The organism is Acinetobacter sp. GD03645, from assembly GCF_029845285.1.
In the GTDB taxonomy this organism is placed as follows: Bacteria; Pseudomonadota; Gammaproteobacteria; order Pseudomonadales; family Moraxellaceae; genus Acinetobacter; species Acinetobacter corruptisaponis.
Genome location: NZ_JAOCLL010000003.1, coordinates 173,015 through 230,685, shown reverse-complemented (window position 1 = coordinate 230,685; position 57,671 = coordinate 173,015). Strand labels below are relative to the sequence as shown.

The window sequence follows — 57,671 nt, the reverse complement described above, 5'->3', positions numbered from 1 at the left end:
AAAAATGACAATAAATACGGTTGCCGTCACTCACTCAATGATGCCATCAAACGTGCAACAGACATGCTACTTTCTGGCCGTCGTGCGCTGGTAATTGGCTATGGTGACGTAGGTAAAGGTTCTGCGCAGTCTTTACGTCAGGAAGGCATGATCGTTCGTGTAACTGAAGTTGACCCAATCTGTGCAATGCAGGCCTGCATGGACGGTTACGAAGTTGTGTCTCCATACAAAAATGGTGTACAGACTGGTAAAAAAGAAGACATCAACCAGGATTTATTAGGCAACACTGACCTTGTTGTCACCACAACGGGTAATTACCACGTATGTGATTCAGCAATGCTGGATAGCTTAAAGGCAGGTGCTGTGGTATGTAACATCGGTCACTTTGACACTGAAATTGATACAGCTTACCTACGTGGTTACAAGTGGGTTGAAGTTAAGCCACAGGTACATCAGGTTTATCGTTCAGAAGATGAAAGCAACTATTTAATTCTTCTTTCTGAAGGCCGTTTAGTGAACCTTGGCAATGCAACAGGCCACCCATCACGTGTTATGGATGGTTCATTTGCCAATCAGGTACTCGGTCAAATCCACCTATACAATGAAAAATTTGCTGATTTACCTGCTGACCAAAAACAGGCTGCGATCCGTGTGGAAGTGCTTCCTAAGAAACTGGATGAGGAAGTTGCCGCAGCAATGGTTGCTGGTTTTGGTGGTGTCTTGACACAACTGACACAAGTACAGGCAGATTATCTCGGCGTTGCTGTTGAAGGCCCGTTCAAGTCTGACGCTTATAAATATTAAGTTTTATTGGGCATAAGTAAGCGAACACAGTTCGCCCTACCCATTGAATGATAAAATTATTTATCCCTGTAGGGGCGAATTGCATTCGCCCCTTGATATAAAGATTACATCACATGACCAAACGTGTTCCTATTTCTTTTGAGTTTTTCCCACCAAAAACTGATGCGGGTGCGGAAAAATTACGTATTGTTCACCAAGAACTACAACTGTTAAATCCAGAGTTTTTCTCCATCACTTATGGTGCTGGCGGTTCCACCCGTGAACGTACCTTAGCGGCGATTAATGACTTTAATGGCAAAGGTACGCCTGTTGCACCACATCTTTCCTGTATTGGTGATGACAAAGCACGTATTGCTGAACTTTTGGATTTATACAAATCCCAAGGTATTGATCGTATCGTTGCTTTACGTGGTGACTTACCCTCAGGTCAAGTGGGCCTAGGTGAACTGCCTTATGCACAGGACCTGGTTCGCTTTATCCGTGAACATTCAGGTGAGCATTTTCACATTGAAGTGGCGGCCTATCCTGAAATGCATCCGCAGGCAGAAAGTTTTGATGCAGATATCCAACGCTTTATAGAGAAAGTAAATGCTGGTGCAAACGCGGGTATCACCCAATTCTTCTTTAATCCAGATGCATATTTCTACTTCATTGAACGAATTGCCAAAGCAGGTGTGGATGTACCTATTGCACCAGGCATTATGCCGATTACCAACGCAAGCAACCTGATCCGCTTCGCTGATGGTACAGGTGCGGAAATCCCACGCTGGATTCGCAAGCAACTTGCTGCCTATGGTGATGACAGTGAAAGTATCAAGGCATTTGGTCATGAAGTGATTGTGAAGCTTTGTGAACGTTTAATTGCGGGTGGTGCGCCAACACTGCATTTCTATTCGATGAACCAAACCGAACCAACTCGACAACTCGTTGTTGATCTTGGCTTAAACTAATTTGCATGAGCATTCCCCAGACATGAACCGTTTTTACATCGAAGCCGAATTAAACACTGGCAATACCATTGAATTGACGGAATCGGTGTTTCATCATTGGGTGCGTGTGCTCCGTGCAAAAGAGCAGGAACAGGCCATCTTCTTCAATGGAAAAGGTGGTGAATATAACGTGACGCTCACTGAAATCAACAAGAAAAATGCGTTTGTGTCAGTTGATCATTTTGAGCCAGCTGATCGGACACCACCCTTTAAAGTGGTTTTAGGCCAGGTGATGAGCAAGGGGGATCGCATGGATTATGCGATTCAGAAAGCCACTGAACTTGGTGTGACCACTATTCAACTGTTGACCAGCGAACGTTGCGAAATGCGCCTGAAATATGACCGTGATCAAAAGAAGATTGATCATTGGCAGTCTGTGGCGATTGCAGCATGTGAACAATGTGGCATGAACATTGTTCCAGAAATCCTCGCTCCCATTGCCTTGACAGACTGGGTCAGCTCGGAACTGCCACAGGCCCGTTTCGTTTTGGCACCGAATAAAGACCAGAACAATGTATTGCAAAATAGTGAACCTGATTTAGCGCTACTGATTGGTCCAGAAGGCGGTTTGAGTGAAGCAGAAATTGAAACTGCAAACCATAACCATTTTCAAAGCTGGTGCATTGGAGACCGTGTTTTAAGGACTGAAACCGCTCCAGTTGTCGCCTTATCCATTTTAAATTATCACTTTTCAGCCAAATAATGGTTTTGGATTGCTTTCCAATGGCTTTAGCGGTAATTTAAAATAAAACACGATGATGTTGATATACAGCAACGTCTGTAGGCCCAACACAGATAAAAATGAAAAGGATTATTCTTTATATGTCAGGGGTTCAAGAAAAAAAAATTCCGCAGTTTATTTATACGGATCAGATCAACTATCCTAACCACGTACGCCTATTCGTTTTAAGTGTATTTTTTATTGCGCTTCTGGACTATCTGTTATTTGCTTCTTTCTATTCTTTTAGTGCGAATATCTTTACCACATGGATGACCCTTACCCTTACGCTATTACTCAGTTTTTACGCAATCTGCCACTTTTCACTAAGATATTACTCATCAAGTCGCTTTGCTGGAAAAACCAACATTACATTTCAGGTGATCTGCTTTTTCACGGGATTATTGCTGGGAATCAGTACCATTGTGATCAATTACCTATTGATTAAGGATGTCCCGAATCTTTCCGCATCACACATCCTGACCTTGACAGCCCTGCTGCTCACCTCTTCACACATTATTGCGCTGACTTTTTTAACCCAGCATATCCGTTACTTCTTCCTGTTCTTCATTCCAAGCATCAGCCCCTTGGTGATTTCCCAGATTATACATAGAGATCAAGAACATACCTTGTTTTACATTGCCTATTACCTGTCTTTTTTTGCAACCCTACTGTGTGCACAGGCCACCTTTAAAATTCACCAGCGCCTGTCGCAGGTTCTGGACAAGAACAAGCAACTGATTGATGTGGCGGAACAACACAACCAATGGACAGAGGAACTCTGCCAACAACTGCAGCGTGAAGTCAACAAATCCAAGGACATAGAAGCACAACTACAGTTCAATAATCATTTACTTGAACAAAAGGTCCGTGAGCGTACTTTCGATCTTACCCAGATGAATGAGAGTCTGGAAGAACACCGTCAAAACCTGGCTTTTGCCCATGAAACTGCGGGTATTCGGCCCTGGGAATGGAATCTGGAAACCCATACTGTTGGTGTTACCAATGCCCATAGTCAGGCGGTTACACGCAAGTCTGAAAACCACTATACCCTGCTGCATAAAATCGTACACCCAGATGATGTGGATCGGGTTAAAAATACCCTGTATAGCCACTTGTGCGGACAAACACAACGCTATGAAGAAACTTTCCGCATCAAACGCCATAATGGTGAATGGACATGGATTCATGATGTTGGACAGGTCATTCTAAGAAATCCCAAAGATGGAACGCCGTTGCGCATGGTGGGCATACACCGTGACATTAACCAGGAGAAAAAACATCAGGAACGTTTGAAACTGGCTGCCAGCGTTTTTGAACAGGCTTCTGAAGGCATTTTTATTCTGGATGAGAATTTCTGCTATATCGAGGTCAATCCAAAATACGAACAACTGACTGGACTTGATAAGCAAATTATTCTAAACAAAGAACTTTTTGAAATTACCAAACAAAATAAACAGCATCACCATAATTTCCACCTCTCGATTCTGGACACCCTCTATGAAGAACAGGAATATGAGGGTGAATTTCAGGAAACCTATCTTTCTGAAAAGTCCTGCTTTTTATGGATGCATATTAATGCGGTAAAAGATGAAGCGGATCGGGTCATTAACTATATTGGCATTGTGTCTGACCAGACTGAACGAAAACATCAGGAACAGCGTCTTTCCTACCTCACCAACTACGACACCCTGACGGATTTACCAAATCGTTTCTATTACCACCAGCAATTGCATCAATATCTGGTCAATGAGGCATCTATCCAGCATCTTGCGGTAATTCGACTAAATATCGACAGATTCCGCGCCTTGAATGAATTACTGAGTAATCAGGCAGGAAATGAGCTACTTAAACAGGCTGCACAACGTTTAAGGATTAGCAATATTGATGCACTTTTGGTGGCCCATTTAAGCGCGGATGATTTCGCTATTATTTACGAGATGTCACCACTCCATCCACAGATACACCAACTGTGCAACAATATCGTTGAGGCATTTAGCAAGCCATTCTATATTGCGGAACAGGAATATGTGGTCAGCATCTCCATCGGAGTCGCCATTTATCCAGAGCACGGCCGTCAGGTTGACAACCTCAATACCCATGCCGAACAGGCACTGACGGAAGCCAAACGTTTGGGCGGCAACACCATTCGTTATTATTCGAGTGAACGCACCAACTTTGTGGCGAGACACACTGACCTGGAACTCGATCTAAGAAAAGCGATTCAGAACAATGAACTGGTTGTTTATTATCAACCCAAGATTACCACCACGAATTGCCAGATTAATGGCTTTGAAGCCCTGATCCGTTGGAAACACCCAACCAAGGGCCTGATCATGCCAAATATCTTTATTCCTTTGGCGGAAAGCACCAGCCTTATTTCAGATATCGGGCGCTTCGTCCTGTATGAGGCGGCAAAACAAATCCAGATTTGGCAAAAACTGGGGTTCTCCAACATTCATATCGCTGTAAACATTGTGGCACAGCAAATCCTGCGTGGTCAGTTGCTGCATGATATTGATGCGGTCCTGGACACCTATGCAATTTCAGGCAAAGATCTTGAGCTGGAAATTACCGAATCCGCTTTTCTGGAAAATACAGAAAGTGTCAAAACAGTGTTATGTGCACTCAAAGAACGCAATATTTCGATTGCACTGGATGATTTTGGAACTGGCTATTCCTCCCTCGCCTACCTCACCGAATACCCAATTGACATCTTAAAAATTGATCGGGCATTTATTTCAAAAATTGGTGATGCCAAACAGGATGCGATTGTTAATGCCATGATTGCCATGGGTAAAACCATTGGCCTAAAAGTTGTGGCGGAAGGCGTTGAGACAGAACAACAGCGCGACTATTTGAAACGCCAAAACTGTGACATATTGCAGGGTTACCTGTTTGCCAAACCATTAACGGCAGCCCATGCAACCGAATATCTACAACAGCACACCCAGCTGTCAACCGCAAGATATTCCATTTAAAATGAATTTTGGGCTTTTTGAGCGTTGATTTTGTCATCATTATCAATTGTCAATAAGCCTCATCGTTCAGTGAAAATAAGCTTTTTTGACTGGGCTAAACCATGAACTAGTGCTATATTCTTGTGCACTTATCTTGATATCATAATCAGTCCTAGCTATGACTGGTTGTTGTATTGAAACAACTATCGAAACAATCGAGACTCAGATGGACGATCAATCTTTAAAACAAGCCGCTTTGTATTACCATGAATTTCCTACACCTGGAAAAATCAGTGTGACACCTAGCAAGCAGCTCGTTAACCAACGAGATTTAGCGCTTGCATATTCTCCTGGTGTCGCAGCTCCATGTCTGGAAATTGAACGTGACCCTTCTGCCGCCGCTAAATATACAGCCCGTGGCAATCTGGTCGCCGTCGTGAGTAATGGTACAGCCGTGCTTGGTTTAGGGAACATTGGTCCCCTTGCCTCCAAACCTGTAATGGAAGGGAAAGGCGTCCTGTTCAAGAAGTTCGCTGGTGTTGACGTATTCGATATTGAAATTGCTGAAAATGATCCAGACAAGATCGTGGATATCGTTGCCGCATTGGAACCGACGTTTGGTGGTATCAACCTGGAAGACATCAAGGCACCTGAATGTTTCTATATTGAGAAGAAACTTCGTGAACGCATGAAGATTCCTGTGTTCCATGATGATCAACATGGTACCAGTATCATTGTAGGCTCAGCATTGTTGAATGCCTTGCAGCTCGTGAACAAGAAAATTGATGAAATCAAGATCGTGGCTTCTGGTGCTGGTGCTGCTGCCCTTTCCTGCCTCGACTTGCTTTGCGCTTTAGGCGTGAACAAGGCAAACATCGTTGTTGCGGATTCCCGTGGTCTTCTCACCACATCACGTGAGGGGCTGGACGAGTCCAAAAAACGCTATGTTCAGGACATTGCAGCAACCCAGTTGCATGAAGTCATGGCTGGCGCAGATATGTTCCTTGGTCTTTCAGCAGCGGGAATCTTAACCAAGGAAATGGTTAAGGAAATGGCTGAAAACCCAATTATCTTTGCATTGGCAAACCCAGACCCAGAAATTTTGCCTGAACATGCGCATGAAGTTCGTCCTGATGCAATTATGGCGACAGGTCGTTCAGACTATCCGAACCAGGTAAACAACGCACTATGCTTCCCTTATATCTTCCGTGGCGCGCTGGATGTAGGTGCAACCACCATTAATGAAGACATGAAGATTGCCTGTGTGCATGCGATTGCGCGTATGGCACACGTTGAGGCGGATGCAGCAACCTATGGTGAAAAATCTGCATCATTTGGTCGTGACTACCTCATCCCTCGCCCACTGGATCAACGCCTGATTCTGGAAATTGCGCCAGCAGTGGCAAAAGCGGCAATGGACTCAGGGGTTGCAACACGTCCAATCGAGGATTTCTCTGCTTACCGTCAAAGACTGTCTGAGTTCGTATACAACTCTGCATTCCTGATGAAGCCGATTTTCTCTCAGGCAAAAACCGATCCTAAACGTATTGCGTATGCTGAAGGCGAAGACCAGCGCGTATTACGTGCAATCCAGATTGTGGTTGATGAGGGCTTGGCTAAACCAATCCTTATAGGTCGTACCGCTGTCATTGAAGAAAATATCAAGAAACTTGGTTTGCGTCTGCAAAATGGTGTAAACATCGAAATCGTTGATCAGGAAAAGAATTCCCTGTATGACGATTTCTGGAAAGATTATTACCAGACCATGCAGCGTAAAGGCGTGACTGTTGAATACGCGCAGCGCGAAGCACGTCGCCGTTCAACCTTGATTGCAGCATTATTGGTTAAGTTTGGCAAGGCTGATGGTATGCTTTGTGGTACTTATTCAAGTTACGACATCCATTTAGACTTTGTTAAAAATGTGATTGGCCTAAAAGAGGGTCGCAGCACATTCTTTACATTGAATGCATTGATGCTTGAAGACCGTAACCTGTTTATTGCCGATACCTACGTCAACACCAACCCAACTGCTGAACAGCTTGCTGAAATGACCATTTTGGCGGCGGAAGAAGTTCGTCGTTTTGGTATTACACCGCGTGTTGCCCTACTTTCACATTCAAGTTTCGGTAGCGATCAATTTGATCCGAGCGCACAAAAAATGCGTGAAGTTTACCGTTTGTTGACAGAGCAGGCGCCAGAACTTGAGGTTGAAGGTGAAATGCATGGTGATGCAGCTTTGGACGAAACAATTCGTCACTTTGCTTTCCCAAATTCCCGCTTCAAAGGCTCGGCAAACCTGCTGATTATGCCTAATCTCGATGCTGCGAATATTTCATTCAACTTATTGAAAGCAACTTCTGGCAATAATGTAACCATTGGTCCTATTTTACTAGGTGCAGCAAAACCAGTTCATATCCTGACTCCAACGACGACCACTCGCCGTTTGGTCAACATGACTGCGTTAACTGTTGCTGAAATCCAGCAAAGTCAAAACTAATCACAAAGCTGGGCTTTTCGAGAAAAGCTTTGCTTAACGCTTGAGAAAACCTCTATTCTGTTGCATGATTGTGTGAAGAATAGAGGTTTTTTCATGCAAGTTTATTTAGTAGGCGGTGCAGTTCGAGATCACTTACTCGGGCATCCCTATCACGAAAAAGATTATGTGGTGGTCGGAGCAACACCAGAACAACTCCTCGCCGAAGGTTATCAACCTGTTGGTAAAGATTTTCCTGTATTCCTACATCCAAAAACAAAAGAAGAATATGCACTTGCCCGCACAGAGCGCAAGTCTGGTGTGGGTTATCATGGTTTCCAGTTTTTTACCGATACAACCGTCAAGTTAGAAGAAGACCTGATTCGCCGTGATTTAACCATCAATGCCATGGCAATGGATGAGGATGGTACAGTCTACGACCCTTATGGCGGACAAAAGGACTTAAACCAAAAAATCCTTCGCCATGTTTCAAACGCTTTTACCGAAGATCCTTTGCGTGTGCTTCGGGTTGCCCGATTTGCCGCACGTTATGCAAACTACGGTTTTAAAATCGCAGATGAAACGCTGCAACTCATGAGTGAAATTGCGAAATCAGGTGAGCTTGATGCATTGACTCCTGAACGTGTCTGGAAAGAAACATCACGGGCCTTAATGGAGGATCATGCATATATCTATTTCCAGACACTACAGGATTGTGGGGCGTTAAAAGTTCTGTTCCCAGAAATTGATGCCTTATTTGGTGTACCACAGCGCCCTGAATACCATCCAGAAGTGGATTGTGGGGTTCACACCCTCATGGCCCTAAAACAGGCGTGTCAGTCTAATTATGCACTGGATGTACGCTTCGCTGTTCTGGTCCATGATTTGGGCAAGGCATTGACCCCTGCTGAAGAGCTGCCACGCCACATCATGCATGAGGAACGTGGTTTGCAGCCCGTAACAGAGGTGTGTGACCGCTTAAAGGTTCCCTCTCAACTCAAGAGTCTGGCCCTGACCGTCTGTAAAGAGCATTTAAAGTGCCATCAGGCCAAGAGTTTAAAACCAGGTACTTTATGGCGTTTACTACAACGTTTGGACGTTCTACGGAAACCAGAAAAGGTTGAGGCATTTGTACAGGCATGTGAATGTGACGCAAAAGGCCGCCTGGGTCTGGAAGACCGCCCTTACCCACAGTCCCAATATATTCTGGATGCAATGCAAATTGTACGGAATATTCGGGCACAGGATTTACCTGAACACATTACAGGGCCTGAAATTGGTGAAATGCTGATCCAATACCGAATTGAGGCATTGGCACAGTTCAAACAGCAACACGATGAGCCATAGTTTGGGTATGTAAAAACGGAACCAATAAAAAAACCCAGCCACAAGGCTGGGTTTTTTGAAAAGATACGAATTACTTCGCAGCTTCAGCCTGAGCAGCAGCAACTTCTTCTGCAAAGCTCATTTCAGCTTTCTTCTCAATACCTTCACCCACTTCGAAACGAACGAATTGAGCTACATTAGTACCAGTTGCTTTCAATACATCAGCAACTTTCTTGTCGTTGTCGATTACATACATTTGACGGTCAAGTGCAACTTCGTTCAAGTATTTGTCAACTGAACCACTTACCATTTTCTCAACGATGTTCGCTGGCTTACCAGATTCCAACGCTTTCGCTTCAGCAATTTCTTTCTCTTTCGCGATCAAGTCAGCTGGAACAGCTTCCGCATTTACAGCAACTGGGTTGAACGCAGCAACGTGCATTGCAATACCTTTACCAGTGTCAGCATCACCTGTGTAAGATACAACCACACCGATTTTTAAACCGTGCTTGTAAACAGCCAAGTTTTCGCCTTCAACGATTTGAGCACGACGAACCTGGATGTTTTCACCGATTTTTTGAACAAGCGCAACACGAGCTTCTTCTACAGTCGCACCGTCTTCAAGCTTAAGTTCAGCAATTTTTGCAGCATCAGTTTCATTTGCAGCAAGCGCAGCAGCAGCAACCTTATCAGAGAAGTTTTTGAAGTTTTCGTCTTTTGCAACGAAGTCAGTCTGACAGTTAACTTCAACAAGAATTGCTTTGTTACCGTCTTGAATGATTGTGATTGCACCATCAGCAGCAATGTTACCTGCTTTTTTAGCAGCTTTTGCCTGACCTGATTTACGAAGGTTATCAATTGCAAGTTCGATGTCACCGCCTGCTTCTGTTAATGCTTTTTTGCATTCCATCATTGCAAGACCAGTACGGTCACGTAATTCTTTTACCATGCTCGCAGTAACTGCAGTCATGTTGTTCTCCTAAAATCGGTAGAAAATAAATCTGTTCAACAAAAACGGCCCAAAGAATCTCTGGGCCGTTTGCAATCTCGACGCTTTAATCTGCCACCATTACATGTCGCAAAAATGACAAGCTTGCGTCAAAACGCATTAAGCCTCAGAAGCGTCTTTAGCAGCGTCGTCGCCTTTCGCTTGTGCATTTGCTTGTGATTGAGCATATTCTTTACCAGCAAGAATCGCATCAGCCATAGCAGAAGCATATAAAGTTACTGCACGGATCGCATCGTCGTTACCAGGAATAACGTAGTCTACGTTGTCTGGGTTAGAGTTTGTATCAACGATACCGATTACAGGAATACCTAGGTTTTTCGCTTCTTTGATTGCAATCGCTTCGTGATCAACGTCGATTACAAATAATGCGTCAGGTAAACCACCCATGTTCTTAACGCCGCCTAAAGCACGTTCAAGCTTGTCCATCTCACGAGTACGCTCTAAAGCTTCACGTTTAGTAAGCTTGGCAAAAGTACCGTCTTGAGATTGAGTTTGAAGATCTTTTAAACGGTTGATAGATTGGCGAAGTGTTTTCCAGTTCGTCAACATACCACCTAACCAACGGTGATCCACATATGGTTGACCAGCGCGTTGAGCTTGTTCACGGATGATGTTAGAAGCAGCTCGTTTTGTACCAACGAATAATACTTTGTTCTTTTTGCTCGCAAGGTTGTTTACAAAGTTCAAGGCATCATTTAACGCAGGAACAGTGTGCTCAAGGTTGATGATGTGAATTTTGTTACGCGCGCCAAAAATGTATTGACGCATTTTTGGGTTCCAGAAACGAGTTTGGTGACCAAAGTGTGCGCCTGCTTGAAGAAGGTCGCGCATGCTTACGTTGTAATCTGCCATTTTCTTTACCTTAAAGTTTGGGTTAGGCCTCCATATATCCGCATTCTCCACCTATTGCTAGGCACCCAGAGTAATGTGACGATATATGTGCGGATTTTTTTACGACTATTGTTATCGGCTACTTTCGTAAATATATTCACGAAAAGCATTTGATAAAATAGGCGGCTATTTATACCATATACGCTTGCAAATTACCAAAAGTTTTTAGAGATCATGAATACAACTTATACAGCCCCTCGTCGATTAATCAAAACACCTGAAGAAATTGAAAAGATGCGTGTTGCAGGCAAATTGGCGGCTGAAGTTCTAGACATGATTAAGCCGCACATTAAAGCGGGTGTAAGCACTTTAGAACTCGACACCATCTGCCGCAATCATATTGAAAATGTACAGCAGGCCATTCCTGCCTGTGTGGGCTATGGTGCCGCGCCAGGCCGCCCTGCTTTCCAGCATTCTATCTGTACTTCTGTCAACCATGTGGTTTGTCACGGTATCCCCTCTGAAAATAAAATCCTAAAAAATGGCGATATCCTGAATATTGATGTCACGGTGATTAAAGATGGTTATCACGGCGACACCAACATGATGTACATCGTGGGTGGTGAAACCTCCATTCTTGCAAACCGTTTGTGTCAGGTGGCTCAGGAAGCCATGTACCGTGGTATGGCAACGGTTAAGGATGGTTCCTATCTGGGTGATGTTGGATATGCCATCCAGCAGTATGTGGAATCGCAACGTTTCAGTGTGGTGCGTGAATACTGCGGTCATGGTATTGGCAAGGTGTTCCATGATGAGCCACAGGTTCTGCATTATGGCCAGAAAGGCACAGGCATGATTCTGGAAGCTGGAATGACCTTTACCATTGAGCCAATGGTCAACGCTGGTGTTTGGCAAACCAAGCTGTTAGGTGATAAATGGACGGTGGTAACTAAAGACCATAAGTTGTCTGCTCAATACGAACATACGATTCTCGTCACCAAAACAGGAATTGAAGTGTTAACAGCACGTCCTGAAGAAGATTTATCACGTTTTATGTAATTTAGCTGAGTTCGACAAGAAATATGATACTCGGGAACGTCATCCGCAATTGTTCGAGACAGGACTTCATTAATAAAGTGCTGTTTCTGCGATTTATTAAACTGGCTGACGGTAGTCAACGAGTTTTGCGGATGACAATGCTTTTGCTTACTTTGGGCAAAACCAAAGTAAGGCGAGCCGCAGGCTGATCCTGAAATTGGATGAGGACTCGGCAAGACTCCGCCAAGATATTTTTCAAACAGTTAGACAAATATTATTGCCGAACTAAGCTTAGTACATTCTTTTTATTTCCCAGAATCAAATCATCAGCAGGAAATAATCCAGCAGGTTATCTTGACTCTCCCCCCAATTCATTCTTAAAAGATCAATAACAGAACCATCAACAATAAATAAAAATATTGCGGCATCCTCTATTGTCGCGGTGCTTTTCATTCTTAAAAGTAAAGACCGAATTTGCCTGATTAGCCATTTTCTGTATTCAACAGCAATTCGATAGGCCTTGGGATATAATTTTTCAAGCTCAAAAATAGCCTTAAACAATAAATGATACGGACCATTTAAATCGACATGGAGCAGATAAATTTTCCTCAACTTATCAACCACATTTGAATGACGGCAACATGCCCTGATTCTCCTGATTTTTTCTTTGGGGCTGTAGTAGATAAAGTTAAATTTCAGTCCATTTTAATAGCGTTTTAAGCTGTTGTTTGGGGCTGCCATAATTGAATCTAAACTCACATTCCTTAATAAACAACGGAAAGGCATTTCGGTCAATACCATTGTATTTTCGTAGTACTCTTTTTGCCTGATTCCAAAAGTTTTCAATCCCATTAATATGATTCTGGCCATCGGCAAAATGACTTGAATGATTGATACGATGATGGCTAAATCCTGCAACATCTAAAGCGTTATAACTATGCCAGTGGTCTGTATAAACAATGCTATCTGGAGTAATTTTATTCGAAATTACAGGCATTAAGGTACTTGATTTAGTATCGGGAACTATGATCGTATAAACTTTACTATTACGTTTGAGCAAACCAAAGACAATCACTTTGCCAGCAGCACCTCGACCACGTTTTCCTTTACGTGCTCCACCGAAATAGCTTTCATCTAATTCAATTTGTCCTTGAAATACTTCAATGGCATCTTGGTCAAGGTGATACATAATGATTTGACGAATTTTTCTATAGAACAATGCGGCAGAATTAGGTTGAATTCCCAATAAATCAGCGGCAGTTCTAGCGGTAACTTCAGCAATGAAAAACTCTAATAGCTTTATTTGAATTTTTCTATTTAATTTACATCTAGTTATCTTCATAGAAGTAGATTATCACAAAGCTAATCTACTACAGCCCCTTTTCTTTTAGCGTATCTTTTTGAAAAACAAGGCACAGCTCTATAAGTTTTTCTTTAGACTGAAAATAACGATAAAATGTTGCTTTCGCTACATTTGTTTCACGAATAATCCGATCCACACCTACCTGCTGAAATCCATATAAGTTAAAAAGATTTCTTGAGTAATCAAGCACGGACAAGGCTCGCGAGGAAATTTGTAAATTTGGCATAAACACACCACTGAACATAAGTTTTTTTGTTGTATATGCATGAGATCAGAACACTAATGTCTTTTCAGGAACGTAAAAAATAGACAAGACTGTGCCTTAGCCATCTCACATGCTTTATTGTCGATATGATTTTTTAGTCGGTCTGATCTAAAGTTCGCAGAACCTATAGACGATCAAACAGCATTAAGGGCTTGTTGGAATGTATGGGAATACAGGCTTTGGCAATGATTGCCGATGAAAAAACAGAAATAGTAGGCATAACGAACTCCTTTGTGCATAAAGAAGTTTCACCACATTACTGTCAAATAATGGTGGCGAAACGAAAGAGGGTTGACAGACTGGTACAAAGGAACCAGCACACCCGAAGGTGTCCCCCTCCCGTTCCACCGCAGAGGGGGCGCGAGGGTATAAACACTTAAAGAAACGTGTTCTTTAAATGCTCCTTTGTAAGCGGTCTGTCAAAACCGCCTGGCAATGTAGGCCAGCAGGGAAAGGATAGTGCGCAAGGTTTGAAGTGTCAATATTCTGTAGGAATAAGTGATCAAACAGTATTAAAGCATTATTGGGAATGATTTAAAATCTTTGCAATGACTGTTTAATATGGTGATGGAACGAAAAAGGATAATTTGCAAGATTTAGGGTGTCAATATTCCCTCAAAATATGCCACCTAAAAAATAATAATTGAATCAGATATTTAACTTTATAGACTACAATTTACGATGAGTATTTTAATACATCTAAAAGGTTTTCTTCTGCCATCACACTTCAACTATATTCTTATGCTTTCTTTACAAGGCCACTTAAATGCAATATTATAACATTACATTAAATAAATAGGTTTTAAAATGAAAGTTTGTTCATCCCTCAAAAGTGCGAAACAACGTAGTAGCGATTGCCAAATTGTTAAACGTCGTGGCAAGCTGTACGTGATCTGCAAATCAAATCCTCGCTTTAAGGCAAGACAAGGTTAATCCTTGCTTGCTTTACCAAAGGTTAAATAACACTTACATTCCCCTACTACACTTTCTTTATAAAATTTCATAACTTGGATAACAACATTTTCATAAGGTTGTATCAGGTATGAAGAAATCTATTATTGCCATTTCTCTTGCATCTATTTTTCTAGTGGCGTGTAACAAGGCAGAAAAACCAAAAACTGAAGAACATACCCCTCCTGCAACAACAGAAGCCACTACTAAACCTGTAATGGATAGTGAACATACAGCAGAAAACTCACTGGACTGGGATGGCACATATAAAGGTGTGCTTCCTTGTGCTGACTGTGAAGGCATTGAAACCAAGCTTGAGCTAAATCAGGATAAAACTTATGAGCTTAAAGAAACCTATCTTGGCAAAGGTGATGGAAAAGCATTTGAAACGAAAGGTAGCTTCCAGTTTGACAGCAACAATGGCTCTGTTATTGAGTTAGACAAGGCGGGTGATAGCCGTAAATATTTTGTTGCCGAGGGTTATCTTAAAGCTCTGGACCTTGAGGGCAATGAAATTACAGGCTCCTTGGCAGACAAATATCAACTAAAAAAAGAGGCTGAATAATATCCAGTGAGCTTCTAAAAACAATTATCTCACCAATAAAAAACCCTGCTTACGCAGGGTTTTTTTAAATCAATTCAAAGCTTAGTGAGCAGCGAATTGGTTCATTGTGTTTTTAGCATCATCGTGCGCTTTAAGAGCGTTGTCACCAGAGAAGATTTCTTTGTGATCATCACCGATGTCAGAACCCGCCATTGCTTGGTGTTTAACACAAGCGATACCACCACGGATTTCTTTACGTTGTACGCCAGCAACATAAGCCAACATACCTTCACTACCGAAGTAACCTTGTGCAAGCTCATGTGTAGAAAGAGCAGCAGTGTGGTAAGTCGGAAGTGTGATCAAGTGATGGAACACACCAGCTTCACGAGAAGCATCTGCCTGGAATGTACGGATCTTGTCATCAGCATCAGCAGCTAATTCAGTCGCATCGTACTCAGCGCTCATTAATTTAGCACGGTCGTAAGCAGAAACGTCTTTACCTTCAGCAACCCAACGGTCGTAAGCTTGTTGACGGAAGTTTAACGTCCAGTTGAATGATGGGCTGTTGTTATAAACAAGCTTAGCATTTGGAATCGTTTCTTTAACACGGTTAACCATGTGCGCGATTTCTTCTACGTTTGGAGTCGCAGTTTCGATCCAAAGAAGATCAGCACCGTTTTGAAGGCTAGACACACAGTCAAGTACTACGCGGTCAATTTGAGTGCCTTCACGGAATTGATATAAACCAGAAGCTAAACGCTTAGGACGGTGTAATTTACCGTTACGTTTGATCAGGATTTCATCTTCCTGAGCTTCAGAGATATCAATTTCAGTTGTGTCTAAATAGCTGATGTATTGAGAAGCGATGTCGCCTGGCTCTTTAACCACTGGGATTTTTTGAGTCAAGTCAGCGCCTTCAGAGTCAGTACGCGCAACGATGATACCGTCATCAAGACCCATTTCCAAGAATGCATAACGCAATGCATGGATTTTAGCGATGAAGTCTTCATGTGGAACAGTTACTTTACCAGCTTGGTGACCACATTGTTTCGCATCAGAAACCTGGTTTTCAATTTGAAGCGCACAAGCACCAGCTTCGATCATTTTACGAGCAAGTAAATAAGTTGCTTCTTCGTTACCGAAACCAGCGTCGATGTCAGCAATAATTGGCACAACGTGAGTTTGGAAACCGTCGATTTGAGCAGTGATTTCAGCAGCTTTAGCAGTGTCACCAGCTTCTTGCGCTTTTTTCAATGCACGGAACAAATCGTTTAATTCTTTCGCATCAGCTTGACGTAAGAAAGTGTAGATTTCTTCGATCAAAGCAGGTACTGAAGTTTTTTCGTGCATAGATTGGTCAGGAAGTGGACCAAATTCTGAACGAAGAGCAGCAACCATCCAACCAGAAAGGTAGATGTAACGCTTAGAAGTTGTACCGAAGTATTTTTTGTTCGCAATCATTTTTTGTTGCGCGATAAAACCGTGCCAGCAACCTAATGATTGAGTGTATTTGCTAGAGTCAGCGTCGTATTCAGCCATATCTTTACGCATGATAGCAGCTGTGTATTTAGCGATATCTAAACCAGTTTTGAATTGGTTTTGCATTTGCATACGTGCAGCATCTTCTGGGCTAATATCGCGCCAAGTGTCGCCGAATTTTGCTTTTAATTCGCGGATTGCATCAATCGCTGTTAAATATGTAGACATGATATATTCCTTTAGAGGGATTGGCATCGAATGGACGCTGAAAATCATGCTTTTTTATAGGCGAGATTTCAAGCACTTCTTCAATATTTTGCACAGCTTAGTCTGTGGCAATCAATTTATCCAATATTATTGGGTAATTTTCGGTATTTTCTTATGAAATATAGGAATAAAGGTCATTTTATTTGGATTAAAAACCAGATCAAGCCATTGTTATTCATAAATTTTTAATGATTAAAATTTTTTATGAAATTCTCTTATTTCTTACATTTGACTTATTTGAATACAATTTTAGGACTTGCCATACTCTCCAAAACTGACATTTTTTGCCATTTGTAGCCCAGTCTATAGATAAATTTTATCCCTTTATAAAAGTGAAATTTTCTCATGGGGAAATGATTCCGTGATTGGACTGACAGCCAAGGCTTTTTGCAGGATTAAGTTACACAAACAGCTTTAAATATGGCATAATTCAACATAATTTAAGGATTTTATTTTCGGTATTTTTTTTATGAATCTGGAGCGGGTTGATCTCAATTTATTAATTTATCTTGATGTACTTCTTCGTGAAAAAAATGTCACACGCGCAGCGGAACAATTAGGTGTTACCCAACCTGCAATGAGTAATATTTTACGCCGTTTGCGTAACTTATTTAATGACCCTCTCCTGATCCGATCTTCCGAAGGGATGACACCGACTGAACGGGCACTGGAACTGCAACCCCGTATTCGTGACGCACTGTCAGACCTTTCCATGATTCTGGAACCTCGTACCGAGTTCAGACCCTATACCAGCAATCGTGTATTCCGCATCATGACCTCCGATTATGCTGAAGCCACTTTGGTTCCCCGCCTTGTAAAAGCCTTGCGTTCTGAAGCGCCAAATGTTGTTTTGGACTTCCTGACCCCAAGTGACGTATCCTATCGTGATATGGAACAGGGCAAGGTTGATCTGGCAATTAACCGTTTTAATGAAATTCCCCAAAGCTTTCATCAGGTATTAGTTTGGCGTGACAGCTTTAGTTGTATTTTAAATGACAAGCACCCTGCCGTAACTCATCTTAATTTAAAAAGTTATTTAGACGCCCAGCATATCTGGGTATCCAAGACAGGTATGGGTGTCGGCTTTGGTGTCAACCCAGACAAACAGGCTGGTTTAGGCTGGATTGATCAGGCTTTGGAACGGATTGGTCAACGCCGTAAAATTTCGGTATTTACCCGTCATTATCAAATGCCTGCTCTTCTGGCACAGAATGTTGATTTGATTGCCACACTCCCAACACGTATGGCACGTCTACAGGCACAGAATCCAAAACTGATTATAAAGGATCCTCCATTTTATATTCCTGAATTTGAATTAAAGATGGCTTGGTGTCCTTTATTGCATCATCATCCAGCGCATCGCTGGTTAAGACAGTTGATTCTGTTTGTGGCACGGCAAATGATTGAAGAAGAAAATCGTGAATTTCTTTTAAATAATTCGCAATTTTCACAATATTAACATATTGTTTTACAATAATACTTGGCTTTCTACGAGTATGCTTGCCGAACGCTATTGTTACACTGAGGTAATGTTCTGATTACCTCACTACTTTTTTGTGTTACAACATATTCATAATAATATGCACCACAGGTGATGTGTGAGTCTCTTCCAAAATATTATTGTCATTATTCTGCTTATTTCTGCGGCGGGTTTTCTATCACTTACTGAAATTGCCCTTGCAGGCGCGCGAAAGGTTAAACTGAAGATTTTAGCGGAATCAGGCGAAATCCGTGCACAGAAAGTTCTGGACTTGCAGGAACAGTCTGCCGACTTCTTTGCCGCCTCACAAATTGGTTTAAATGCGATTGCCATTTTAGGCGGTATTTTAGGTGAAGGGGCGTTTCGCCCCTATTTTGTGGAGTTTGTTGCACGGTTCTATACAGGACCCTGGCTGGAAACGATTGGTTTCGCCCTCTCCTTTACCTTGGTCACTTCGCTGTTTATCCTGTTTGCCGACCTCATGCCAAAACGTCTGGCGATGATTGCACCCGAAAAGATTTCGATTAGTGTGATTGAGCCAATTCAGATTTTCATCAAAATCTGTAAACCCCTGGCTTGGGGAATTAATGCAATTGCCAACCTGTTGTTCCGCCTGTTTAAGGTAAACACCATACGTGACGACAATATCACCTTTGATGATATTTCAGCAGTTATGGATGCAGGTGCACAAGCAGGCGTTCTACAAAAACAGGAACACCATTTTATTGAGAATGTATTTGAGCTTGAGGAACGTACGGTTCCATCCAGTATGACCACACGTGAAAATGTGGTGTATTTTACCTTGAAAGAAAATGAAAATAGTATTCGGCAAAAACTGGCAGAATACCCTTATTCAAAATTCCTTGTCTGTAATGAACATATTGATCAGGTGATTGGCTATGTGGATGCCAAAGATATTCTGGTTCGGATTCTAAACAACCAGTCATTGCTTCAACTGAATGAATCAACCATCCGTACTGTCCTGATTATTCCTGACACCCTCACCCTATCTGAACTGCTGGACCGTTTTCGTTCAACCAAAGAAAAATTTGCAGTCGTCATCAATGAATATGCGTTGGTGGTGGGTGTAATTACCCTCAGTGACATCATGATTACCGTGATGGGTGACTGGGTGACACCAATGGAAGAGGAACAGCAGATCATCAAACGGGACAACCATTCATGGTTTATTGATGGCAGCACGCCAATAGAAGATGTGAAACATGCGCTGGCCATTGAAGAGTTTCCAGAAAATGAAAACTACGAAACCATTGCGGGTTTTATCATGTATCGCTTGCGGAAGATTCCGCGTCCAGCCGATGCTGTAGAATATGCGGGTTTTAAGTTTGAAGTGGTCGATATTGATCATTATAAAATTGACCAACTGCTTGTGACTCAAATTATGCCGAATCTAGAGACAGAGTCTCCCACACAGGAAAATTAATCCTAAAAAACAGAAAGCCCATCTAAATGGGCTTTTTTTACTTTGCAACAAACCAAAATAGCAAAGCAATAATAACAAAGAGCAGTACAAAGAATTTGATACCACCACGGCTATGCTGAGCAAGCTGTTGCTGAATCTGTGCCTGCTCATGTGGATGATCTTTTAGATACTGATCAATTAAATCTTTGGACTCTTTTAGCCCCAAGCCTGTTCTTTCGCGAGTAATCTTAATCGCATCAATCAATTTACCCTCACGAAGTGCCTGTAAAGCCTCTTGTGGAATAATAGGTGGTAAACTCATAAAATTAACAATCCTTGTGATTTTCTATTAATCCATTCAATCATCAAAACAGTGCTTTACTGTATTTTAATTTCCACCATACAGTGAAATTAATTCATCGAGCATTGCCTGATAATGAATGACAATATCTTCCGCCAGAATCTTGTAGACATTGTCAAACTGAACCATCGGCCAGCCCTCTTTCCAGAATGGAAAAATATTGTGTAAATCATGCGTGACAATCGCGTCTTCACGACCAATTGCCTGTGCGACCTGAGCCAGAACCTGAGCCGTTTCTGCACCATCAATCGCCAGATAATCAATCCCACGCGCCTTTAAAATACGAATACGGTCTTTTTTATAACGGATTTTTTTCGCCTGACCTGAGTTCAAGCCCAATGCCAGTGTCACCGCTTCCACAAACTTTTCTTCAAAACTGCTGTTTAATGCGACCAAAGCCTGTTTATGTGCTTCCTGACGTCCAGCTTTTCCCCCATTACGGATCATCTCTTTTGCTTCTACATCAAGCTCATCTTTTTTCATCGACTGTAAAATGTCTAAAATTTCGATATCGCTTAAAGATTCAGGAGATTGCTCGATCATGGGAGTCCTTATGTACAAACTTAAACAAGTATTGTCGCATAAAAGCCCATCGAAAGCAGAAGATTTGCAAAAATAGTTTTACCCTGATAATATTATTTTACCCGTATAAAATTATGCAAAAAATGAACACTCAAATGACCTATACCGCTTTTCTGGATGAGCAATATTTAGCAAACGGCCTCTTGGTAGACATTGCAATAGCCATCCAACAATATGCAAACCAGTCCAACTCCACTGTGTTGATTTTTAATGATCAAACAGGGAAACAAATTGACCTTGATGTTTCGGGTTCGAAGCAGGACGTTCAACAACGTTATGCTGAACCTGAAATGGTCAAGAAAGTTGGACGTCCTAAACTGGGCGTGATCTCACGCGAAATTACCTTGCAACAGAAGCATTGGGATTGGCTTGATCAGCAAAGCTCAAGCGCATCGGCTGTGATCCGTAAGCTGATCGACAATGAACTGAATGATCCAAACTCAGAAAGCAACAAGATGCTGGCAAAACAGGCTACAGATCGTTTTATGTCAGCTATGTTGGGCAATATGCCAAATTATGAGGAAGCAACCCGTGCCTTATATCAAGGGAAGAAAGAGGTATTTTTAGATTTAATTCGGGATTATCCAAAAGACATTTATCAACATATCTTGAAATTATCAGCTTACGCATTCTAAAGCTTCCATTTTCAATCCATAAAAAAACCCGCCATAAAGCGGGTTTAATTTTTAAATCAATTCAGTCCATTAAAGACGAACCAATTCCACTACTTTTTCAGCAGCCTCTTCAACACTATCCGCTGTCACATCGGTATCTGTACCCTCTACAGTTGTCGTGATCACCACCACACCCGTTTCGCGTAACAAACTAATTTGCTCAGCAGTCAAATTTGCTTTGGCAATTGCCACCACACCCTGTTGAATCAACAAACTTTCCAAAGCCTGAGCCTGTTCAATTAATTGCGCTGAAACACCAATCACCGCAGGTTTTTGACCCAAACGTGCCGCACGATCTTCCGCAGTCACAGGATTGCTATGCGCTGTCCATTCAACTGCCGCTTCAACCATACCAGCGCCAACAGTGACGTTGCTTAAACGGTCAATAAAGATAAATGAACCTGTATAACGACTGTCCTGATATTGGTCAAACACCACTGGTGCATCAAATTCAATCACCACATCAGCAATCGCATTCAGCTCAAGCTCTTCAACCTGAGTATGCTCAAGTGTATTAACATTCACACGGAAATTAATTTCAGTCACTTTGGCAGGAACAGTCTGTGTACCAATCTTCACATTGTACAGTTTGCCTTTGACCAAAGGATGCTCAGTCATCCACACCACTGATGCGCGTACAGAACGCGAAATCAAGGGTTGCTCGCCAGCACGGACTAAAACGTTACCACGGGAAATATCAATTTCATCATTCAGCGTTAAAGTCACCGCCTGACCAGCGATGGCTTGCTCAATATTGCCATCAAAAGTCACAATCTCTTTGACCGTTGATTTTTTACCTGATGGCAATGCAACGATCTCATCACCTACATTGATTTCGCCCAGCGCAATCGTTCCTGCGAAGCCACGGAAATCAAGGTTTGGACGGTTTACATACTGAACAGGGAAACGGAATTCTTTTTTATTTGAATCGCGTTTAATTTCCACTGACTCAAGGATGTTCATCAAGGTTTGACCCTTGTACCACGGCGTGCTTGCTGATGGATTTACCACATTATCGCCATTCAATGCCGAGATTGGCACAAACAGGATATTCTCTGGACGACGGTTGCCCAATTGGCTGACAAAGGCATCATATTCAACCTGAATTTCGTTGAAACGTGCTTCAGAAAACTCAACCAAGTCCATTTTGTTGATCGCGACCACGATATTTCGAATACCGAGCAAGCTTGCAATGAAAGTATGACGACGTGTTTGGGTTTGTACGCCATAACGCGCATCAATCAAAATGATGGCAAGATCAGCCGTTGAGGCACCTGTTGCCATGTTACGGGTATATTGCTCATGTCCTGGCGTATCGGCAATGATGAACTTACGCTTTTCAGTGGAGAAATAACGATAGGCCACATCAATGGTAATACCTTGCTCACGCTCTGCCTGTAAGCCATCAACAAGCAAGGCAAGGTCAGGTGCATCGCCTGTGGTACCCACTTTCTTACTGTCACGGGTCACTGCCTGCAATTGATCTTCATAAATCAATTTTGAATCGTAAAGCAAACGACCAATTAAGGTACTTTTACCATCATCGACATTACCGCAGGTCAGGAAACGTAATAGGTCTTTTTGTTCATGCTGTTTTAAATATGCCAAGATATCCTGGCTAATCAAATCTGATTGGTGAGACATCGCTCAAACTCCACAATATTTTGAAATCGAATTTGCCAAGTAACTTAGAAATAGCCTTCCTGCTTTTTCTTTTCCATCGAGCCAGCCTCATCATGGTCAATCATACGACCCTGACGCTCTGAACTGGTGGCTAAAAGCATTTCCTGGATAATTTCTGGCAAGGTATCCGCTTCAGATTCAACCGCACCCGTTAATGGATAGCAGCCTAATGTACGGAAACGTACCGATTTCATTTGTGGAACTTCGCCCTCTTTTAAACGCATACGCTCATCATCCACCATGATCAACGTGCCACTGCGCTCAACCACTGGACGAACCGCAGAGAAATAAAGAGGAACGATTTGAATATTTTCCAGATAGATATATTGCCAGATATCCAACTCAGTCCAGTTGGACAATGGGAATACACGAATACTTTCGCCTTTGTTCACTTTACCGTTGTAAAGGTTCCAAAGTTCTGGACGCTGGTTTTTCGGGTCCCAGCGGTGCTTGGTGTCACGGAATGAATAGACACGCTCTTTGGCACGTGATTTTTCTTCATCACGACGTGCGCCACCAAAAGCAGCATCAAACTGATATTTATCTAAGGCTTGTTTTAAACCTTGGGTTTTCATGATGTCGGTATATTTCGAACTACCATGATCAAATGGGTTAATCCCTGCATCGCGTCCTTCCGCATTTTGATGCACGATCAGATCAAAACCATGTGTTTTTGCCATGTTGTCACGAAATGCAATCATGTCCTTAAATTTCCAGCCCGTATCTACATGCAGTAGTGGGAATGGAAGTTTGGCTGGATAGAATGCCTTTAATGCCAAGTGCAGCATTACTGCCGAGTCTTTACCAATCGAATACAGCATGACTGGATTTTCAAATTCAGCAGCCACTTCACGAATAATGTGAATACTTTCAGCCTCAAGCTGCTTAAGGTGAGTAAGTCTATTATCAGTCATGAACACATCCCTCCTTATCCATGTTACCCATAAAATCTATAAGTGGTATTAAACCACCACTTGGAAGACCGTGTGGAGGAACGAGTGCCATAACAACTCCAATTTTTCGTGATATCAATATTCTGCCTAGCGGATAAATGATCCTGCTAGCAAAGGTTATCCATTATAATAATTTAGATCGAGTTCTTTAGCTTGTTTTTTCATATCAATATGCAAAATTATGATATGAAAATTATATTCAGGAATATAGATACAATCCATTTCACATGAATTTATATAACAAAAAGAAGCCTGTGCAGGCTTCTTATTGGGCGGGTTAATTTAGAAACCGAACATATTGCGTTCCAATGGAATTTCAACTCCCACTGAAATACCACCATCACGGCCATTTAAATCAGAGTCGCTAAGCCAGCCATTCACTTTCAGTGGAAGTGTAGGTTTTATATAGTGTGTCCAGGTGAGGTCCAGCCCCTTAATGGTATCCTCTTTTGGAAATGCCGCATTAATAGCTAAATTGGACTGGTTTACTTTGGCATATAAGGCACGCCCACTTAGGCGGTTCATCACATCAAAGCGAATGTCACCACCAACAGAATACATCTGCCCATCACCGCCGATTGCATGCCCTAATGGGAATCCATGCTGATAATAGCCATCCGTATAGACATAATGGTTATATGACACGCCATCCACTTGACCATTGGTACGTGTATCTGCCCATTCTGCATAAAGCTGATATGGCATATTCTTATAGATTGAAGAGAAATCTGCACCTGCTAGATACATTTTTTTGGCTGGAAGCAAGCCTGCCTCATCTTCACCAACATATTGTCCATAAATACCCACAGGTATTTGCAATAATGGCTGGGCATTTAAACGGAAATCCAGGCCTGCAATCTGATTTGACTTATCATCGTTCGCGGAATCAAAATTGTCGTTTCCTTTAATTGCGTTCCATAAAGAATCCAGACTTTCTGAGCGTCCCTCGCCACCCCATTGCAATATACGTGAAGCGCCAAGCTCCAGATAAGGCAAAGGTTGTGCAGTCAAGCGTAGACTAAGCAATTTCGCATCTGGAATGGCTTTGTAATCGTCCAACTGCCCTGCAAAAGCCTGATATTGCCAAGGACCAATCCATGATAGCCACTTCGTTTCAAAGGCATTCTGTACCGCACGCTGAGCGGTTACCCCGTAAACAGGACGGCTGGCATCACCACGAATCAGGCTTCCATCATGTCCTGGCCCCCAGTAAGTTGGGATTTGCCCAGCAATGAACCATTGATTCCAGAGTTTGCCCGCAAAATAGGAACCCTCGACATTGGCATCATGTCCATTATCAATCAAGGGATCTTTTTCGCCATTGATACGAAGCTTTGCATCCCAGTTCTCACTGCCAGCATTAAACTCAGCCGCAACCTGATATTGTGATTTTTGATTATCAGCAAATGTTTGGGGAATGGCTTTTAAATCAGTACCAACATGTAAACCAACCTTGGCTGGCGCATTATCTGCCTTTAGCGAATTAATGACTGAATTAACCACTTTTTGCTGGGTGTTATTACTGACTTTCGCCTGCGCCAAGGCACGTTGAATTTCATCACCACTTAATGGCCAGGTCGAGGTACTGATCTGGATGACACCCTGCTGGTTTAACCAGTTTAAATCGGTACGTAAATTTTCATCATTCAGCACTAAACCCTGAGCAAGGGTGATAGAAGAAAAGCAGGCAAATACCGCCATAGACAGTGATTTTTTCAAAAACATGCCAGAAATATTCTCAGATATATTTATGCAGGACATCATCGTTTTTTTATCTGCACTTTTCAATCATTAAACGAAACAATTACATTTTTTTAACATCCAAACAAAAAGGCCACTTTTAAAAGCGGCCTTTTCAAGTATTTATAAGATTAAAGAATTAATCTTTACGACGCATATGTGGGAATAAAATCACGTCACGGATACTCGGCGCATCAGCAAAAAGCATAACCAAACGGTCAATACCAATTCCCTCACCTGCAGTAGGAGGCAGACCATATTCAAGTGCTTCCACAAACTCGGCATCATAATGCATGGCTTCATCATCACCCGCGTCTTTTTCAGCCACCTGCGCCTGAAAACGTTCAGCCTGATCAATCGGGTCATTTAGCTCTGAGAAACCATTTGCCAGCTCACGACCACCAATAAAGAACTCAAAACGGTCAGTAATGTGTGGATTATCATCATTACGGCGTGCAAGCGGTGACGTTTCCGCTGGATATTCAGTAATGAATGTTGGCTGACGTAGTTTGGTTTCCACAGTCTCTTCAAACACGATGGTCTGTAATTTACCTAAACCAAAGCCAGGTTTCACTTGCTCTTTAAGCACTTCCTGAGTGAACTTCGCCAGGAACTCACGGTCATTGACATTTTCAGGGGTAAATTCTGGATTATGTTCAAGAATCGCATCAAACATTGAGATTTTCTTGAATGGACCTTTAAAGCTAAATACTTCGCCTTGATATGGCACATCAGTCGTACCCAGAATATCAAGGGCAAGCTTTTCAAGCATATTTTCGGTCAATGCCATCAGGTCTTTATAGTCAGCATAAGCCTGATAAAACTCAATCATGGTGAATTCAGGGTTATGGCGTGTTGAAACTCCCTCATTACGGAAGTTACGGTTAATTTCAAATACACGCTCGAAACCACCCACCACCAAACGCTTTAAGTACAGCTCTGGTGCGATACGTAGGAACAACGGCATATCCAAAGCATTATGATGCGTTTCAAATGGGCGAGCTGACGCACCACCAGGAATCACATGCATCATTGGGGTTTCAACTTCCATGAAACGTTCATTGCTTAAGAACGCACGAATCCCCGCCACAACCTTGGCACGGATTTCAAATGTCTTACGGGTTTCTTCGTTGACGATCAGGTCTAGATAACGTTTACGATATTTCGCTTCGGTATCGGTTAAACCGTGAAATTTATCTGGTAGTGGACGAAGTGACTTGGTCAACAATTCAAACTGTTCAAGGTGTACATATAAATCACCTTTACCAGAACGGCCTATATAGCCTTCAGCCGCGATAATATCACCGAGGTCCAGACTTTTGATTGTTTCCAAAGTTTCAGTTGGCAAACCTTTACGGTCAACATAAAGCTGGATACGACCCGTCATGTCCTGAATCACAATGAATGATCCACGGTTCAGCATGACACGACCCGCAACCTTTACATAGACTTTTTCAGCACCTTCAATCTGTGCCTTGTCCTGATCCTTAAACTGTTCTTGCAGGTCAGCAGTGTAATGCTCGCGCTTAAATGTATTTGGCCAAGGACTTTTGCCTGTTTCCTTTGCCGTATCCTGAATTTGTTTTAATTTGGCATGACGCTGTGCGATTAAATCGTTTTCAGAAAGTGTCTGTTCAGAAGTCGATTGAGCGTTTTGTTGCGTCATCTCTGCCTCGAGCTAAGTAAAAATGAAGTGGCATAGAATAGCAGATCATGAGACGTTTTCGTATTATTTCAACTGAACAATTCAAAAAAATGAATATTTATCAATTTAAAATAAAATCGCCGTTCAATTACCCCCTATCTATTGCGTGGCTTTCTCGTTATTTTTCCGCCAAGTGTTTAACCATCGCAAGTCCCTGATCAAAGCCTTTATTCATAAACTCGATATGTTCAGGCTGTACATCAACTTCTACATGCAGTTGGGTTTCACCATCAAAGTCAAAGAGCATATATTTTTCCAATGCGCCTGCCCAAGCTTTCACCTCCTCACTTTCCAAATCCTCTTTTCCATCCTGAATCATGCCAAGATGCCTAAACACCACCTCTTTAGGCTCATCCAGACTTTCGATGGTGGAGACCATACCATTGCCCTTGCCATCACCAAAGTAAGTTTTACCCCCTACTTTCCAGTCGGTTTGCATGGTTGAGTCACAGGAAAAGAATTTTGTCCAGGTCTGGTAACTTTCAGGTGTCCAGAGTGTTTTCCAAACCTCCTCGGGAGAGGCGTAAATTCTGATGTTATAGGATAGGGTTTCCATGCGTTATTCTCCATTCTCATTGTGCCAATGATCATATCTTTATTCTGAATGTTTATTTTTTATACTACTATTTTTATATAATTCGGTCTTTTTTTATTACACAAGTCATTATATTTTTCCAAAAATTAGAGTAATTGCTCAAATAACAAGACTTTCAGATGAATTTGCCATTCCACTTTTTGTATAAATCATTAAACTCTTGCATTTACTTTACTTAAATGTCGTTCTGCGTAAAAATCTAACTCCCGATCAACACAAGTTAGTTCATTGCAGCGATCGTAGCGACATTATGGAATAGTTTTACTGAAAGGCAACTTGAGCATACCTATCAGTTTGGAGAGTCACATGAAAAAATATCAATGTATCGTCTGTGGATGGATTTACGACGAAGCTGAAGGCTGGCCACAAGACGGCATTGCGGCAGGTACCAAATGGGAAGACATCCCAGATGACTGGACTTGCCCAGATTGCGGCGTTTCAAAAGCTGATTTTGAAATGGTTGAAATCTAAATAGATCGAAAAGACCATGACATGATCATGGTCTTTTTTTTCCTGTAATGTGTTTTAAGTGAAAAAAATATTGGAGAATATAATGCATCCTATCATCATCATTGGATCAGGTATGGCGGGTTACACCGTTGCGCGAGAATTTCGTAAACTTAGTCCTGAACAGGAACTGGTCATGATCTGTGCGGATGATGCGGTGAATTATGCAAAACCAACATTATCGAATGCCTTTGCGGGCAATAAGGCACCTGAACAAATTGCTTTGGGCGATGCCGCAAAAATGGCAACCCAGTTGAACATGCGTATTGAGGCAGCAACCTGGGTCAAGGAAATCAATGCTGAAAGCCATGAAATCACATTGGAAAAAAATGGTGAAACCATTACTCAACCCTATTCAAAACTCGTTTTGGCTGTGGGTGCCAATCCAATCCGTTTAGCGATTGCAGGTGATGGTAGCGATGATATTCATGTGGTGAACTCACTGACTGATTACCGTACATTCCGTGAAAACCTGTCAAAACGTAAAGACAAGCGTGTGGTTATTTTGGGTGCGGGCTTGATTGGCTGTGAATTTGCCAATGACTTACTTCACAGTAACTACGATGTCACCGTGATCGACCTTGCCCCACAGCCACTGGGCCGTTTGTTACCAAACCATGTTGCGGAAGCGTTTAAAACCAATTTAGAGCAGGCGGGCATTAAATTCGCCCTTTCAACCACTGTTGAAAAAGTGACCAAGATCAATGATGGCGAAGACTATGCGGTCACATTGGCCAATGGTCAGACCTTGGTCGCTGACATCGTTCTTTCAGCAATTGGTTTACAGCCAAATATTGCACTGGCAAAAGAAGCAAATATCCAGACCAGTCGTGGCATCATTACCAATACCCTATTGGAAACCAGCCAGCCTGACATCTATGCGGTGGGTGACTGTGCTGAGGTGAATGGAACATTGCTGCCATTCGTCATGCCAATCATGCAACAGGCCCGTGCCTTGGCAAAAACACTGAGTGGACAAAATACCAATGTCCATTATCCTGCAATGCCAGTTGCGGTAAAAACACCTGCCGCACCGCTGACTGTTTTACCTGCACCACTGGATGTTGAGGTGAACTGGGAAACTGAAGAGTTTGATGACGGTATGCTTGCCAAAGCAGCGGACGGTCAAGGCACCTTAAGAGGTTTTGTGCTGTTGGGGGCAACCGCAGGTAAACAGCGTTTAACCTTAACCAAACTCGTTCCAGACTTGATTCCTGCACAGGTTTAGGGTTTAAATACCAGAGTTTGTTGTGAAATGAATGTTCAACAAACTCTGACCCTGTATTTATAAAAAAAATTCAACACGGAACGAATGCCATGAACAGTGCTCTACAATTTAATATGTCGCCTTATGCACCTTTTATGCAGGAAACCAAAGTCACTTTGGGCAATGGCATTGAATTGCATGTAGAGATGGGCGGCAATCCTGAACACCCAACCATTCTACTGATCATGGGTTTGGGTGCACAAATGCTGTTCTGGCCTGACTTCTTTTGTAAATCACTGATTAATCAGGGATTCCGTGTCATCCGTTTTGACAACCGTGATATCGGCCTATCTTCCAAGGTCCGCAACAAGGAACGCCAACGCCTCAACACCATGAAGCTGATGAGCCGCTTTATGGTCGGTCTTGGCAATGAGGGGGCACCCTATACCCTGTATGACATGGCAGATGATGTTGCCATGCTGATTGACCAGTTGGGTATAGAGAAAACCTATATTCTTGGTGCATCCATGGGTGGCATGATTTCACAGATTGTTGCGGCAAAATATCCAGAAAAAGTTGAAAAAGTAGGTTTACTATTTACTAGTAACAACCAGCCCTTTCTGCCGCCACCTTATCCAAAACAGATTTTAAGCCTACTGGGCAAACCACCAGCACATGACGAGGAAACCATTGTCAATCACAGCCTGAAAGTATTTCACATCATTGGTTCGCCAGGTTATGTGAACCAGGTTGAGGCAATTCAAACCATTCGCAAGCTATATCGTCGTAGTTTTTACCCAGCGGGTGTACTTCAACAGTTTTTAGCAATATTATGTACGGGTTCCCTGTTGCCATTAAACAGGAACATTACCCAACCGACCTTGGTGGTTCATGGTTCAAGAGACCGTTTGCTGCCCCCAAGTCACGGAAAAGCTGTAGCAAAAGCGATTTCTGGTGCTAAGTTTGAATTAATTCAAGGAATGGGGCATGATATTCCAGCACATTTCATTCCACAACTTAGCGGTTTGTTTGCTCATCATTTTAGATCATCACACTAGGACACTATGGCTGCATTACCCTCATTAAGACAGCTATCATATTTAGTTACGTTGTCAGAAACTTTACATTTTACCGAAGCAGCACGCCGTTCATTTGTTACCCAGTCAACACTGTCGGGTGGCATCATGGAACTGGAGCGCTTATTAGGTGGCGTCTTAGTTGAGCGTGATCGTCAAAACGTCCGTTTGACCCCTCTAGGTGAGCAGGTTGTCGCAAGAGCCCGTGTATTATTGGCCGATGCGCAGGACCTGATGCGTTTAAGCCGTGAAATGAGCGAACCTTTAACAGGTGACCTGCATCTTGGCATCATCCCAACCATTGCACCCTTTATCCTGACCCAGCTTCTGGATGAAGTGCACCAGCAGTTGCCAAAAATTCAACTCCACCTGCATGAGGCTCAAAGCGAGAAGATTGTAGAGAAACTGGAACATGGCAATCTGGACATGATTGTACTTGCGCTGCCTTTTGATACGCGTAGCTTAAAGGTTGTCGAAATTGCCAAAGAGCATTTATTCCTTGTCTACAACAAGAAAGATAAAAATGCGGCCAATGCAAATTCCCTGGATGATCTGGATTTGTCCCGCCTTATGCTGCTGGAAGAAGGTCATTGTTTGCGTGACCATGCCCTCAGTGCCTGCCCTGTGGGTGAACGCAAGAATGACCACCGTTTAAAGGCAAGTTCACTACCAACCTTGGTGGAAATGGTCTCTTCAGACCTAGGCTTTACTTTATTGCCTGAAATTGCATTGAAGAACAGCATGATTCATTTCAATGAAGATATTGAAGTGAAATCAATTGAAGATGCTCCAAGCCGCATCCTTGCCTTGGTGACGCGTAAGAGCACACCACTGCAAAGTGAGTTTGATGTGATTCTGCAAATCCTACAGAAAATCACTGCACATTTGGAATAATCAATACTTTGGGCGAATTCACTTCGCCCCTACTTGATCTCTAATAAATTTACCTGCTCAACCTGAACATCACTCATACGCTGTCCTTGATCAAGCAACTGATCAAAATAGGCTTCCACCACTTTCGCCTGATCAGCGGTATTTTCAACCTTATACATATTCTGACGAAATTCATTACTTGAACGTAAGCCCTTGGTGTACCAAGCGATATGCTTACGGGCAATACGGCAACCAGAATACTCACCATAGAACTGATAAAGTTCAGCCAGATGACCAAGTAGGACCGCTTTTACTTCGGCAATATCAGGTGCAGCCAGATGTTCGCCAGTTTTTAGATAATGCGCGATTTCCCGAAAAATCCACGGTCTTCCCTGTGCGGCCCGTCCAATCATAATCGCATCCACACCTGTATAGTCCAGCACATATTTGGCTTTTTCAGGACTATCAATATCACCATTGGCAATTAAGGGAATATTGATCATTTGCTTAACTTGCTTAATCAACTCATAACGGGCTGTATTTAAATACATATCCTCACGGGTGCGCCCATGCAGGGCCAAGGCTGCAATGCCTGCCTGTTCAGCTTGTTTTGCCACACGCAGGATATTTTCCTGACCATTCAGAAAACCCAGACGTGTTTTTAAGGTGACAGGAACATCTACCGCAGCAACCACGGTATCTAAAATACGAGCAACGAGGTCTTCATCTTGTAGCAAAGCCGAACCAGCAAGCTTGTTACAGACTTTTTTGGCTGGGCAGCCCATATTGATATCAACAATTTGAGCACCATTGGCAACCTGATAACGTGCTGCCTCGGCTAATTCAAACGGGTCAGAACCTGCGATTTGTGCGGAGATGGGTGCAAGCTCACCATCAAAATTGGCCCGATATAAACTCTTTTTGCTCATACGCAGGGTTTTGTCAGCCGTCATCATTTCACTGACCGCATGCCCTGCCCCGAAGTACTTGCATAATGAACGGAATGGCCTGTCAGTGACGCCCGCCATAGGGGCAACAATCAAATTATTTGACAGCTGGTATGAACCAATATACATATATTTTCTTACAAATTCTGATCAACATAGTATACTTCATTCGCCCATTTGACTCATCTTTTTATGCGGTGTTGTCCTAATTATGAACAAATCGTTCCCAGCTCGTCCTTTATTTAAAACCTTTAGCATCATTGCAGCCTGCATCAGTCTCAGTGCCTGCGGTGACAATGCATGGTGGTCAAATGGCAAAGAACCTGAAATGCAAGCAGAGCAGATTAAGAAAGTCATTCCAGCACGTGTGAATGACCGACAGTCCTGGGCACAAGATATTTTCGACATTATGCAGGAACTCAGCATTCCAAAAACCAAGCAGAATGTGTGCAGTGTGGTTGCTGTGGTTGACCAGGAATCGAACTTTGTTGCCGACCCTGCCGTGCCTGGACTGGGTGAAAAAGCGGTACAGGAAATTAACAGCCGTTTAAAGGAAAAGTTTGAGGCCAAACTGGGTGAAACCATTGGTGGAACAGTGGCTGAGTATTTTGAAGATGTGTTGAAAAACCAGCCCTCTCCAGAAAACAATTACATGAGCCAAATGCGTAAGGTCAAAACCGAACGCGAGCTGGATTTACTCTATCGTGAAATTTTTGACTATATGTCCAAACATTACCATGTCAGTGCATTAACAGGGGCTGCAAAACTGGTTGGTCAGGATATTGGTGAAAAGATGAATCCAATTACCACATTGGGTTCCATGCAGGTTCATATCAACTATGCCAAAGAACATAAACGCCAAAGCGGCAATATCGCTGAACTACGCAATGATCTTTATACCCAATACGGCGGCCTATATTACGGTATTCACCGTTTAATGGAATACCCTGCCGATTATGACAAGGCCATCTATCGTTTCGCAGACTATAACTCAGGCATGTATTCCAGTCGAAATGCGGCTTTTCAGAGTATGCTGAATGGACTGACCAAAACTGAAATCAGTCTAGATGGCGACTTACTGCTCTATACCAAGAATGGTGATATCAGGGCAACCCAAAGCCAGACAGAGAAAGAACTTATTGCAATTTTTGCACAAAATAACATTCTGGTGACACCACGCCAGATTCGTACTGACTTAAAAAAAGAAAAAGAGAAAAAATTTGAGGATACCCAAACCTATTTAGCGGTACAAAAGCTTTACCAGAACAAAACTCATAAAGAACCAGTTTATGCAGTCATGCCGCAGGTGGTGATTTCAGGTCCCAAACTCAGTCGTGACTACAACACCAATTGGTTCGCAAGCCGTGTAAATGGACGATATGAAACATGCATGCAAAGAGCGAAACACATAAAACTTTAAATCTTGCCTTATTTGATTTTGATGGGACACTTTATCCCAAGGACAGTTTTACTGGATTTATTTTTTATACGCTTTCAAAACGACATATCGTAAAAAAAGGTTTGAAAATCCTACCGTGGATTCAAGCCTATTATTTAAAGCTATACCCTGCCCATGCGATGCGACCTCGCTTGTTTCAAAGCATGTTTAAGGGCATTGCAGCAGATTTTGTACAAAATCTGGCACAGGAATATGCACAACAACTTATTCAAAATTTAGATCAGAACCTATTGCAACAACTTCGCCTGCACCAACAACAGGGTGATCACATTGTGCTGGTTTCGGCTTCAGTTGATCTATATCTTGTGCCGATCTGTGAGTTTCTAAATATCGAATTAATCTGTACAGCAACAGAAATTAAGAATGGCCTGCTGACAGGTTACTACAGTTCTGAAGACTGTAGCTGTGAACAGAAGAGACTCCGCATTCTGCAAAAATATAATCTGGCTGATTATGGGTTTGTCTATGCTTACGGAAACAGTGATGAAGATTTGGACATGCTTTCATTGGCTGATTTTGCCTATATGATGGGGACAGAAAATCCCTTGCCTGAGTTAAAGCAAAAAGAAGTGATGCTTTGGCAAAATTTAAAGCAGATATAAAAAAACCTGAGTTAATCAGGCTTTTTTTATATGGTAATTTAGTAAATCGCCATATGGTCACGGTGAATCATTTCCAGAGAACGAGCCTCGCCCAAAACCTGATAGACTTTTTCGGAAGATAAACCCTTGATCATTTCGGCTGAACGGGAGCTGAAATTCACACGTCCCACTGCAATACGACCACCATGTTTATCAACACACTCAACCACGTCACCACGATCAAAATGACCTTCAATCGCTTTCACGCCCACTGGCAACAAACTACGATGCTTAAGTTTAATGGCCTCAACCGCACCGTCATCAATCACTAAACGACCTGCTGTTTGTAAATGCGCCGCCAACCATTGCTGATGCGCCGTAACACGGTCATTGTCTGTGGTAAACAATGTTCCCAACATTTCACCAGCCATCAGGCGAGCAAGCACATTTTCACTTTCACCACTGGCAATTAGGGTTGGACAACCTGATCTTGCAGCAAGACGTGCAGCACGAACCTTGGTCACCATACCACCACGGCCAAGCACACCGCCCCCACCTGCCATTTCAAACAGGCTGTCATCCAGTGCCCGAACCGCAGAGAACAGTTTGGCATTTGGGTTGCTGCGAGGGTCAGAGTCGAACATGCCCTGCTGATCCGTTAGGATAATCAATAGTTCCGCCTGAACCTGTCCCGCCACCATTGCAGCCAGGGTATCATTGTCACCAAAACGGATTTCATCAGTTGAAACCGTGTCATTTTCATTGATGACAGGAATCACGCGCCAGTCAATCAGGTTTTGCAAGGCATCACAGGAATTGAGGTAACGGCGGCGATCAGCGAGATCATCATGCGTGAGTAAAACCTGTGCGGTTTGAATGCCATGCTGATCCAGTACGCTTGACCATGTATGAATCAGGCCCATTTGACCAATGGCGGCACAGGCCTGCAAACTGGGTAGATCGGTGGGTCGATTCGCAAGCTTCATGCGTACCATCCCTTCAGCCACTGCACCTGAGGACACAAGTATGATTTCATGTCCAGCATTGTGTAGATCTGCAATCTGTTTCGCCCAGTGCGAAATTGCATTTAAATCTAGACCTTGCCCATTTGCAGTGAGTAAAGATGATCCGATTTTAACAACGATTCGTTTACACGCATTGAGCTGACGTTGCCCATCGACCACTTCTATCATTTTTTCCTCGGTTCACTAGTCGCGTACGTAAATGCTTTCTACGCCGCCTTCATCCTCATCATCATCAAAGTCATCCTCATCGTCTTCCAGCCCCGCTTCACGCTGAGCCTTACGCATGGCACGATAAGCTTCTTTTGCCGCGATGGTTTGTTCACGTGTTTCAGCCTCAAGCTGCTCACGGAATGCTTTAACTTCTGCTGCATACTCAGGATCTTCAACTTCACGTTCACGCTGTTGCTCAATTTGATCCATAAGGTAATACACAACTTCTTTAGTGCCTTCTGACATAAGGCCAGATGTCTTGAATACTGGACCTGTCCACTGCAATTCATCCAGAATGTGCTGGCACCATTCATCCCTCGATTCTTCAGCAATCTGGTCAAGCTTGTTCAACACCAGAACCAGTGGAAGTTTTGCCAAGGTTGGAGAGAATTTTTTCAACTCGCCTAGAATTGCTCTGGCATTGTGTGCAGGGTCAGAACCATCAATTGGCTGAACATCCACAATATGCAACAGGATACGGGTACGCGCCAAGTGTTTAAGGAAGCGAATCCCTAGACCTGCGCCCTCTGCCGCACCTTCAATCAACCCTGGAATATCCGCCATCACGAATGAACGATGACGATCCGCATCCACCACCCCCAGGTTCGGCACCATGGTGGTAAATGGATAGTCTGCCACTTTTGGCTTGGCCGCACTGACTGCACGGATAAACGTGGATTTACCTGCATTTGGCATGCCCAGGAGGCCAACATCTGCAAGCACTTTTAACTCTAAACGTACTTCACGATATTCGCCCTTGATACCATGCGTGCATTTACGTGGTGAACGGTTGGTCGATGATTTAAAGTGTGTGTTACCTAAACCACCATCACCGCCATGTGCCACTTTTACACGCTGACCATCCTTGACCAAGTCGCCAATAATGTCGCCAGATTCAGTATCCACGATGGTTGTACCCACAGGTACTTTTAGGATAACGTCCTCACCGCCACGACCTGAACAGTTCGCGCCAGCACCATTCTTACCACGTTCCGCACGGAATCGACGGGTATAACGGTAATCAACCAGCGTACCAGTATCATCATCGGCCTGGATATAGATACTTCCACCACGTCCCCCATCACCGCCATCGGGACCACCAAAAGGGACAAATTTTTCACGGCGAAAACTGGCTACGCCATTGCCACCGTCGCCAGCCTCTACGGTTATGACTGCTTCATCAACAAAGCGCATGTGCCAATCCTCTAAAATCTTAAAAGCGGACTATTTTGCCACATTTTAATAAATTTCTCGAATAGAAAAATCAGCAAATACGTTTCTGGCTTTAAAAAAGCGTTATTTCATTGCGTTATGGATGCACATTCCTTAATGGCAAATCCATTTGCATATCCAGATTGGCTTTGGTTTGCTGAACCGAGTTAAACATGGTGGCATTAAAGGAGGAGATATTGTTCATATTGATGGCATCATTCATATAAAAACTGGGTTTAAACTGATGCTTTACAGGCAGGTTGACCGACTCATCAAAAGCAAAATAAACGGGGCCATCAAATACAATTTTTACAGGAACGGTATATCTTCGCTTCAACTGAAATGGAAGATCCAGCTTGACTGGAACATTGAGTTTTAGGGGAAACTTGGGCAATAGTTTATTTTGATAAATCAGGTCAGTGCTGGTTTCAATTGGCATTACCTCATCCACTTTTAACAAGGTTTCATAATTGATATCCACGGTAATGGGTGTTTCAACCTCAAAACTCAGGTCTGCCAGATATTTTCCTGTTAAAGGCAGTTGCAAAGTACGGTTAATATCGAGGGTTGTATTGAGTTTTCCCTCTGACTTGACCTGCAAATGGTCACCCACCTGAATTTTGGTCGCAAGTGATTGTGGCAAACGAATATCCGCCTGCTGTGCAGAAACAATCAACGATGCCTGAATATTGAGGTAGAACCAGAATAGAATCGCAACCAATGTGGTTAAGATCACAAAACTGATCAGCAAACTTTTAAGTGATTTGGTGATGTCCATTACTCACCTATTTTCAAGTCTTGTGGAGTTGCTGGCTCATCTACAGGTTCAGTTTTTACACGATTTAAATACATCGTTGACAGAGGAATCTTCAACTCACCCTGAGCAATCTTGACTGGTAAGGTATTTTTTACATCAACAGAAGCGTTTAGTTCAGAAGTAATGGGTACATTCAACTTTCCCTGAATAGGAATATTGGCATTGAGCTGGGCTTTTAATGGAATATTTAGATTTTCTTTCAGAACGGTACGAACAGGCGCATCAAACTTTAAATGTACCTTTTGCTGTAGAGGAACCTGAATATCAATCGGTACATCAAGCTGTAATGGAATCGAACCTTTTAAGGGCAAAGTGACATCCTTACCCAAAATCTTCACCTGAACCTTGGTATCAATCGGCAGACTCTGGTTGACCTTAATGGTTTCCTTAACAGGAATGGTGGTGCTAATCGGTACTAAATTATCAAAATAAACACGTGGAGTCAGTGTCTGGGTTAAGGGGACATTGAGTTGCTCATTGATAGGGATTTGTGCATCCACACGCCCATTCACATCAACATTTAAGGCATCCTGAACTTTTACCCTTACCTGTAGAGGCTCTTGTAAATCAATCGCAACATCCTGATTCTTCAATGGAATATAAATATTAAAATGCTTAAACACCCACATCGCAATATATACGCCACACAAGTTGGCCACCACAATTAAGGCAAATACCGTGAATAAACGTCTGAACTGCAACAATGAAGTATTCCTAACCTATCATCTTCCCTTGTCGCTATTTTCTTTTATTTTAATGTTTTTATCAGCATAGGTTCTGTACAGTCAGGATTAAGCCATATTTTCTGATGTGTCTTTATTCAAACACAAACCTACAATAATTAATAACATCCAGTGTATCGGTAAACCGCTACTAACTTCCCACATATAATACAACGCAATAGGAAATGTAAATAAGCATAGCCACCTTGCAAGTTTTTCAAAAACTGTAATTTTAAGAAATAGAAACATTAGGATCGTAAAACCATCCAATGTAAAAAACACCCAAAAATAAGGATGCTTTACCAACCGAGTGATACTAGTACTCTCCTCAATCCAATAAAACTGACCTGTCTTTTGAAAATAGACATATTGAAAAAGATAAAAAATAAAAAAGAGCAGAGGTATGACCAACAGAAAAGTAAATAATCTACTCGCCCAATAAAGCTGTGGAATGATATACATCTTTGTATTTATTCTAGGTTTGAATGATTTATTATACTTTAGAGCATCCATAAAAAAATGGAAGCCCGATGGCTTCCATTTTTAAAGCTAAAACAAATTATGCATTTGTTTGAGCAGGAATTTTTGCATAGCTTACGCCGCACATTTGTTCAGCAATACGCAATACCTGACAGCTATAACCCACTTCGTTATCGTACCAAACATAAGCAGTTAAACGTGTACCTGAAGTGATTGTTGCCTGTGCGTCAAACACACCAGCAGTACGCGAACCGATAAAGTCGCTTGATACAACCTCAGTTGAGTTGGTATAACCGATTTGACCTTGTAGGCTAGAGTTGATTGAGATTTGACGAATGTATTCGTTCACTTCTTCACGATCAACTTCTTTCTCTAGGTTTAAGTTCAAGATTGCAAGTGAAACGTTTGGTGTAGGAACACGTACTGAGTTACCCGTCAACTTGCCTTTAAGGCCTGGTAATGCCTTGGCAACCGCTTTTGCAGCACCAGTTTCAGTGATTACCATGTTCAATGTTGCAGCACGACCACGACGGTCAGCCTTGTGGTAGTTATCAATCAGGTTCTGGTCGTTTGTGAACGAGTGAACTGTTTCAACATGACCATTTAATACTTTGTATTTGTCATCCAACACTTTTAGTACAGGTGTAATTGCGTTGGTTGTACAGCTTGCAGCAGAGATGATTTTGTCTTCATCCAGGATATCAGTGTTGTTTACGCCATATACAACGTTCTTCATCTCACCTTTACTTGGTGCAGTCAAGACTACACGTGCAATACCTGCACATTTCAAGTGTTGGCTCAGACCTTCTGCATCACGCCATTTACCTGTATTGTCGATAAGAAGCGCATTTTCAATACCATAAGCGGTGTAATCCACTTCGCTTGGGCTTGAAGCATAAATGACTTTAATGAAGTTACCATTTGCAATGATTGCTTCATTTTCTTCATCAACAGAGATCGTACCGTCAAAAGTACCGTGAATAGAGTCACGACGTAACAAAGAAGCACGTTTCGCCAAGTCACCATCAGATGATTTACGTACAACGATTGCCTTAAGGCTTAAACCACGACCCAAGCCTGATTGGCTGATGATTAAACGCGCCAGAATACGACCAATACGACCAAAACCGTAAAGAACAACATCTTTAGGCTGTTCAGAAGTCGCATTACCCTGAATTGGTGCAACAGCATTCGCAACAAAAGCGTCTACATCACCGCCCTGGTTTTTGTATTCAACAGCAAGTTTACCGATATCAACTTCAGCAGAACCGATGTTTTCAACTTTCATCAACGCTTCAAGAATTGGGAACGTGTTTACAACTGAAAGCTCAACATCAACCATACGTGTACGGCGGTGTGTTTTTAAAATCTGAATCACTGAACGGTTAATTAAAGAACGGCCGTAAACAGAAACAACAATATTTTTCTCACGGTATAATTGACCAATTAAAGTAATCATACGTTCCGCGATTTCTTCACGGTTTTTCCAACGACCTTGGTGTTCTGCGTGTAGGGCAACGATAGTGTCTTTGCTCACAGTGACGTCCTCTAATTTATATATACTGGGCGTGAATTTTAAAACGCCATAATTGTAATAGAATTATCATCAATATTGAATCAAAAGCTGCTATTTGAGCTAAGATTTTGTCCCAATTGACTATAAATTCATAAAATACCTATAATTATTTTTGTGATTTTAGGTAAAATTCTTTTTCAATCATCATAATAGCGATGATTTAATCCAGCCTCACAACAATTTTCCTGATCGTTTTGGTTTATAAGGCAGATAAAACCACAGTTTTATTCTTTTTCATCCACATTCAGACGCTTTGGATAATGCTTTAAGTTCAGTTGCAATTGCTCTTTTCGCTGTCTTTGCTGATAGACATGCACCGCACCCTCAAGCACCAGAACCAAGACTGCCAACCAGATTGGAATATAGGTCAGCCATTCTTCACTACCAATTTCCTCACCCATCATCAATGAGGCAAATGCCAAAAGCACAGGTTCCAAATAGCCTAACAGGCCAAAAATGATAAGAGGTAAATAGCGACTGGCCAAGATATAACTTCCCAAGCCTATCGCACTTAAAACACCCAAGCCCATGACAACCAGAACCAGAGTTGGCTGCTCCAGAAATTTTAAATAAGGTGTATTACCTGTTTGGGTAAAGAAAATCGCAATAGGGAGTATTAATAATAAATCCCACCAAAAACCGCCCAAATTATCTGTTTTTATTTTTCTACGAATCACGAAATAAGCAGTATAACCAATCGCAACCAGAGCTGTTTCCCAGGCAATATGTCCTAAACGCCATATCTCATGCCCTACCCCAAAGACCGCCAACAATACAGCGACAAACTGAAACCGAGACAGTTTCTCACCATATAAAAAACGTCCTGCAAGCACCAGCACCAATGGCAAAAGGAAATAGCCAAGTGAAACCTGTAAACCACGGCCATGCATCGGTCCCCATAAAAACAGCCACAACTGTGCAGAGGTCAGTACTGAGGTAGTCATTAACACCAGCAATAAAGCAGGCTTTGCGATAATTCTTTTAAAAATTGCCTGAATATGACTTAAGTCACCACTCAACCACATAAATAAAGTCAGAAATGGCAAAGTGGAGATTATTCGCCAGCCAAAGGTCTGCTCACTGTCAAATGCACCCAATAACTGTGTATAAAAATACAAAACACCAAACGTTACCGAGGCCAAAACTGAATAAACAATTCCTTTAAGCATTTTGAACCTCTACGACTGGAAAAATCTGTAAAAATACGTGATTTATCCACTATATAAAAATAAAAAAACCATGCAAGCATGGTTTAAACGAAATCAGTATATCTTAATTTAGCGATGTTCAGGGTAAATCACATCATGAATATCATAGCCCAATGATTTCGCATAATTTAAATATTCATGGATAATTTCTTTTTTCGGATTTGGAATACGGGAAAGTACCCATAAATACTTACGGCGTGGTTCACCCACCAATACCGTCTGATAATCCTCATCCAGTTTTAAAATCCAGTAATCTCCACGACCGACAGGAATCCAGCGCACACCCTCGGGTAAAAAACTGACTTTTAATTTACTGTTAAATGGCGCATTCACCACAAAGGCTTCACCCAGGGACTGTTGTAAATTACCATCCTGATCAGCGCATTTATTATCAACCACGATGTTGCCATTTTCATTCAGCGTATAGGTTGCCGTGACGTTAAATGCGCATTTACGCTCAAAAAACATTGGTTTTCGGGCCACCTCATACCAAACACCCAAATACTTATCGAGTTCTACTTTTTCAACAGTGGGTAAAGGTTTTGCCTGGGCATAGGCAATTGTTCCTACAGCCAACCCCGTTAAAACCACACCGCCCACCGCTATCTTTGCTAAACGCCAACTTGCCTTTGGGAAACTTTTAATAAATGGCATGAGAAATCCTCAAAACAGAAATTTGTTATAAATCGTCATTCGTCCTGTAACATAGCCCAATTTATAAACAAATTCTGTTGCGATATGTATCGCCTTTGAGGATTTCTCTTAAAAATCAAGATTGCAGCATGTGTGCCTTTAAACGAACAATTTCATCACGGAGTCTTGCAGCCTGCTCGAACTGTAGCTCCTTGGATGCTTTCAACATTTCCTTTTCCAGCTTGCCAATGTGTTTCGCAAACAGTTTTGGATCAGATAAAAGATGCTGTTCATCAGCACTGATTGCCTTGTGTTGATCAACAATTTTTTCATCAATCTGATCATCACTTAACACTTCACCTGTATCAATTTCCTTGATCACCTGACGAACAGCACTACGTGGGGTAATCCCATGTAATTCATTAAACTCGATCTGCTTATTACGACGGCGTTCTGTTTCATCCATTGCCTTACGCATGGAGTCAGTGATGCGGTCCGCATATAAAATTGCTTTACCTTTCACATTACGGGCAGCACGTCCAATGGTTTGGATCAAGGAACGCTCAGAACGCAAGAAGCCCTCTTTGTCCGCATCCAGAATTGCCACCAACGACACTTCTGGCATATCCAGACCTTCACGCAACAGGTTAATGCCGACCAGTACGTCATGCACACCTGTACGCAATTCATGGATAATCTTAACCCGTTCAACGGTATCAATATCTGAATGTAGATATGCCACCTTGATACCATATTCTTTCAAATATGAAGTTAAGTCCTCTGCCATACGTTTAGTTAATGTGGTAACCAGCACACGCTCATTCACCTGTTTACGAATGTTGATTTCAGACAAAATATCATCCACCTGCGTCAACACAGGACGAACCTCGATCTCAGGATCAATCAACCCCGTTGGACGTACCACCTGCTCGACGATCTGTTCCGATTTCTCCAGTTCATAATGTGCTGGTGTTGCACTGACAAAAACTGTGGTTGGCACAATCCGCTCCCATTCCTCAAAGCGCATTGGACGGTTATCCAAGGCACTTGGCAAACGGAAACCATAATTCACCAGATTTTCTTTACGGGAACGATCTCCCTTATACATCGCACCAATCTGAGGAACAGTGACATGCGATTCATCAATGATCAGCAACGCATCTTCAGGGATATAATCAAACAAGGTCGGCGGTGCTTCACCTGCTGTACGACCTGACAAATGACGTGAGTAGTTTTCAATCCCGTTGGTATAACCGAGTTGTTGCATCATTTCCAGATCATAACGGGTACGCTGTTCAATACGTTGTGCTTCCAGTAACTTGTCATGATCCTTGAAGAACTTAAGCTGGTCTTTTAACTCATCCTTGATGGTATCAATGGCACGGGTTAAATGGTCTTTCGGCGTAACATAGTGGCTCTTTGGATAAATGGTCACACGCGGAACCTTACGCACCAGTTTTCCAGTCAATGGATCAAACCAGCGGATTGAATCCACCTCATCATCGAACAATTCCACCCGAATCGTATCCTGATCTGATTCAGCAGGGAAAATATCAATGATTTCACCACGGATACGATATGTACCACGCAAGAACTCAAGCTCGTTACGGGTATATTGCATTTCCACCAGACGGCGAATGATGTCATCACGGCTGACCCGATCGCCCTGCACAATATGCAACAGCATCTGCATGTAGGCGTTTGGATCACCCAAACCATAAATGGCAGAAACCGAAGCGACAATGATGGCATCACGGCGTTCCAGCAAAGCACGGGTTGCGGAGAGCCGCATTTGGTCAATGTGGTCATTGATGGCGGAATCTTTTTCGATAAACGTATCTGATGAGGGTACATAGGCTTCTGGCTGATAGTAATCGTAGTAACTAACGAAATACTCCACCGCATTGTTTGGGAAGAAAGCCTTAAACTCACCATAAAGCTGTGCTGCAAGCGTTTTGTTATGCGCCATCACAATGGTGGGTCGCTGGGTTTGGGCAATCACATTGGCCATGGTGTAGGTTTTACCTGAACCCGTTACCCCAAGCAGCAACTGATTACGAAAACCCTGTTCAATCCCACTTACAAGCTTCTCAATCGCCTGAGGTTGATCACCTGCTGGCTGGTAGTTGGTGACTAACTCAAAAGGTTGGTTTTCGCTCACAGGCTTACTCTTTTCTGATCAGGTGACTTTTATTAATAAGGTCGAATTCACAATTTTCAACATTCAATATCTAGTGCTTTAAGACTTCTTTTTGCTGGTGCATAGCCCAAACGTGCTGATTGTTCAAAATATAATTGAGCCTGAATGACATCACACAATACCCCTTTACCTTGCAAATAAAGATTTCCCAAACTAAACATGGCTTCAGGAATCCTATATTGTGCAGCGTATGAATAAAGTTCAATCGCTTTTTTATAATCCTGTGCAACACCCAACCCATGCTCATATTTATCAGCCAAATTATTAGTCGCCCTCGGGTAGCCTTGTCGGGCAGCCTCATGATACCAGTAGACTGCTTTCTTATAATCCTGAGGAAAACCCTCTCTTCCATATTCATAATTAATGCCAAGTTGAAATTGTGCCTCAGCAAATCCTTGTTCACCACTTTTAATCAGATAATCAAAAAATAAATTTTTTTCAGATTCTAAATACACCTTATTTTCAATACGATCTCTCGGCTGAAAGAGAATATAGTAACCATGTTCACGAGCTAGATATTCACTGGCAATGGCATGACCATTTTGGCTAGCCAATTCAAAATATTGTCTCGCTTTCTTTCTGATCTGTAAAACATATTGTTCATCCCGACCTTTTGGTTCATGGTTTGAATAATACATTGCCAAAGCCAATGCAGCGTCCATATCCCCATCATTTTCCAGCCATTTTTCCAATTCAGCAAGATAATAAACCACATAATCCTGCATATTGTTTGTGCTATGGTCAATATAATGTAAAGTCTTTGTTCCTTTTGCCTTGAAAGCATCTATGGCATATCCATAAGACCTTTCTTCACCCTGTTCAGAAATAAAAGGGATTCTTTTTATTTTTTTACCTGTTTTGTCATATTCCAAATCAGCAATTTGAATAGGAATAAAACCATATTTAAAATGTAAAGGTGAATAGGCATCCAAACCTCGATAACTCATTAAGGCAAAATCCCCTTTTTGTACAATACGCCCATTGGTATAAAGTAGATTCCCTGCTTTGGATTGATTCATTTTCATCTATCACACTGTTTTTGTTATCTTTCAACAATAACATAAAACTTTTACATTTAGCACTTGACCATCAACCTAATCAACTGCAACATGAACTCATTACGCTATTTCAATGATAACAATATGTCTTACCAATACCATGATGAAAGCATTGTCACCGAACTGCCCGAAGATACTGTTTTTGTATTTGGCAGTAATCTCGCAGGCATACACGACAGTGGCGCAGCCCGTGTGGCGGCACAACATTTCGCCGCAGTAAAGGGGGTTGGACGTGGCTGGGCTGGGCAGACTTTTGCCATTCCAACACTGAATGAACATTTACAGCAAATGCCGCTTGCACAAATTGAGCATTATGTGGATGACTTTAAAATCTATGCCAAAAACCATCCGAAAATGAAATATTTTTTAACGGCACTCGGTTGTGGCATTGCGGGTTATAAAGTTTCTGAAATTGCCCCTTTATTTAAAGGGATTCATTCCAATGTGATTTTCCCTGAATCATTTCGACCATATATCGAAGAGGATGCTGTTTCCCAGTTTCCCAACTTAACTGCCGCAACGGTGCATGCATTTATTAATGATGAAGTGATTTTTTACTTCAATCATGGCTATGAATCTTTTGAAGAAGCTTTAAGTAAGACCCATTTATCTGCTGCGGAAAAAGCAATTGCCCTTGTTGTTCTTAATGAAGAGCTTTATCCACGTGATCGCTATGGGCGTGGCCGTGAACATGAAATCACTGATATTTTAGGCAAACTGAATGGAAAGATTTTCAATTTCCAAAGTAATTCCGAAGGTGCAATGATTTTTGTCAGCGTGATTATTGCCTTAATGGAACTCTATGATATTGATGAATATGATTTTATTAAACTTTGGCGTGGCGAGTTAGAAATACAACATCCACTCAACCGAAACCGCCATTAAAATAAAAAAGCCAATCATTCACTGATTGGCTTTTTTCTAACGTTTCCCCATCGAACGACGAGTTCCACGTGGTGGCATCCAGGTTCGATCTGCATACTGCTCAGGCTTTGGGCGAACCTGATTATGCGCCACGTCCTCAGAATCATCTTGAGCAGATGGCATCGGGAATGGTAATTTCACCAAAGCTTTTTTGGCTTTTGGTTGTTGCGTACTCATTGAAATTCTCTCGAAATCTAAATTTCTAGTCGCTATTGTAATGGATTTTTGTCAGTTTTATAAAAATAAAATATGTAAAAAACCAAAGCATTCATACAACTTATATTTTGGTAACTTTTTATGCGATTAAGGCAAGTTTTGACCACAATAACCTTGATTTAAGCTAAGATAACCTGCTTTTTATTTTTCAATCCCATAAGAAGGAATAATGCCGTGGACGTACGTCTCTCTGATCGTGTCAATGCCATCAAACCGTCCCCTACACTTGCAGTAACAAACAAGGCCGCCGAGCTTAAAGCTGCTGGTAAAAACGTGATTGGTTTAGGTGCAGGCGAACCAGACTTTGATACCCCTCAACACATCAAAGATGCTGCAATTGAAGCGATTAACAAAGGCTTTACAAAATATACAGCGGTAGACGGTACTCCAAGCTTAAAAAAAGCAATTATTGCCAAATTAAAACGTGACAATAATTTAGATTATCAAGCAAACCAAATTTTGGTGTCTTGTGGCGGTAAGCAAAGCTTCTTTAACCTAGCACTGGCCTTGTTAAACAAAGGTGATGAAGTCATCATTCCTGCGCCATTCTGGGTAAGCTATCCTGATATGGTGATCATTGCTGAGGGTACACCAGTAATTGTGAAATGTGGTGAAGAACAACGCTTCAAAATCACACCTGAACAATTAGAAGCTGCCATCACACCAAATACACGTTTGTTGGTACTCAACAGTCCATCAAACCCAACAGGCATGATCTACACCAAGGCTGAACTAGAAGCTTTGGCTGATGTGCTTCGTCGCCACCCACAAGTATTGATTGCTTCTGACGACATGTATGAACCAATCCGTTGGGAAGATGAGTTCTACAACATCGCCACAATTGCTCCAGATTTATATGACCGTACCATCGTGCTTAATGGTGTGTCAAAAGCATATGCAATGACAGGCTGGCGTATTGGCTATGCGGCTGGTCCTGCAAAATTGATTGGTGCAATGAAGAACATCCAGTCTCAGTCTACGTCTAACCCAACCTCAATTTCACAGGTTGCGGCAGAAGCGGCATTGAATGGTCCACAAGACGTTCTTCAACCAATGATTGAAGCGTTTAAACGCCGTCATGACTTGGTGGTAAATGGCTTAAATGAAATCAACGGTATCTCTTGCCTCCCTGCTGATGGTGCATTCTATGCCTACGCTAACATCCGTCCACTGATTCGTGCAAAAGGCATGAAATCTTGCACAGAATTCTCCGAGTGGTTACTTGAAGAAACTGGCGTTGCGGTTGTTCCTGGCGATGCATTTGGTTTAGGTGGTTTTATGCGTATTTCTTACGCAACTGCTGATGAAGTTTTAGTGGATGCTTTAGCGCGTATCAAGAAAGCAGCTGACTCAATTGATGGTGTAGATGCGGCAATCGCATCAATTGAAGCTGAAAAAGCAGCAAAATAATTATACTGTAAATTAAAAAGAAGCTTCTTAATGAAGCTTCTTTTTTATGTCTATCCTGCTTTTAATAACCAAATCTTAGTTCGGGCTTGAAGATTCACCATTAAATAAGGCAACCACATCTGCTTCAGTCAATTTCTTGGTTGAGTTCTGGAACGCATAGAATTCAGGTTTGGAGTCGATATAGATTTCCATATCAAAATGCAAATCCTTTGGCGGCTCATTCAATGAAAACGCGTTGATATTGCAATAACCTTGATCTTTGGTACGCCAAAACAAAGTTGTGCCACAGGCGTTGCAGAAACCACGTTCTCCCCAAGCTGATGAGTTATAGACTGCAAGATGTTCCTGCTTTAAAAATTTTAAACTGCCCTGCTCCACATCAATGGTCATAATCACCCCACTGGTCTGCCTACGGCAGATTGAGCAATGGCATGCATGTACATCATGATTCTTTAATTCAACCTCAAAGGTGGTCTCACCACAAACACATTGCCCTTTCATTATAGATTTACCTTTTGTTCAAAATAGTTATAAATGAATTTCTAGATAGAATAGAACAAACTGTGTATTTAGCAAGTTCATCATCTTATAAAATCATAAAATACTGAACAAAAAACATTTGATCCTGGTCATATTAGAGAATTAGACCGTGTTAGGTAAATGTATGAAAACAGGCAATTAAGCAATTGCCTGATTCTGTTTAAACACTTTTGGCCGATGGCATAAATGGCTAAATACTGCATATTGCCAAATACTTTTTACCTGTATGGACACGATTTTGTTCTCTGCAACGGACCAGGCCAATGCAGTGTTTGCACCCAAGAATAACTCTCCACCCAGTTGAAATACATATAGAGGAGAGCTCTCATTTACGTTCAATGTATTTTTTTGAACAAGCAAATTGTTTGGGTTCTGAATTTTCCATTTATGTCCAAACCATAGCTGCAACAAATCTCCTAAAAACAACGGCTGTTGCCTAAAAGGAAAAGTGTTAACAAATGCATTTTCAACTGCAGTGTAATATTGTTCAGGATTCTGAATAATCTGGAGATAATTTTGTTGATAAAAGAAAAGATTTGAGAAAATAGATTGAATACAAAGAGTCGTCATTTTGACCTCCGATTTAGCCATTTTAGTGCTGGCAAGTTGGGTTAAATCCACACTGTTTAGATCAATATCCAAACGTTCTTTCTGTCTTGACTCTAGCAATCACCTGATTAAAGTTCAAGTTATTTATGCCATTTCACCTTAATTGTGCAAATAAAAAGCATACGACATCAAAATGAAAGAAACATGACATTTTTAACTTGACCGATTTCAAAAGCCGCCTATAATGGCACTCAGATTCTCCCATAGCTCAGTCGGTAGAGCGACGGACTGTTAATCCGCAGGTCCCTGGTTCGAGCCCAGGTGGGAGAGCCAAGATTCTAAAAACCCACTCTTTTTGAGTGGGTTTTTTCTTGCGGGTAATTTAATCAGAATATGTTTGCATCGAATCAATTCATTTTTGTACTGATTGGCTGTATCAGCACAGTTTTACTTTTAATCAGTTGCCTGCGCTCTTTCTTTCCCAAACAAAAATTCTTTCCCCGCCCTGTCATTACTACATTTGAATCACAAATGTTCCTGCGATTAAAACAGGCATTTCCCCATTACCATATATTGGCCCAGGTTGCCTTTAGTGCACTGATCACAAGTGAGCATTACAATATCCGTAGTAAATTCAATCGCAAGGTCACAGACTTTGTTATTTTAGATCAGGAAATGCGGGTTATTGCAGTGGTTGAGCTTGATGATCCAAGCCATATTGGAAAGGAACTTGAAGATCAGAAACGTGACCGTATGCTAAAAGAAGCAGGTTATCGGGTACAACGCTATACGCAAATTCCATCCATTAAACAGTTACAGATGGATATTCGCTGATTTAAAAATGCGGTAAAGCTACTGCTCTGTTTTTGCAGCTTGCTCGGCCTTTTTCTGCTCTTCGAATTTCTTGGCGATTTCAGCATGTTGCTGGTCGTATTTTTTCTTGGTTTCCGCATCACTCTTTGCAGCAAGAAATGCCATACCTACAATAAAAATTGGAATTGCCAAACCCAACCCCATCAACAACCAAGGTATCGGCTTTTTTTCAACAGTTTTTTGACTCATGGATTATTCCAACTTAAGTTGCAGGCTTCAAGGAGTGCAACAATATAACAAAAAAGAGCCTCTATAAAGAGACTCTTTTTCTATAGTTGATTGGCTTATTGAGCTGGCATATAAAGTTTAACAAAGTCCCTTAACTGACCAGTTTGTGTTGCATAAAGAATTGCACCTGTATGAGAACCATTCACCACAGGAGCACTCGCACTTGGTGCAATTGGCACTGGAATCATACTGACATTTGTACCTGCTTTTGACATTTTATCGTACAGATCATAAGTCACAGTATAAGGTACATTGGTGTCATAAACCCCTTGAACGATTAGAATTGGTTTATTCAATTTTTTCGTTGTTGGCTGGCTATAGTCGCTGAGGAACTTCTTCACAACCTCATCTGTTTCGAATTCTTCCCGATTAATTCCTGGATAATCTTTCATCAGATCATTTTTGTCTGGGTTCGCGGCCACAAAAGCCTGAATCTCCTTGCTGTATTCATCCTGAATTTCATCCAGACATTCAGTTTTTGCTAAGTCAGCAATCTCCCCAGCTTTGGTAGTACCAAACATCTTCTTGTAATCGAAATTTGGTTCATAGGCTGTAATTCCCACACCAGCCAAAGCAGTATAGGCTAATAAAGTTGCATAGGTTTCAATCTGAACAGATTTTGGTAAACCTTTAATCGCATCAGGTGCAACCTCAAGAATAATTTTCCCTAAGCTTGATGCTGGCGCACCAGCAACCGCACCTTTATAGCTTGCATCTGCATTGGCATATTCAGCAACACCCAATGAAGCCTGTCCGCCTTGTGACTGGCCTACAGACATCCACGCGCCATTCAATTTGGTGCCATAGTGCTCTTTGGCTGCTTTTACTGCATAGATTGCAGATTTAGCCTCGCTCGGCAGGTTCAGGTAAGGATGTTCACCTTCTCCTCCCAATCCCTCATAGTCAGGCGCCACGATTACATAACCCTGCCCCAATAGATCCTTGGCAATATAGTCATTGAATCGATCACCCAATCCTGCATTGCTTGGTGCACATTTGTCAGCTCCGCCCAATGTGCCATGAGTCCACACAATCACCCGATAACCATCTTTAGGTGGAGCAATCGTTGGGAAATAGACAAGTGCTGAGGTTTCCACAGTCTTACCCAAGACATTTGGCATTTTATATTTAATGACTTTAACTGAATCAGCTTGAGGTACTTCTTTCAAAGTGTCTGCTTCATTCACATAAGCTGTTTCTGAAACATAAGATGATGGTGTAGAGGGTTGTGAATTATTATCGCTGCCACTACCACCGCCATTATTACATGCAGTTAAAAATAATGAAGCTGTTAACGTAGAAATTGCTAAAGTAATATTAGACCGTTTCATAAAATATCCTTTTAGTCCTTGTCTTTTTTATACATGACGCTACATGCCATTCTATTAATACATAAAAAAAGTGCCCTGCATAGGACACTTTTCTATTAATTCATTATTTCAGCTTATGAATTCTAAAAAAATTCCGATAAAAATAATCATTCCAACCCAGCGATTGTGACGGAATGCCCAAAAACAGATTTGAGGATTGCGACCTTTTGTTTTGAACGCCTGATAAATAAAATCTGTTGCAACCACAAGCAATGCAATCAGTCCAAAAGGAATCAGAATATTTTCCAGATAGAATGCCGTCCCAATTAATCCAAGACTGATTGCCTGTAACAAACCAATAATCTGGATATCGTAACGGCCAAACAGGATGGCAGTCGATTTCACCCCAATTTTCAGGTCATATTCACGATCAGTAATCGCATATTGAGTATCATAGGCCACTGTCCACGCCAAATTGCCAAAATATAACAACCAGCAGGTTAAATCAGGCGTTTGCCCCACTGCGGTATAGGCCATGGGAATTGACCATGAGAATGCAGCCCCCAGAAACACCTGAGGTAAATGGGTATAGCGCTTCATAAAAGGATAGATAAACGCCAAAAACAATGCGCCAAATGACCAGTAAAAAGTCTCTAAAGGCAAGAACAACAACAGACAGGCACTGGCCACAACCAATCCCAAAAATACAAAAACTGCCTCACGGGCACGAATAATCCCTGTGGCTAAAGGGCGAGTTTTAGTGCGTTCTACATGGGCATCGACTTTACGGTCGGCAAAGTCATTGATGGCACAGCCTGCTGCACGCATAAAAATCACGCCCAGCGTCATTACCAGCAGGATTTTTAAATCAGGAATACCTTTAGATGCAATCCACAACGCCCACATCGTCGGCCAGAACACCAATTCCGTACCAATCGGGTTATCAAAACGGCAGAGATAATAATAGGCTTGCAGACGTTGTCGCCATGTGGTGTGTTGCACTGTTTCCATGCTGATTCCTTAGAGTCAATGCTGACGAATAAACTGTTCAAACGCTGGCAGAAATGTTTCCTGCACAATAAATTTGCAGCCATGCCAAGTATAGCAACTTTGTCGTGTCCAGCCCTCTTCCAGACGAATCACACGTCTTTCGCAAGCTGGATTGGTTCTTTGAAATAAAAACCAGCCAATCGGCTTATTTCCAATATGTTGAAACAAACGGGCTTTTTTTTGCAGACTTAGAATTGGAAATATACTTTTAGCTTTTACCCATGGTTGTTCTTCACAACCATATAAATTGGTTTCTCGTACCCATGCAAGGTGATGGTATGGCATCTTCATCCATCGACTATCTGCAAACGTTAAACGTTGGTACTGTTCATTAATGCGTTCAACATGAAACTCGCCATCTGCCAAATCTGTCAGTTGTTGAGTGAGTGAACCTGAGGCATACAACCATTTTTTTAATTCAGCAGGAAGCTGTTGTTCCCTTATTCTGTTTGGTCGTAAATTTCGCATGCTTGGCTCACTAAAAACATCGGGATTAGTTTACCTGAATTTTTTATTAAAAATGTATGAAATTCAAATTGAAACAGAAACATAAAAAAAGTCCGCCGAAGCGGACTTTTCTAATTTGGGGTGTATTACAGGCTGTAGTACATATCAAATTCAACTGGGTGAGTCGTTGTGTTCAAACGACGTACATCTTCAGTTTTAAGTTCGATATATGCATCAAGCATTTCTTTAGTGAACACGCCACCTTTCAATAGGAACTCATGATCCGCTTCAAGCGCAGCAATCGCCATTTCCAAGTTGTGAGCAACTGTTGGGATTTTTGCTTCTTCTTCAGGAGGAAGATCATACAAGTTCTTGTCAGCAGCTTCACCTGGGTGAATCTTGTTCTGGATACCATCAAGACCAGCCATTAACAATGCCGCAAAACCTAAGTATGGGTTCATTAGTGGATCTGGGAAACGTGCCTCGATACGCTTGCCTTTAGGGCTAGAAACGTAAGGAATACGGATAGAAGCGGAACGGTTACGCGCTGAGTAAGCAAGCATGATTGGTGCTTCGTAGTGAGGAACCAAACGCTTGTAAGAGTTGGTACCTGGGTTAGTGATCGCATTCAATGCACGCGCGTGCTTGATGATACCACCAATGAAGAACAATGCCATTTCAGATAAACCAGCATATTCATCACCAGCAAACAGGTTCTTGCCATCTTTAGAGATTGACATGTGAACGTGCATACCAGAACCGTTATCACCTACCATTGGCTTAGGCATAAATGTAGCTGTTTTGCCATACTGGTGTGCAACGTTCCAAACTGCATATTTGAACTGTTGAACTTCGTCCGCTTTACGAACCATGGTGTTGAAGCTCACACCAATTTCTAATTGGCAAGATGCAACTTCGTGGTGATGTACTTCTACACGACCTGGACCCATGATGTCTTCAATACGTGCACACATTTCAGCACGCATGTCTTGATGAGAATCAACTGGAGGAACTGGGAAGTAACCGCCTTTCACACGTGGGCGGTGACCAGAGTTACCTGCTTCATAATCTTTACCAGTCGACCATGCAGCTTCTTCAGCGATCAATGTATGGCGAGCGCCAGACATGTCGATATCCCACTTCACTTCGTCAAAAACGAAGAATTCTGGTTCTGGACCAAAGAATGCTGTGTCACCGATACCTGTAGATTTTAAATATTCTTCAGCACGACGAGCAATCGAACGTGGGTCGCGCTCATAACCTTGACCAGTAGATGGCTCAATAACGTCACAAGTCACAACAACAGTTGGCTCAGCAAAGAACGGGTCAAGGAAACCTGTTTCAGCATCTGGACGTAAGATCATGTCAGATGCTTCAATGCCTTTCCAACCAGCAATTGAAGAACCATCAAACATTTTACCGTCTTCAAAGGTATCTTCATCAATGGTGTCAGCTGGGTAAGTTACATGCTGCTCTTTACCCTTAGTATCAGTAAAGCGAAAATCGACCCATTTTGCGCCACTTTCTTTGATGAGTTGAAGGACCTTGTTCGCCATGCTCATTTGCTCCAATGAAATTTTTGTGCACCTGTTAAGTGCGTGTTAGTTGTTGATATATAATTAGCAATTACCATACCAACAATTTTAAAGCATACCTAAAACATTGAAATTCTTTGCAGAAAAAATGCTTTAAGCTCCATGTCCCATGTCTACTATAATGTTTGCTTTCACAAATGCACCATATTTATACATTTCCACGTCAGCTCGTCTCCAAAACAGACACAACGAACCAAAACAGTGCAAAACATATAACAAAGAACCAATGTAGTGCCAATTACGCCATCTTTTGGTTGGCATAAATTGGCTTTTTATATCATTCTTTTCAGTTTGATTCCAATCAATTCAATTCGACTTTCAATTCAGGCGTACCATTTTTTACTAAGCCATTAAATTAAAAAAGTTTATTCTGCATTTTTCTGTCTTTTATTTACACGTTTTTATCCTCATCCAAATCATCATTACTCGAAATATTCAGCATTGCCCATTTGTTTTTTGCTATGATTATTTTCCTCTATCATGAGTGAATATTTTTATTCGTTATAGCGATTAAAAAATAAGACAAGCTGATAGATTTATTTAAGATCACAACACAATAAAGTGTACATTTTTCAAAAGGTTAAAGTCATGCTTCTGATGATCGACAACTACGATTCTTTTACCTACAACATCGTTCAGTATTTTGGCGAGTTGAATCAGGAAGTAAAAGTTGTTCGTAATGATCAAGTCACATTAGAGGATATCGAACGATGGCAACCTAAATATCTGGTGATTGGTCCTGGCCCATGTTCCCCAACTGAAGCAGGAATTTCCATTCCAGCCATCAATCATTTTGCAGGAAAAATTCCCTTGCTGGGCGTTTGTCTGGGGCATCAGGCGATTGGTCAGGCTTTTGGTGGCAATATTATCCGTGCCAAAACCGTGATGCATGGTCGTTTATCAGATATGCACCATAGCAATAAGGGTATTTTTAGCAATTTACCCTCGCCTTTTGCTGCGACACGTTACCATTCATTAGTGATTGAACAGGAAACACTGCCAGATTGTCTTGAAGTGACCTGCTGGACCAATCAGCCAGATGGCACGATTGAAGAAATTATGGGTGTAAAGCATAAAACGCTTGCTGTTGAGGGGGTTCAGTTTCATCCAGAGTCCATCCTGAGCCAGCATGGACACCAGATTTTCAAGAATTTTTTAGAGATTTATGCATAAATGAACATTCAACAAGCATTGAATCATATTACCAAAAACATTCATTTGACCCAGCCGCAAATGGAAGATGTCATGCGCAGTATCATGCAAGGCGAAGCAACTGATGCTCAAATCGGTGCGCTTATGATGGGTTTGCGTATGAAAGGCGAAAGTATTGATGAAATTACTGCCGCAGCACGTATCATGCGTGAGTTTGCCATCAAGATCGATGTCAGTGATATTCCCCATTTGGTTGATATTGTGGGAACGGGCGGTGATGGCCAAAACCTGTTTAATGTCTCCACTGCCTCAAGTTTCGTGATTGCTGCTGCGGGTGCAACCATCGCCAAACATGGCAATCGAGGTGTATCCAGTAAATCTGGTTCATCAGATGTGTTGGAACAGATGGGTATTCAGCTTGATCTGGATATGCAACAGACTGAACGTTGCATTCGTGAAATGGGTGTGGGTTTCCTTTTTGCACCGAATCATCACAAGGCCATGCGTTATGCTGTGGCACCACGTCGTGAACTGGGTATTCGCAGTATCTTTAATTTGTTGGGTCCTTTAACCAATCCTGCTGGTGTCAATCGTTTTGTGATTGGTGTGTTTTCTGATGAGCTTTGTCTTCCAATCGCTGAGGTTTTAAAACAGCTGGGTGCGGTACATGTCATGGTCGTGCATTCCAGAGACGGTCTGGATGAAATCAGTCTGGCTGCACCCACCACAGTCGCTGAACTGAAAGATGGTGAAATTACTGAATGGACACTGACACCTGATGAAGTTGGGATTCCATCACAAACACTGACAGGTTTGGTGGTAGATAGTTCAGAAGAAAGCTTGAAGTTGATTAAGGATGCTTTAAGTCGTGATAAATCTGAAATCGGTGAAAAAGCGGCCAATATGATTGCACTGAATGCGGGTGCAGGAATTTACGTGGCGGGTATTACCAAGACCTATAAACAGGCCGTCGAGCTGGCTCAGGATATTCTCTATGGCGGACAGGCCCTGGAAAAAATGAGTATCTTGGGTGAATTTACCAAAACATTGAAACAATATCAGGCAGACTAAGGATTTCTCATGATCGATATTCAAAATACCATTTTAGGTAAAATTGTTGACCGCAAACATGAGGAACTGGCAGCACGCTTAAAACAACGTAGCTTGCAGGATGTTGAACAGTGGGCGAAAGAAGCAACACCAGTTCGCGGTTTTGCCAATGCATTACAGCATAAGCGTCCTGCTGTGATTGCTGAAATTAAGAAAGCATCACCATCCAAAGGTGTGATTCGTGCAGACTTTAATCCTGCTGCAATTGCACAGCAGTATGAACAGGCAGGCGCAGCATGTTTATCTGTTTTAACTGATGTTGA

General features: G+C 42.1%; 55 protein-coding genes, 1 tRNA gene and 1 pseudogene (2 of these 57 running past the window's edge). 25 read left to right on the top strand and 32 right to left on the bottom strand.

The genetic code is table 11. From position 1 onward, the window contains the following. The 6 genes from ahcY to N5J47_RS03750 all read left to right on the top strand — a co-directional run. Positions 1-804: the 3' portion of an adenosylhomocysteinase gene (ahcY, locus tag N5J47_RS03775; protein WP_267978995.1), read on the top strand. The gene continues 579 nt to the left of window position 1, outside the view; only the last 804 of its 1,383 coding nucleotides appear in the window; the start codon falls outside the window, past its left edge; the stop codon is at positions 802-804. 113 nt (positions 805-917) lie between these two features. Then, positions 918-1,754 carry a methylenetetrahydrofolate reductase [NAD(P)H] gene (gene metF, locus N5J47_RS03770; protein ID WP_279961213.1) on the top strand — a complete coding sequence of 279 codons (837 nt, stop codon included), beginning with the start codon at positions 918-920 and terminating at the stop codon, positions 1,752-1,754. A 22-nt stretch (positions 1,755-1,776) separates the two neighbouring features. Next, on the top strand, positions 1,777-2,496 hold the full coding sequence (locus N5J47_RS03765) for a 16S rRNA (uracil(1498)-N(3))-methyltransferase (RefSeq protein WP_279961212.1): 720 nt from the start codon (positions 1,777-1,779) through the stop codon (positions 2,494-2,496). Between the two features lie 119 nt (positions 2,497-2,615). Further along, positions 2,616-5,492 (top strand): EAL domain-containing protein, encoded by a 2,877-nt coding sequence (locus tag N5J47_RS03760; protein WP_279961211.1) that lies wholly within the window; start codon positions 2,616-2,618, stop codon positions 5,490-5,492. A gap of 205 nt (positions 5,493-5,697) precedes the next feature. Beyond that, a complete protein-coding gene (locus tag N5J47_RS03755) occupies positions 5,698-7,968 on the top strand; it encodes an NADP-dependent malic enzyme (RefSeq protein WP_279961210.1) in 2,271 nt (756 codons plus the stop codon). 93 nt (positions 7,969-8,061) lie between these two features. Further along, entirely contained in the window at positions 8,062-9,291 is a 1,230-nt protein-coding gene (locus tag N5J47_RS03750; protein ID WP_279961209.1) for a multifunctional CCA addition/repair protein, read from the top strand. Positions 9,292-9,361: 70 nt separating this feature from the next. Here the strand turns inward: N5J47_RS03750 and tsf are convergent, their stop codons facing one another. Together tsf and rpsB are read right to left on the bottom strand one after the other, a co-directional pair. Next, a complete protein-coding gene (gene tsf / locus N5J47_RS03745; RefSeq protein ID WP_267978989.1) occupies positions 9,362-10,240 on the bottom strand; it encodes a translation elongation factor Ts in 879 nt (292 codons plus the stop codon). 138 nt (positions 10,241-10,378) lie between these two features. Next, positions 10,379-11,131 (bottom strand): 30S ribosomal protein S2, encoded by a 753-nt coding sequence (rpsB, locus tag N5J47_RS03740; protein ID WP_004878543.1) that lies wholly within the window; start codon positions 11,129-11,131, stop codon positions 10,379-10,381. Positions 11,132-11,344: 213 nt separating this feature from the next. Here rpsB and map point away from each other — a divergent pair, with 213 nt between their 5' ends. Beyond that, positions 11,345-12,169, top strand: coding sequence for a type I methionyl aminopeptidase (gene map / locus N5J47_RS03735; protein WP_004761570.1), 825 nt, complete (start codon positions 11,345-11,347; stop codon positions 12,167-12,169). Positions 12,170-12,466: 297 nt separating this feature from the next. On the opposite strand, the gene N5J47_RS03730 is transcribed toward map, so the two are convergent. The 3 genes and pseudogenes from N5J47_RS03730 to N5J47_RS03720 form a co-directional block, all read right to left on the bottom strand. Next, complete coding sequence (locus N5J47_RS03730; protein WP_279962400.1) at positions 12,467-12,772, bottom strand: hypothetical protein; 306 nt, start codon at positions 12,770-12,772, stop codon at positions 12,467-12,469. Between the two features lie 64 nt (positions 12,773-12,836). Continuing rightward, positions 12,837-13,490: an IS1595 family transposase gene (locus tag N5J47_RS03725; RefSeq protein WP_279962401.1), complete on the bottom strand. Its 654-nt coding sequence runs from the start codon at positions 13,488-13,490 to the stop codon at positions 12,837-12,839. A 37-nt stretch (positions 13,491-13,527) separates the two neighbouring features. Next, a pseudogene (locus N5J47_RS03720) lies at positions 13,528-13,737 on the bottom strand (helix-turn-helix domain-containing protein); the annotation flags it as partial. An 846-nt stretch (positions 13,738-14,583) separates the two neighbouring features. On the opposite strand from N5J47_RS03720, the gene ykgO reads away from it, so the two are divergent. Together ykgO and N5J47_RS03710 are read left to right on the top strand one after the other, a co-directional pair. Beyond that, entirely contained in the window at positions 14,584-14,709 is a 126-nt protein-coding gene (gene ykgO / locus N5J47_RS03715; RefSeq protein WP_267979994.1) for a type B 50S ribosomal protein L36, read from the top strand. Between the two features lie 109 nt (positions 14,710-14,818). Further along, complete coding sequence (locus N5J47_RS03710) at positions 14,819-15,292, top strand: copper resistance protein NlpE (protein ID WP_279959178.1); 474 nt, start codon at positions 14,819-14,821, stop codon at positions 15,290-15,292. A gap of 81 nt (positions 15,293-15,373) precedes the next feature. Here N5J47_RS03710 and N5J47_RS03705 read toward each other — a convergent pair whose 3' ends face one another. Next, complete coding sequence (locus N5J47_RS03705) at positions 15,374-16,978, bottom strand: isocitrate lyase (RefSeq protein ID WP_279959180.1); 1,605 nt, start codon at positions 16,976-16,978, stop codon at positions 15,374-15,376. A gap of 508 nt (positions 16,979-17,486) precedes the next feature. On the opposite strand from N5J47_RS03705, the gene N5J47_RS03700 reads away from it, so the two are divergent. Together N5J47_RS03700 and N5J47_RS03695 are read left to right on the top strand one after the other, a co-directional pair. Continuing rightward, entirely contained in the window at positions 17,487-18,476 is a 990-nt protein-coding gene (locus N5J47_RS03700; RefSeq protein WP_267979997.1) for a LysR family transcriptional regulator, read from the top strand. Positions 18,477-18,615: 139 nt separating this feature from the next. Next, positions 18,616-19,941, top strand: a complete 1,326-nt coding sequence (locus N5J47_RS03695) for a hemolysin family protein (RefSeq protein ID WP_267979998.1) — start codon at positions 18,616-18,618, stop codon at positions 19,939-19,941. 37 nt (positions 19,942-19,978) lie between these two features. Here N5J47_RS03695 and N5J47_RS03690 read toward each other — a convergent pair whose 3' ends face one another. Next, positions 19,979-20,242, bottom strand: a complete 264-nt coding sequence (locus N5J47_RS03690; protein ID WP_279959181.1) for a ribosomal protein L7/L12 — start codon at positions 20,240-20,242, stop codon at positions 19,979-19,981. Between the two features lie 66 nt (positions 20,243-20,308). Then, on the bottom strand, positions 20,309-20,824 hold the full coding sequence (locus N5J47_RS03685) for a hypothetical protein (RefSeq protein WP_279959182.1): 516 nt from the start codon (positions 20,822-20,824) through the stop codon (positions 20,309-20,311). A 122-nt stretch (positions 20,825-20,946) separates the two neighbouring features. On the opposite strand from N5J47_RS03685, the gene N5J47_RS03680 reads away from it, so the two are divergent. Next, positions 20,947-21,498, top strand: coding sequence for a DUF2239 family protein (locus N5J47_RS03680; RefSeq protein WP_279959183.1), 552 nt, complete (start codon positions 20,947-20,949; stop codon positions 21,496-21,498). A gap of 69 nt (positions 21,499-21,567) precedes the next feature. Here N5J47_RS03680 and cysN read toward each other — a convergent pair whose 3' ends face one another. The 6 genes from cysN to N5J47_RS03650 form a co-directional block, all read right to left on the bottom strand. Beyond that, positions 21,568-23,181 (bottom strand): sulfate adenylyltransferase subunit CysN, encoded by a 1,614-nt coding sequence (gene cysN / locus N5J47_RS03675; protein ID WP_279959188.1) that lies wholly within the window; start codon positions 23,179-23,181, stop codon positions 21,568-21,570. Positions 23,182-23,225: 44 nt separating this feature from the next. Beyond that, positions 23,226-24,134 carry a sulfate adenylyltransferase subunit CysD gene (gene cysD, locus N5J47_RS03670; RefSeq protein WP_004755735.1) on the bottom strand — a complete coding sequence of 303 codons (909 nt, stop codon included), beginning with the start codon at positions 24,132-24,134 and terminating at the stop codon, positions 23,226-23,228. Continuing rightward, complete coding sequence (locus tag N5J47_RS03665) at positions 24,127-24,225, bottom strand: hypothetical protein (RefSeq protein ID WP_004677999.1); 99 nt, start codon at positions 24,223-24,225, stop codon at positions 24,127-24,129. Before N5J47_RS03665 ends, cysD begins: the two co-directional genes overlap by 8 nt. Positions 24,226-24,455: 230 nt before the next feature. After that, positions 24,456-25,898, bottom strand: a complete 1,443-nt coding sequence (locus N5J47_RS03660) for a capsule assembly Wzi family protein (RefSeq protein ID WP_279959189.1) — start codon at positions 25,896-25,898, stop codon at positions 24,456-24,458. A gap of 154 nt (positions 25,899-26,052) precedes the next feature. After that, the gene (lysS, locus tag N5J47_RS03655; RefSeq protein WP_279959190.1) at positions 26,053-27,579 is read right to left on the bottom strand and encodes a lysine--tRNA ligase; all 1,527 of its coding nucleotides are present in this window, start codon (positions 27,577-27,579) and stop codon (positions 26,053-26,055) included. Between the two features lie 157 nt (positions 27,580-27,736). Continuing rightward, entirely contained in the window at positions 27,737-28,174 is a 438-nt protein-coding gene (locus N5J47_RS03650) for an SRPBCC domain-containing protein (RefSeq protein WP_279959192.1), read from the bottom strand. Between the two features lie 345 nt (positions 28,175-28,519). Here N5J47_RS03650 and rubA point away from each other — a divergent pair, with 345 nt between their 5' ends. The 4 genes from rubA to oxyR all read left to right on the top strand — a co-directional run bounded on the left by rubA (position 28,520) and on the right by oxyR (position 31,897). After that, positions 28,520-28,684: a rubredoxin RubA gene (rubA, locus tag N5J47_RS03645; RefSeq protein WP_004678010.1), complete on the top strand. Its 165-nt coding sequence runs from the start codon at positions 28,520-28,522 to the stop codon at positions 28,682-28,684. Between the two features lie 82 nt (positions 28,685-28,766). Continuing rightward, complete coding sequence (rubB, locus tag N5J47_RS03640; RefSeq protein ID WP_267980886.1) at positions 28,767-29,948, top strand: rubredoxin reductase RubB; 1,182 nt, start codon at positions 28,767-28,769, stop codon at positions 29,946-29,948. Positions 29,949-30,037: 89 nt separating this feature from the next. Continuing rightward, the gene (locus N5J47_RS03635; RefSeq protein ID WP_279959193.1) at positions 30,038-30,985 is read left to right on the top strand and encodes an alpha/beta hydrolase; all 948 of its coding nucleotides are present in this window, start codon (positions 30,038-30,040) and stop codon (positions 30,983-30,985) included. 6 nt (positions 30,986-30,991) lie between these two features. Then, positions 30,992-31,897, top strand: a complete 906-nt coding sequence (gene oxyR, locus N5J47_RS03630; RefSeq protein ID WP_267980888.1) for a LysR family transcriptional regulator OxyR — start codon at positions 30,992-30,994, stop codon at positions 31,895-31,897. A gap of 29 nt (positions 31,898-31,926) precedes the next feature. Here oxyR and dusB read toward each other — a convergent pair whose 3' ends face one another. Further along, the gene (dusB, locus tag N5J47_RS03625) at positions 31,927-32,952 is read right to left on the bottom strand and encodes a tRNA dihydrouridine synthase DusB (RefSeq protein ID WP_279959194.1); all 1,026 of its coding nucleotides are present in this window, start codon (positions 32,950-32,952) and stop codon (positions 31,927-31,929) included. A gap of 82 nt (positions 32,953-33,034) precedes the next feature. Between dusB and N5J47_RS03620 the strand changes: the two genes are divergently transcribed. Both N5J47_RS03620 and N5J47_RS03615 read left to right on the top strand, forming a co-directional pair. Next, positions 33,035-34,243, top strand: a complete 1,209-nt coding sequence (locus N5J47_RS03620) for a DUF1615 domain-containing protein (protein ID WP_279959195.1) — start codon at positions 33,035-33,037, stop codon at positions 34,241-34,243. Continuing rightward, complete coding sequence (locus N5J47_RS03615; protein WP_279959196.1) at positions 34,210-34,884, top strand: HAD-IB family hydrolase; 675 nt, start codon at positions 34,210-34,212, stop codon at positions 34,882-34,884. The genes N5J47_RS03620 and N5J47_RS03615 overlap by 34 nt, the downstream gene beginning before the upstream one ends. 38 nt (positions 34,885-34,922) lie before the next feature. Here the strand turns inward: N5J47_RS03615 and proB are convergent, their stop codons facing one another. From proB to N5J47_RS03570, 9 genes are all read right to left on the bottom strand, one after another. Further along, positions 34,923-36,056: a glutamate 5-kinase gene (proB, locus tag N5J47_RS03610; RefSeq protein WP_279959198.1), complete on the bottom strand. Its 1,134-nt coding sequence runs from the start codon at positions 36,054-36,056 to the stop codon at positions 34,923-34,925. Positions 36,057-36,071: 15 nt separating this feature from the next. Next, positions 36,072-37,292 carry an Obg family GTPase CgtA gene (cgtA, locus tag N5J47_RS03605; RefSeq protein WP_004681157.1) on the bottom strand — a complete coding sequence of 407 codons (1,221 nt, stop codon included), beginning with the start codon at positions 37,290-37,292 and terminating at the stop codon, positions 36,072-36,074. Positions 37,293-37,407: 115 nt separating this feature from the next. Further along, the gene (locus tag N5J47_RS03600) at positions 37,408-38,088 is read right to left on the bottom strand and encodes a hypothetical protein (RefSeq protein WP_279959199.1); all 681 of its coding nucleotides are present in this window, start codon (positions 38,086-38,088) and stop codon (positions 37,408-37,410) included. Then, positions 38,088-38,831 carry an MFS transporter gene (locus N5J47_RS03595; protein WP_267980895.1) on the bottom strand — a complete coding sequence of 248 codons (744 nt, stop codon included), beginning with the start codon at positions 38,829-38,831 and terminating at the stop codon, positions 38,088-38,090. Before N5J47_RS03595 ends, N5J47_RS03600 begins: the two co-directional genes overlap by 1 nt. 577 nt (positions 38,832-39,408) lie before the next feature. Beyond that, entirely contained in the window at positions 39,409-40,866 is a 1,458-nt protein-coding gene (locus N5J47_RS03590) for a glyceraldehyde-3-phosphate dehydrogenase (RefSeq protein ID WP_279959200.1), read from the bottom strand. 263 nt (positions 40,867-41,129) lie between these two features. Further along, positions 41,130-42,074: an EamA family transporter RarD gene (gene rarD, locus N5J47_RS03585; RefSeq protein ID WP_279959201.1), complete on the bottom strand. Its 945-nt coding sequence runs from the start codon at positions 42,072-42,074 to the stop codon at positions 41,130-41,132. 108 nt (positions 42,075-42,182) lie between these two features. Continuing rightward, the gene (locus tag N5J47_RS03580; RefSeq protein ID WP_279959202.1) at positions 42,183-42,767 is read right to left on the bottom strand and encodes a lipocalin family protein; all 585 of its coding nucleotides are present in this window, start codon (positions 42,765-42,767) and stop codon (positions 42,183-42,185) included. A gap of 115 nt (positions 42,768-42,882) precedes the next feature. Next, positions 42,883-44,907, bottom strand: coding sequence for an excinuclease ABC subunit UvrB (uvrB, locus tag N5J47_RS03575; protein WP_279959203.1), 2,025 nt, complete (start codon positions 44,905-44,907; stop codon positions 42,883-42,885). A gap of 56 nt (positions 44,908-44,963) precedes the next feature. Further along, the gene (locus N5J47_RS03570; protein ID WP_279959204.1) at positions 44,964-45,965 is read right to left on the bottom strand and encodes a tetratricopeptide repeat protein; all 1,002 of its coding nucleotides are present in this window, start codon (positions 45,963-45,965) and stop codon (positions 44,964-44,966) included. Positions 45,966-46,088: 123 nt separating this feature from the next. On the opposite strand from N5J47_RS03570, the gene N5J47_RS03565 reads away from it, so the two are divergent. Further along, positions 46,089-46,889 carry a hypothetical protein gene (locus N5J47_RS03565; RefSeq protein ID WP_279959205.1) on the top strand — a complete coding sequence of 267 codons (801 nt, stop codon included), beginning with the start codon at positions 46,089-46,091 and terminating at the stop codon, positions 46,887-46,889. Between the two features lie 36 nt (positions 46,890-46,925). On the opposite strand, the gene N5J47_RS03560 is transcribed toward N5J47_RS03565, so the two are convergent. After that, the gene (locus N5J47_RS03560; RefSeq protein ID WP_004678032.1) at positions 46,926-47,105 is read right to left on the bottom strand and encodes a hypothetical protein; all 180 of its coding nucleotides are present in this window, start codon (positions 47,103-47,105) and stop codon (positions 46,926-46,928) included. A 213-nt stretch (positions 47,106-47,318) separates the two neighbouring features. Between N5J47_RS03560 and N5J47_RS03555 the strand changes: the two genes are divergently transcribed. Beyond that, positions 47,319-48,554 carry a pyridoxal phosphate-dependent aminotransferase gene (locus tag N5J47_RS03555; RefSeq protein WP_267980902.1) on the top strand — a complete coding sequence of 412 codons (1,236 nt, stop codon included), beginning with the start codon at positions 47,319-47,321 and terminating at the stop codon, positions 48,552-48,554. A gap of 75 nt (positions 48,555-48,629) precedes the next feature. On the opposite strand, the gene N5J47_RS03550 is transcribed toward N5J47_RS03555, so the two are convergent. Together N5J47_RS03550 and N5J47_RS03545 are read right to left on the bottom strand one after the other, a co-directional pair. Further along, positions 48,630-49,055, bottom strand: a complete 426-nt coding sequence (locus N5J47_RS03550) for a GFA family protein (protein ID WP_267980903.1) — start codon at positions 49,053-49,055, stop codon at positions 48,630-48,632. Between the two features lie 177 nt (positions 49,056-49,232). Next, entirely contained in the window at positions 49,233-49,664 is a 432-nt protein-coding gene (locus N5J47_RS03545) for a hypothetical protein (RefSeq protein ID WP_279959310.1), read from the bottom strand. A 236-nt stretch (positions 49,665-49,900) separates the two neighbouring features. Between N5J47_RS03545 and N5J47_RS03540 the strand changes: the two genes are divergently transcribed. Beyond that, positions 49,901-49,976: transfer RNA gene (locus N5J47_RS03540), tRNA-Asn, on the top strand. Between the two features lie 60 nt (positions 49,977-50,036). Then, entirely contained in the window at positions 50,037-50,477 is a 441-nt protein-coding gene (locus N5J47_RS03535; RefSeq protein ID WP_279959206.1) for a DUF2726 domain-containing protein, read from the top strand. 18 nt (positions 50,478-50,495) lie between these two features. Here N5J47_RS03535 and N5J47_RS03530 read toward each other — a convergent pair whose 3' ends face one another. The 5 genes from N5J47_RS03530 to glnA all read right to left on the bottom strand — a co-directional run bounded on the left by N5J47_RS03530 (position 50,496) and on the right by glnA (position 55,113). Beyond that, complete coding sequence (locus tag N5J47_RS03530; protein ID WP_267980906.1) at positions 50,496-50,705, bottom strand: hypothetical protein; 210 nt, start codon at positions 50,703-50,705, stop codon at positions 50,496-50,498. 95 nt (positions 50,706-50,800) lie between these two features. Continuing rightward, positions 50,801-52,075, bottom strand: coding sequence for a prolyl oligopeptidase family serine peptidase (locus N5J47_RS03525; RefSeq protein WP_279959207.1), 1,275 nt, complete (start codon positions 52,073-52,075; stop codon positions 50,801-50,803). 108 nt (positions 52,076-52,183) lie between these two features. Next, complete coding sequence (gene ubiA, locus N5J47_RS03520) at positions 52,184-53,065, bottom strand: 4-hydroxybenzoate octaprenyltransferase (RefSeq protein WP_279959208.1); 882 nt, start codon at positions 53,063-53,065, stop codon at positions 52,184-52,186. Between the two features lie 15 nt (positions 53,066-53,080). Further along, positions 53,081-53,572 (bottom strand): chorismate lyase, encoded by a 492-nt coding sequence (locus N5J47_RS03515; RefSeq protein WP_279959209.1) that lies wholly within the window; start codon positions 53,570-53,572, stop codon positions 53,081-53,083. A gap of 125 nt (positions 53,573-53,697) precedes the next feature. Then, on the bottom strand, positions 53,698-55,113 hold the full coding sequence (gene glnA, locus N5J47_RS03510; RefSeq protein WP_171062418.1) for a type I glutamate--ammonia ligase: 1,416 nt from the start codon (positions 55,111-55,113) through the stop codon (positions 53,698-53,700). Between the two features lie 621 nt (positions 55,114-55,734). Here glnA and N5J47_RS03505 point away from each other — a divergent pair. The 3 genes in view from N5J47_RS03505 to trpC are tightly spaced (at most 9 nt apart) and all read left to right on the top strand, a layout consistent with a single transcriptional unit that may run on beyond the window. Continuing rightward, positions 55,735-56,319: an aminodeoxychorismate/anthranilate synthase component II gene (locus N5J47_RS03505; RefSeq protein WP_267980910.1), complete on the top strand. Its 585-nt coding sequence runs from the start codon at positions 55,735-55,737 to the stop codon at positions 56,317-56,319. After that, positions 56,320-57,369 carry an anthranilate phosphoribosyltransferase gene (gene trpD, locus N5J47_RS03500; RefSeq protein WP_267980911.1) on the top strand — a complete coding sequence of 350 codons (1,050 nt, stop codon included), beginning with the start codon at positions 56,320-56,322 and terminating at the stop codon, positions 57,367-57,369. A gap of 9 nt (positions 57,370-57,378) precedes the next feature. Continuing rightward, positions 57,379-57,671: the 5' end (the start) of an indole-3-glycerol phosphate synthase TrpC gene (gene trpC / locus N5J47_RS03495; RefSeq protein WP_279959210.1), read on the top strand. It continues 514 nt past the right edge of the window; the window shows 293 of its 807 coding nt (coding positions 1-293); it begins with the start codon at positions 57,379-57,381; the stop codon falls past the right edge of the window.

Bases quoted from the DNA above. Each gene is read 5' to 3' on its own strand.
- ubiA (WP_279959208.1), bottom strand. From the start codon at position 53,065: ATGGAAACAGTGCAACACACCACATGGCGACAACGTCTGCAAGCCTAT.
- tsf (WP_267978989.1), bottom strand. From the start codon at position 10,240: ATGACTGCAGTTACTGCGAGCATGGTAAAAGAATTACGTGACCGTACT.
- glnA (WP_171062418.1), bottom strand. From the start codon at position 55,113: ATGAGCATGGCGAACAAGGTCCTTCAACTCATCAAAGAAAGTGGCGCA.
- N5J47_RS03725 (WP_279962401.1), bottom strand. From the start codon at position 13,490: ATGAAGATAACTAGATGTAAATTAAATAGAAAAATTCAAATAAAGCTA.
- N5J47_RS03635 (WP_279959193.1), top strand. From the start codon at position 30,038: ATGAACAGTGCTCTACAATTTAATATGTCGCCTTATGCACCTTTTATG.
- cgtA (WP_004681157.1), bottom strand. From the start codon at position 37,292: ATGCGCTTTGTTGATGAAGCAGTCATAACCGTAGAGGCTGGCGACGGT.
- N5J47_RS03680 (WP_279959183.1), top strand. From the start codon at position 20,947: ATGAACACTCAAATGACCTATACCGCTTTTCTGGATGAGCAATATTTA.
- N5J47_RS03755 (WP_279961210.1), top strand. From the start codon at position 5,698: ATGGACGATCAATCTTTAAAACAAGCCGCTTTGTATTACCATGAATTT.
- N5J47_RS03600 (WP_279959199.1), bottom strand. From the start codon at position 38,088: ATGGACATCACCAAATCACTTAAAAGTTTGCTGATCAGTTTTGTGATC.
- N5J47_RS03515 (WP_279959209.1), bottom strand. From the start codon at position 53,572: ATGCGAAATTTACGACCAAACAGAATAAGGGAACAACAGCTTCCTGCT.
- metF (WP_279961213.1), top strand. From the start codon at position 918: ATGACCAAACGTGTTCCTATTTCTTTTGAGTTTTTCCCACCAAAAACT.
- map (WP_004761570.1), top strand. From the start codon at position 11,345: ATGAATACAACTTATACAGCCCCTCGTCGATTAATCAAAACACCTGAA.
- N5J47_RS03560 (WP_004678032.1), bottom strand. From the start codon at position 47,105: ATGAGTACGCAACAACCAAAAGCCAAAAAAGCTTTGGTGAAATTACCA.
- cysD (WP_004755735.1), bottom strand. From the start codon at position 24,134: ATGACTGATAATAGACTTACTCACCTTAAGCAGCTTGAGGCTGAAAGT.
- N5J47_RS03760 (WP_279961211.1), top strand. From the start codon at position 2,616: ATGTCAGGGGTTCAAGAAAAAAAAATTCCGCAGTTTATTTATACGGAT.
- N5J47_RS03700 (WP_267979997.1), top strand. From the start codon at position 17,487: ATGAATCTGGAGCGGGTTGATCTCAATTTATTAATTTATCTTGATGTA.
- rubB (WP_267980886.1), top strand. From the start codon at position 28,767: ATGCATCCTATCATCATCATTGGATCAGGTATGGCGGGTTACACCGTT.
- rpsB (WP_004878543.1), bottom strand. From the start codon at position 11,131: ATGGCAGATTACAACGTAAGCATGCGCGACCTTCTTCAAGCAGGCGCA.
- N5J47_RS03660 (WP_279959189.1), bottom strand. From the start codon at position 25,898: ATGTTTTTGAAAAAATCACTGTCTATGGCGGTATTTGCCTGCTTTTCT.
- N5J47_RS03705 (WP_279959180.1), bottom strand. From the start codon at position 16,978: ATGTCTACATATTTAACAGCGATTGATGCAATCCGCGAATTAAAAGCA.
- lysS (WP_279959190.1), bottom strand. From the start codon at position 27,579: ATGACGCAACAAAACGCTCAATCGACTTCTGAACAGACACTTTCTGAA.
- rarD (WP_279959201.1), bottom strand. From the start codon at position 42,074: ATGCTTAAAGGAATTGTTTATTCAGTTTTGGCCTCGGTAACGTTTGGT.
- N5J47_RS03550 (WP_267980903.1), bottom strand. From the start codon at position 49,055: ATGAAAGGGCAATGTGTTTGTGGTGAGACCACCTTTGAGGTTGAATTA.
- cysN (WP_279959188.1), bottom strand. From the start codon at position 23,181: ATGTCTCACCAATCAGATTTGATTAGCCAGGATATCTTGGCATATTTA.
- N5J47_RS03665 (WP_004677999.1), bottom strand. From the start codon at position 24,225: ATGGCACTCGTTCCTCCACACGGTCTTCCAAGTGGTGGTTTAATACCA.
- N5J47_RS03620 (WP_279959195.1), top strand. From the start codon at position 33,035: ATGAACAAATCGTTCCCAGCTCGTCCTTTATTTAAAACCTTTAGCATC.
- N5J47_RS03565 (WP_279959205.1), top strand. From the start codon at position 46,089: ATGTCTTACCAATACCATGATGAAAGCATTGTCACCGAACTGCCCGAA.
- N5J47_RS03650 (WP_279959192.1), bottom strand. From the start codon at position 28,174: ATGGAAACCCTATCCTATAACATCAGAATTTACGCCTCTCCCGAGGAG.
- N5J47_RS03580 (WP_279959202.1), bottom strand. From the start codon at position 42,767: ATGCCATTTATTAAAAGTTTCCCAAAGGCAAGTTGGCGTTTAGCAAAG.
- dusB (WP_279959194.1), bottom strand. From the start codon at position 32,952: ATGTATATTGGTTCATACCAGCTGTCAAATAATTTGATTGTTGCCCCT.
- N5J47_RS03615 (WP_279959196.1), top strand. From the start codon at position 34,210: ATGCATGCAAAGAGCGAAACACATAAAACTTTAAATCTTGCCTTATTT.
- N5J47_RS03765 (WP_279961212.1), top strand. From the start codon at position 1,777: ATGAACCGTTTTTACATCGAAGCCGAATTAAACACTGGCAATACCATT.
- N5J47_RS03690 (WP_279959181.1), bottom strand. From the start codon at position 20,242: ATGAGTTTACCACCTATTATTCCACAAGAGGCTTTACAGGCACTTCGT.
- N5J47_RS03685 (WP_279959182.1), bottom strand. From the start codon at position 20,824: ATGATCGAGCAATCTCCTGAATCTTTAAGCGATATCGAAATTTTAGAC.
- rubA (WP_004678010.1), top strand. From the start codon at position 28,520: ATGAAAAAATATCAATGTATCGTCTGTGGATGGATTTACGACGAAGCT.
- N5J47_RS03545 (WP_279959310.1), bottom strand. From the start codon at position 49,664: ATGACGACTCTTTGTATTCAATCTATTTTCTCAAATCTTTTCTTTTAT.
- N5J47_RS03525 (WP_279959207.1), bottom strand. From the start codon at position 52,075: ATGAAACGGTCTAATATTACTTTAGCAATTTCTACGTTAACAGCTTCA.
- N5J47_RS03570 (WP_279959204.1), bottom strand. From the start codon at position 45,965: ATGAATCAATCCAAAGCAGGGAATCTACTTTATACCAATGGGCGTATT.
- ykgO (WP_267979994.1), top strand. From the start codon at position 14,584: ATGAAAGTTTGTTCATCCCTCAAAAGTGCGAAACAACGTAGTAGCGAT.
- N5J47_RS03505 (WP_267980910.1), top strand. From the start codon at position 55,735: ATGCTTCTGATGATCGACAACTACGATTCTTTTACCTACAACATCGTT.
- proB (WP_279959198.1), bottom strand. From the start codon at position 36,056: ATGATAGAAGTGGTCGATGGGCAACGTCAGCTCAATGCGTGTAAACGA.
- N5J47_RS03750 (WP_279961209.1), top strand. From the start codon at position 8,062: ATGCAAGTTTATTTAGTAGGCGGTGCAGTTCGAGATCACTTACTCGGG.
- N5J47_RS03530 (WP_267980906.1), bottom strand. From the start codon at position 50,705: ATGAGTCAAAAAACTGTTGAAAAAAAGCCGATACCTTGGTTGTTGATG.
- trpD (WP_267980911.1), top strand. From the start codon at position 56,320: ATGAACATTCAACAAGCATTGAATCATATTACCAAAAACATTCATTTG.
- N5J47_RS03535 (WP_279959206.1), top strand. From the start codon at position 50,037: ATGTTTGCATCGAATCAATTCATTTTTGTACTGATTGGCTGTATCAGC.
- N5J47_RS03710 (WP_279959178.1), top strand. From the start codon at position 14,819: ATGAAGAAATCTATTATTGCCATTTCTCTTGCATCTATTTTTCTAGTG.
- oxyR (WP_267980888.1), top strand. From the start codon at position 30,992: ATGGCTGCATTACCCTCATTAAGACAGCTATCATATTTAGTTACGTTG.